Annotated in this window: 53 protein-coding genes (1 of these 53 running past the window's edge); 21 read left to right on the forward strand and 32 right to left on the reverse strand. The window is 62.5% G+C overall.

Going from position 1 to position 56,781, the window contains the following annotated elements:
• Positions 1-161: 161 nt before the first annotated feature.
• A complete protein-coding gene (gene lpxH, locus BFQ01_RS22995) occupies positions 162-911 on the reverse strand; it encodes a UDP-2,3-diacylglucosamine diphosphatase (RefSeq protein WP_027606286.1) in 750 nt (249 codons plus the stop codon).
• The gene (locus tag BFQ01_RS23000; RefSeq protein WP_065927032.1) at positions 908-1,411 is read right to left on the reverse strand and encodes a peptidylprolyl isomerase; all 504 of its coding nucleotides are present in this window, start codon (positions 1,409-1,411) and stop codon (positions 908-910) included. Before BFQ01_RS23000 ends, lpxH begins: the two co-directional genes overlap by 4 nt.
• 249 nt (positions 1,412-1,660) lie before the next feature.
• Here BFQ01_RS23000 and BFQ01_RS23005 point away from each other — a divergent pair, with 249 nt between their 5' ends.
• A complete protein-coding gene (locus BFQ01_RS23005; RefSeq protein ID WP_065927033.1) occupies positions 1,661-3,361 on the forward strand; it encodes a glutamine--tRNA ligase/YqeY domain fusion protein in 1,701 nt (566 codons plus the stop codon).
• A 15-nt stretch (positions 3,362-3,376) separates the two neighbouring features.
• The gene (gene cysS, locus BFQ01_RS23010) at positions 3,377-4,765 is read left to right on the forward strand and encodes a cysteine--tRNA ligase (RefSeq protein ID WP_065927034.1); all 1,389 of its coding nucleotides are present in this window, start codon (positions 3,377-3,379) and stop codon (positions 4,763-4,765) included.
• A gap of 386 nt (positions 4,766-5,151) precedes the next feature.
• Here cysS and BFQ01_RS23015 read toward each other — a convergent pair whose 3' ends face one another.
• The 7 genes from BFQ01_RS23015 to BFQ01_RS23045 all read right to left on the reverse strand — a co-directional run bounded on the left by BFQ01_RS23015 (position 5,152) and on the right by BFQ01_RS23045 (position 12,245).
• Complete coding sequence (locus BFQ01_RS23015; RefSeq protein WP_065927035.1) at positions 5,152-5,490, reverse strand: Na+/H+ antiporter subunit G; 339 nt, start codon at positions 5,488-5,490, stop codon at positions 5,152-5,154.
• On the reverse strand, positions 5,487-5,765 hold the full coding sequence (locus BFQ01_RS23020) for a K+/H+ antiporter subunit F (protein ID WP_065927036.1): 279 nt from the start codon (positions 5,763-5,765) through the stop codon (positions 5,487-5,489). The genes BFQ01_RS23015 and BFQ01_RS23020 overlap by 4 nt, the downstream gene beginning before the upstream one ends.
• The gene (locus BFQ01_RS23025) at positions 5,762-6,250 is read right to left on the reverse strand and encodes a Na+/H+ antiporter subunit E (protein WP_065927037.1); all 489 of its coding nucleotides are present in this window, start codon (positions 6,248-6,250) and stop codon (positions 5,762-5,764) included. The genes BFQ01_RS23020 and BFQ01_RS23025 overlap by 4 nt, the downstream gene beginning before the upstream one ends.
• The gene (locus BFQ01_RS23030; RefSeq protein WP_065927038.1) at positions 6,247-7,929 is read right to left on the reverse strand and encodes a monovalent cation/H+ antiporter subunit D; all 1,683 of its coding nucleotides are present in this window, start codon (positions 7,927-7,929) and stop codon (positions 6,247-6,249) included. The genes BFQ01_RS23025 and BFQ01_RS23030 overlap by 4 nt, the downstream gene beginning before the upstream one ends.
• Complete coding sequence (locus BFQ01_RS23035) at positions 7,926-8,270, reverse strand: Na+/H+ antiporter subunit C (RefSeq protein ID WP_003192163.1); 345 nt, start codon at positions 8,268-8,270, stop codon at positions 7,926-7,928. The genes BFQ01_RS23030 and BFQ01_RS23035 overlap by 4 nt, the downstream gene beginning before the upstream one ends.
• Positions 8,270-11,191: a monovalent cation/H+ antiporter subunit A gene (locus BFQ01_RS23040; RefSeq protein ID WP_065927039.1), complete on the reverse strand. Its 2,922-nt coding sequence runs from the start codon at positions 11,189-11,191 to the stop codon at positions 8,270-8,272. The genes BFQ01_RS23035 and BFQ01_RS23040 overlap by 1 nt, the downstream gene beginning before the upstream one ends.
• A 124-nt stretch (positions 11,192-11,315) precedes the next feature.
• Positions 11,316-12,245, reverse strand: a complete 930-nt coding sequence (locus BFQ01_RS23045) for a DMT family transporter (RefSeq protein WP_027606294.1) — start codon at positions 12,243-12,245, stop codon at positions 11,316-11,318.
• Positions 12,246-12,337: 92 nt separating this feature from the next.
• Here BFQ01_RS23045 and BFQ01_RS23050 point away from each other — a divergent pair, with 92 nt between their 5' ends.
• The 11 genes from BFQ01_RS23050 to BFQ01_RS23100 all read left to right on the forward strand — a co-directional run bounded on the left by BFQ01_RS23050 (position 12,338) and on the right by BFQ01_RS23100 (position 23,327).
• Positions 12,338-12,901: a helix-turn-helix domain-containing protein gene (locus tag BFQ01_RS23050; RefSeq protein ID WP_027606295.1), complete on the forward strand. Its 564-nt coding sequence runs from the start codon at positions 12,338-12,340 to the stop codon at positions 12,899-12,901.
• Between the two features lie 154 nt (positions 12,902-13,055).
• Positions 13,056-14,252: an SfnB family sulfur acquisition oxidoreductase gene (locus BFQ01_RS23055; protein WP_027606296.1), complete on the forward strand. Its 1,197-nt coding sequence runs from the start codon at positions 13,056-13,058 to the stop codon at positions 14,250-14,252.
• 11 nt (positions 14,253-14,263) lie between these two features.
• Positions 14,264-14,590, forward strand: a complete 327-nt coding sequence (locus BFQ01_RS23060) for an acyl-CoA dehydrogenase (RefSeq protein ID WP_065927040.1) — start codon at positions 14,264-14,266, stop codon at positions 14,588-14,590.
• A complete protein-coding gene (locus BFQ01_RS23065; RefSeq protein WP_065927041.1) occupies positions 14,590-15,981 on the forward strand; it encodes an LLM class flavin-dependent oxidoreductase in 1,392 nt (463 codons plus the stop codon). Before BFQ01_RS23060 ends, BFQ01_RS23065 begins: the two co-directional genes overlap by 1 nt.
• A gap of 258 nt (positions 15,982-16,239) precedes the next feature.
• A complete protein-coding gene (locus tag BFQ01_RS23070; protein ID WP_065927042.1) occupies positions 16,240-17,088 on the forward strand; it encodes an AMP-binding protein in 849 nt (282 codons plus the stop codon).
• On the forward strand, positions 17,085-17,855 hold the full coding sequence (locus BFQ01_RS23075; protein ID WP_065927043.1) for an ABC transporter ATP-binding protein: 771 nt from the start codon (positions 17,085-17,087) through the stop codon (positions 17,853-17,855). The genes BFQ01_RS23070 and BFQ01_RS23075 overlap by 4 nt, the downstream gene beginning before the upstream one ends.
• On the forward strand, positions 17,855-18,736 hold the full coding sequence (locus BFQ01_RS23080) for a branched-chain amino acid ABC transporter permease (protein ID WP_027606301.1): 882 nt from the start codon (positions 17,855-17,857) through the stop codon (positions 18,734-18,736). The genes BFQ01_RS23075 and BFQ01_RS23080 overlap by 1 nt, the downstream gene beginning before the upstream one ends.
• A gap of 4 nt (positions 18,737-18,740) precedes the next feature.
• On the forward strand, positions 18,741-19,790 hold the full coding sequence (locus BFQ01_RS23085; RefSeq protein ID WP_065927044.1) for a branched-chain amino acid ABC transporter permease: 1,050 nt from the start codon (positions 18,741-18,743) through the stop codon (positions 19,788-19,790).
• A gap of 18 nt (positions 19,791-19,808) precedes the next feature.
• Entirely contained in the window at positions 19,809-21,149 is a 1,341-nt protein-coding gene (locus tag BFQ01_RS23090; protein WP_065927045.1) for an ABC transporter substrate-binding protein, read from the forward strand.
• A gap of 3 nt (positions 21,150-21,152) precedes the next feature.
• Positions 21,153-21,920 (forward strand): ABC transporter ATP-binding protein, encoded by a 768-nt coding sequence (locus tag BFQ01_RS23095; protein WP_065927046.1) that lies wholly within the window; start codon positions 21,153-21,155, stop codon positions 21,918-21,920.
• Between the two features lie 12 nt (positions 21,921-21,932).
• Entirely contained in the window at positions 21,933-23,327 is a 1,395-nt protein-coding gene (locus BFQ01_RS23100; protein ID WP_065927047.1) for an FAD/NAD(P)-binding protein, read from the forward strand.
• A 257-nt stretch (positions 23,328-23,584) separates the two neighbouring features.
• Here BFQ01_RS23100 and BFQ01_RS23105 read toward each other — a convergent pair whose 3' ends face one another.
• Genes BFQ01_RS23105 through BFQ01_RS23120 form a run of 4 tightly spaced genes read right to left on the reverse strand, consistent with a single transcriptional unit; the run spans position 23,585 to position 28,190 of the window.
• Positions 23,585-24,829, reverse strand: a complete 1,245-nt coding sequence (locus tag BFQ01_RS23105; RefSeq protein ID WP_065927048.1) for an efflux RND transporter periplasmic adaptor subunit — start codon at positions 24,827-24,829, stop codon at positions 23,585-23,587.
• Positions 24,819-26,297, reverse strand: a complete 1,479-nt coding sequence (locus BFQ01_RS23110; RefSeq protein ID WP_065927049.1) for a TolC family protein — start codon at positions 26,295-26,297, stop codon at positions 24,819-24,821. Before BFQ01_RS23110 ends, BFQ01_RS23105 begins: the two co-directional genes overlap by 11 nt.
• Positions 26,290-27,489, reverse strand: a complete 1,200-nt coding sequence (locus BFQ01_RS23115) for an ABC transporter permease (RefSeq protein ID WP_065927050.1) — start codon at positions 27,487-27,489, stop codon at positions 26,290-26,292. The genes BFQ01_RS23110 and BFQ01_RS23115 overlap by 8 nt, the downstream gene beginning before the upstream one ends.
• The gene (locus BFQ01_RS23120) at positions 27,486-28,190 is read right to left on the reverse strand and encodes an ABC transporter ATP-binding protein (protein WP_065927051.1); all 705 of its coding nucleotides are present in this window, start codon (positions 28,188-28,190) and stop codon (positions 27,486-27,488) included. Before BFQ01_RS23120 ends, BFQ01_RS23115 begins: the two co-directional genes overlap by 4 nt.
• A gap of 362 nt (positions 28,191-28,552) precedes the next feature.
• Here BFQ01_RS23120 and BFQ01_RS23125 point away from each other — a divergent pair, with 362 nt between their 5' ends.
• Positions 28,553-29,305: a TetR/AcrR family transcriptional regulator gene (locus BFQ01_RS23125; RefSeq protein ID WP_065927052.1), complete on the forward strand. Its 753-nt coding sequence runs from the start codon at positions 28,553-28,555 to the stop codon at positions 29,303-29,305.
• A gap of 166 nt (positions 29,306-29,471) precedes the next feature.
• Here the strand turns inward: BFQ01_RS23125 and BFQ01_RS23130 are convergent, their stop codons facing one another.
• Positions 29,472-30,533 (reverse strand): FUSC family protein, encoded by a 1,062-nt coding sequence (locus tag BFQ01_RS23130; RefSeq protein ID WP_065927053.1) that lies wholly within the window; start codon positions 30,531-30,533, stop codon positions 29,472-29,474.
• Between the two features lie 90 nt (positions 30,534-30,623).
• A complete protein-coding gene (locus BFQ01_RS23135; protein ID WP_065927054.1) occupies positions 30,624-32,240 on the reverse strand; it encodes an NADP-dependent glyceraldehyde-3-phosphate dehydrogenase in 1,617 nt (538 codons plus the stop codon).
• Positions 32,241-32,391: 151 nt separating this feature from the next.
• Between BFQ01_RS23135 and BFQ01_RS23140 the strand changes: the two genes are divergently transcribed.
• The 3 genes from BFQ01_RS23140 to BFQ01_RS23150 all read left to right on the forward strand — a co-directional run bounded on the left by BFQ01_RS23140 (position 32,392) and on the right by BFQ01_RS23150 (position 35,932).
• Positions 32,392-33,255, forward strand: coding sequence for a Dyp-type peroxidase (locus tag BFQ01_RS23140; protein ID WP_065927055.1), 864 nt, complete (start codon positions 32,392-32,394; stop codon positions 33,253-33,255).
• 118 nt (positions 33,256-33,373) lie between these two features.
• Entirely contained in the window at positions 33,374-34,741 is a 1,368-nt protein-coding gene (locus BFQ01_RS23145) for an MFS transporter (protein ID WP_065927056.1), read from the forward strand.
• 57 nt (positions 34,742-34,798) lie between these two features.
• The gene (locus BFQ01_RS23150; RefSeq protein ID WP_065927057.1) at positions 34,799-35,932 is read left to right on the forward strand and encodes an MFS transporter; all 1,134 of its coding nucleotides are present in this window, start codon (positions 34,799-34,801) and stop codon (positions 35,930-35,932) included.
• Position 35,933: 1 nt separating this feature from the next.
• On the opposite strand, the gene BFQ01_RS23155 is transcribed toward BFQ01_RS23150, so the two are convergent.
• A complete protein-coding gene (locus BFQ01_RS23155) occupies positions 35,934-36,455 on the reverse strand; it encodes a DUF3087 domain-containing protein (RefSeq protein ID WP_065927058.1) in 522 nt (173 codons plus the stop codon).
• 134 nt (positions 36,456-36,589) lie between these two features.
• Between BFQ01_RS23155 and BFQ01_RS23160 the strand changes: the two genes are divergently transcribed.
• Both BFQ01_RS23160 and BFQ01_RS23165 read left to right on the forward strand, forming a co-directional pair.
• A complete protein-coding gene (locus BFQ01_RS23160; protein ID WP_065927059.1) occupies positions 36,590-36,769 on the forward strand; it encodes a hypothetical protein in 180 nt (59 codons plus the stop codon).
• A 12-nt stretch (positions 36,770-36,781) separates the two neighbouring features.
• Positions 36,782-36,982, forward strand: a complete 201-nt coding sequence (locus BFQ01_RS23165) for a DUF6021 family protein (RefSeq protein WP_027606319.1) — start codon at positions 36,782-36,784, stop codon at positions 36,980-36,982.
• Positions 36,983-37,014: 32 nt separating this feature from the next.
• On the opposite strand, the gene BFQ01_RS23170 is transcribed toward BFQ01_RS23165, so the two are convergent.
• Positions 37,015-37,251, reverse strand: a complete 237-nt coding sequence (locus BFQ01_RS23170) for a DUF6555 family protein (RefSeq protein ID WP_027606320.1) — start codon at positions 37,249-37,251, stop codon at positions 37,015-37,017.
• 120 nt (positions 37,252-37,371) lie between these two features.
• On the opposite strand from BFQ01_RS23170, the gene BFQ01_RS23175 reads away from it, so the two are divergent.
• A complete protein-coding gene (locus BFQ01_RS23175) occupies positions 37,372-38,211 on the forward strand; it encodes an arylamine N-acetyltransferase family protein (protein WP_065927060.1) in 840 nt (279 codons plus the stop codon).
• A 123-nt stretch (positions 38,212-38,334) separates the two neighbouring features.
• A complete protein-coding gene (locus BFQ01_RS23180; RefSeq protein WP_065927061.1) occupies positions 38,335-39,087 on the forward strand; it encodes an outer membrane beta-barrel protein in 753 nt (250 codons plus the stop codon).
• A 124-nt stretch (positions 39,088-39,211) separates the two neighbouring features.
• Here BFQ01_RS23180 and nuoN read toward each other — a convergent pair whose 3' ends face one another.
• The 15 genes from nuoN to BFQ01_RS23255 form a co-directional block, all read right to left on the reverse strand.
• The gene (nuoN, locus tag BFQ01_RS23185) at positions 39,212-40,675 is read right to left on the reverse strand and encodes an NADH-quinone oxidoreductase subunit NuoN (RefSeq protein ID WP_003174731.1); all 1,464 of its coding nucleotides are present in this window, start codon (positions 40,673-40,675) and stop codon (positions 39,212-39,214) included.
• A gap of 7 nt (positions 40,676-40,682) precedes the next feature.
• Positions 40,683-42,215: an NADH-quinone oxidoreductase subunit M gene (nuoM, locus tag BFQ01_RS23190; protein WP_048728604.1), complete on the reverse strand. Its 1,533-nt coding sequence runs from the start codon at positions 42,213-42,215 to the stop codon at positions 40,683-40,685.
• Positions 42,216-42,254: 39 nt separating this feature from the next.
• The gene (gene nuoL, locus BFQ01_RS23195) at positions 42,255-44,108 is read right to left on the reverse strand and encodes an NADH-quinone oxidoreductase subunit L (protein WP_065927062.1); all 1,854 of its coding nucleotides are present in this window, start codon (positions 44,106-44,108) and stop codon (positions 42,255-42,257) included.
• On the reverse strand, positions 44,105-44,413 hold the full coding sequence (gene nuoK / locus BFQ01_RS23200) for an NADH-quinone oxidoreductase subunit NuoK (protein ID WP_003174727.1): 309 nt from the start codon (positions 44,411-44,413) through the stop codon (positions 44,105-44,107). The genes nuoL and nuoK overlap by 4 nt, the downstream gene beginning before the upstream one ends.
• Before the next feature lie 2 nt (positions 44,414-44,415).
• A complete protein-coding gene (nuoJ, locus tag BFQ01_RS23205; RefSeq protein ID WP_003174726.1) occupies positions 44,416-44,919 on the reverse strand; it encodes an NADH-quinone oxidoreductase subunit J in 504 nt (167 codons plus the stop codon).
• A 9-nt stretch (positions 44,920-44,928) separates the two neighbouring features.
• On the reverse strand, positions 44,929-45,477 hold the full coding sequence (gene nuoI / locus BFQ01_RS23210) for an NADH-quinone oxidoreductase subunit NuoI (protein ID WP_003174725.1): 549 nt from the start codon (positions 45,475-45,477) through the stop codon (positions 44,929-44,931).
• 11 nt (positions 45,478-45,488) lie between these two features.
• Complete coding sequence (gene nuoH, locus BFQ01_RS23215) at positions 45,489-46,496, reverse strand: NADH-quinone oxidoreductase subunit NuoH (RefSeq protein ID WP_017137518.1); 1,008 nt, start codon at positions 46,494-46,496, stop codon at positions 45,489-45,491.
• Positions 46,493-49,207 (reverse strand): NADH-quinone oxidoreductase subunit NuoG, encoded by a 2,715-nt coding sequence (nuoG, locus tag BFQ01_RS23220; protein WP_065927063.1) that lies wholly within the window; start codon positions 49,205-49,207, stop codon positions 46,493-46,495. The genes nuoH and nuoG overlap by 4 nt, the downstream gene beginning before the upstream one ends.
• Positions 49,208-49,342: 135 nt before the next feature.
• Entirely contained in the window at positions 49,343-50,698 is a 1,356-nt protein-coding gene (gene nuoF, locus BFQ01_RS23225; protein WP_027606325.1) for an NADH-quinone oxidoreductase subunit NuoF, read from the reverse strand.
• Positions 50,695-51,192 (reverse strand): NADH-quinone oxidoreductase subunit NuoE, encoded by a 498-nt coding sequence (gene nuoE / locus BFQ01_RS23230; protein WP_010566874.1) that lies wholly within the window; start codon positions 51,190-51,192, stop codon positions 50,695-50,697. The genes nuoF and nuoE overlap by 4 nt, the downstream gene beginning before the upstream one ends.
• 2 nt (positions 51,193-51,194) lie before the next feature.
• A complete protein-coding gene (nuoC, locus tag BFQ01_RS23235; protein ID WP_065927064.1) occupies positions 51,195-52,979 on the reverse strand; it encodes an NADH-quinone oxidoreductase subunit C/D in 1,785 nt (594 codons plus the stop codon).
• 72 nt (positions 52,980-53,051) lie between these two features.
• Positions 53,052-53,726, reverse strand: coding sequence for a NuoB/complex I 20 kDa subunit family protein (locus BFQ01_RS23240; RefSeq protein WP_003174719.1), 675 nt, complete (start codon positions 53,724-53,726; stop codon positions 53,052-53,054).
• Between the two features lie 10 nt (positions 53,727-53,736).
• Positions 53,737-54,150 (reverse strand): NADH-quinone oxidoreductase subunit A, encoded by a 414-nt coding sequence (locus BFQ01_RS23245; RefSeq protein ID WP_003219575.1) that lies wholly within the window; start codon positions 54,148-54,150, stop codon positions 53,737-53,739.
• A 593-nt stretch (positions 54,151-54,743) separates the two neighbouring features.
• The gene (aceA, locus tag BFQ01_RS23250; RefSeq protein WP_003219577.1) at positions 54,744-56,069 is read right to left on the reverse strand and encodes an isocitrate lyase; all 1,326 of its coding nucleotides are present in this window, start codon (positions 56,067-56,069) and stop codon (positions 54,744-54,746) included.
• Between the two features lie 494 nt (positions 56,070-56,563).
• Positions 56,564-56,781, reverse strand: the final stretch of a protein-coding gene (locus BFQ01_RS23255; protein WP_065927065.1) for a secretin N-terminal domain-containing protein. It continues 520 nt past the right edge of the window; 218 of the gene's 738 nt are visible here — the last part of the coding sequence; its start codon lies beyond the right edge, outside the window; the stop codon is at positions 56,564-56,566.

Here is a 56,781-nt window from a genome sequence, read left to right on the forward strand (position 1 = left end):
GAAGAACTCAGGGCCACCGCGCTTATCGAGAATGAACGCGTTGCCTGGGCGTTTTTCGCGAGCAAGCTCGCTCCTACAAAAAGCCTTAACTGACTGGCATTAGGGCAAGCCCCCTGCCACATTTTGATCTCTGTTCACATTGGATCAGTGGTGTTTGAGGATCAAGCGCCAGGCAACGCCAGCTGCGGATTGACGAAGTCAAACGCCGCCAACTGAAAGCCTTGCTCATCCGCCTGCAACGCCCAGCCCTGCTTGTCCCAATCCCCCAGCACAATGCGCTTGGCCGCCTGGTCGCCAATCTGCAGCTTATGGATCGCCGGGCGGTGCGTGTGGCCGTGGACCAGGGTGCGCACGCCGAACTGCTGCATCACCCGCGGCACTTCCTCGGGCGTCACATCGACAATGTCGTTGGCCTTCATGCGCGTTTGCGCGCGGCTTTCACTGCGCAGCTTGCGCGCCAGCCGATGGCGGGTGCGCAACGGCAGGTGACGCAGGATAAACAGCACGATGGGATTACGCAGGATGCGCCGCAGCTTCATATAGCCAAGGTCGCGGGTGCAGAGGCTGTCGCCGTGCATCAACAGCACGGGTTCGCCTGCGAGCTGCACGACACTCGGGTCCTTGAGCAAGGTGGCGCCTGCCGCTTTGCAGAACGCCTTGCCGAGCAGGAAGTCGCGGTTGCCATGCATGATAAAAATCGGGGTGCCGCTGTCGCTCAGCTCGCGCAGAGCCTCGCAGATCGAACGCTGGAAGGGCGTCATCCCATCGTCGCCAATCCAGGCTTCAAAGAAGTCCCCCAGAATGTACAACGCCTGGGCGCCACGGGCGCGGTTGTGAAGCAGATCCAGAAACGCCCGGGTAATGTCCGGGCGCTCCTCTTCCAGATGCAAATCTGAAATCAGTAATATCACTCAACGATCTCGGCTTTCTCGACGATCACGTCTTCGACCGGAACGTCCTGGTGACCGGCCTTGGAGGTGGTCGACACGCCTTTGATCTTGTCGACAACGTCCTGGCCTTCGGTGACTTTACCGAACACGGCGTAGCCCCAGCCCTGTACGTTCTTGCCGCTGTGGTTCAGGAAGGCGTTGTCGGCCACGTTGATGAAGAACTGCGCGGAGGCCGAATGCGGCTCCATGGTACGGGCCATGGCGACGGTGTACTTGTCGTTGGAAAGGCCGTTGTCCGCTTCGTTCTGGATGCTTGGGCGCTTGTCTTTCTTTTCTTTCATGCCAGGCTCGAAACCGCCGCCCTGGACCATGAAGTTACCGATGACACGGTGGAAAACCGTGTTTTCGTAGTGGCCGGCCTTAACGTACTCGATGAAGTTGGCGACGGTGATCGGCGCTTTCTCGGCGTTCAGCTCGATGACGATGTCACCGTGGTTGGTGGTCAGTTTGACTTGAGTCATGTTCACTACTCTTTTCAGGGAATTCGTGGGTTTGGACGCCTGGGGCGCCTTACCTGTCTGGCTAAACGGCGGCCAAGGCGCGCAGTTTAGCGTGCCCGGCAGGAATTTCGAGGTGGTTTTTTACCGCCCGGTTAATTAAAGCAGCAGTTTTTGGTCGTGACCTGTCAGTGTCTTGACAGCATCAGCTATGATATCGCCTTTGTTTTATCTGGCCCCAACCGGCCACGAACCTGTCTGTTCAAGGATCCTATGAGCAAGCCCACTGTCGACCCTACCTCGAATTCCAAGGCCGGACCTGCCGTCCCGGTCAATTTCCTGCGCCCGATCATCCAGGCGGACCTGGATTCGGGCAAGCACACGCAGATCGTCACCCGCTTCCCGCCAGAGCCCAACGGCTACCTGCACATCGGTCACGCCAAGTCGATCTGTGTGAACTTCGGCCTGGCCCAGGAGTTCGGTGGCGTCACGCACCTGCGTTTCGACGACACCAACCCGGCCAAGGAAGACCAGGAATACATCGACGCCATCGAAAGCGACATCAAGTGGCTGGGCTTCGAATGGTCCGGTGAAGTGCGCTATGCCTCCAAATACTTCGACCAGTTGTTCGACTGGGCCGTCGAGCTGATCAAGGCCGGCAAGGCCTACGTCGACGACCTCACCCCGGAGCAGGCCAAGGAATACCGTGGAACGCTGACCGAACCGGGCAAGAACAGCCCGTTCCGCGACCGCTCCGTAGAAGAGAACCTCGACTGGTTCGCCCGCATGCGCGCCGGTGAGTTCCCGGACGGCGCCCGCGTGCTGCGCGCCAAGATCGACATGGCCTCGCCGAACATGAACCTGCGCGACCCGATCATGTACCGCATCCGCCACGCCCATCACCACCAGACCGGCGACAAGTGGTGCATCTACCCGAACTACGACTTCACCCACGGCCAGTCGGACGCCATCGAAGGCATCACCCACTCCATCTGCACCCTGGAGTTCGAGAGCCATCGTCCGCTGTACGAATGGTTCCTCGACAGCCTGCCGGTCCCGGCGCACCCGCGTCAGTACGAGTTCAGCCGCCTGAACCTGAACTACACCATCACCAGCAAGCGCAAGCTCAAGCAACTGGTGGATGAAAAGCACGTACATGGCTGGGATGACCCGCGCATGTCCACACTGTCGGGCTTCCGTCGCCGTGGCTACACCCCGGCCTCGATCCGCAACTTCTGCGACATGGTCGGCACCAACCGTTCCGACGGCGTGGTCGATTTCGGCATGCTGGAATTCAGCATCCGTCAGGACCTCGACGCCAATGCCCCGCGCGCCATGTGCGTGCTGCGCCCGTTGAAAGTCGTGATCACCAACTACCCCGAAGGCCAGGTCGAGAACCTCGAACTGCCGCGTCACCCGCAGAAAGAAGAGCTGGGCGTGCGCAAGTTGCCATTCGCCCGCGAGATCTACATCGACCGTGACGACTTCATGGAAGAGCCGCCAAAAGGCTACAAGCGCCTGGAGCCGAACGGCGAAGTGCGCCTGCGCGGCAGCTACGTGATCCGTGCGGACGAAGCGATCAAGGACGCCGACGGCAACATCGTCGAGCTGCGCTGCTCGTACGATCCGGACACCCTGGGCAAGAACCCTGAAGGCCGCAAGGTCAAAGGCGTGGTCCACTGGGTGCCTGCCGCTGCCAGCATCGAGTGCGAAGTGCGCCTGTACGATCGTCTGTTCCGCTCGCCAAACCCTGAGAAGGCTGAAGACAGCGCGAGTTTCCTCGACAACATCAACCCTGATTCCCTGCAAGTACTCACTGGTTGTCGTGCCGAGCCATCGCTTGGCGACGCACAGCCGGAAGACCGTTTCCAGTTCGAGCGCGAAGGCTACTTTTGCGCGGATATCAAGGACTCGAAACCAGGCGCTCCGGTATTCAACCGTACCGTGACCTTGCGAGATTCGTGGGGCCAGTGATTTAAGGGAAACATCGTGCTAACGATCTACAACACGCTCAGCAAGACCAAAGAAGTCTTCAAGCCGCTGGATGGCAACAAGGTGCGCATGTACGTGTGCGGCATGACCGTGTACGACTACTGCCACATCGGCCACGGCCGCAGCATGGTTGCCTTCGACCTGGTGACCCGCTGGTTGCGTTTCAGCGGCTATGACTTGACGTACGTGCGCAACATCACCGACATCGACGACAAGATCATCAACCGTGCCAACGAAAACGGCGAGTCGTTCGACGCGCTGACCGAGCGCATGATCGCCGCCATGCACGAGGACGAGGCGCGCCTCAACATCCTCAAGCCGGACATGGAACCGCGTGCCACGGACCACATCCCCGGCATGCACGCCATGATCCAGACCTTGATCGACAAGGGTTACGCCTACGCTCCTGGCAACGGTGACGTGTACTACCGCGTCGCCAAGTTCATGGGCTATGGCAAGCTGTCGCGCAAGAAAATCGAAGACCTGCGCATCGGCGCGCGCATCGAAGTCGACGAAGCCAAGCAGGATCCGCTCGACTTCGTGCTGTGGAAAGGCACCAAGCCCGGCGAGCCGAGCTGGGAATCGCCATGGGGCGCCGGGCGTCCGGGCTGGCACATCGAATGCTCGGTGATGTCCACCTGCTGCCTGGGCGAGACCTTCGACATTCATGGCGGCGGCAGCGACCTCGAGTTCCCGCACCACGAAAACGAAATCGCCCAGAGCGAAGCCGCCACCGGCAAGACCTACGCCAACGCCTGGATGCACTGCGGCATGATCCGCATCAATGGCGAGAAGATGTCCAAGTCCTTGAACAACTTCTTCACCATCCGCGACGTGCTGGAAAAGTACCACCCGGAAGTGGTGCGTTACCTGCTGGTGTCCAGCCACTACCGCAGCGCCATCAACTACTCCGAAGACAACCTCAAGGACGCCAAGGGCGCCCTGGAGCGGTTCTACCACGCGTTGAAAGGCCTGCCATCCGTGGCGCCGGCCGGCGGCGAAGCCTTCGTGGCACGCTTCACCGAAGTCATGAACGACGACTTCGGCACACCGGAAGCCTGTGCGGTGCTGTTCGAGATGGTGCGCGAGATCAACCGTTTGCGCGAGAGCGATCTCGACGCAGCGGCGGGCCTGGCGGCTCGCCTGAAAGAACTGGCCAGTGTGCTGGGCGTGCTGCAGATGGAAGCCGACGAGTTCCTGCAGGCCGGCGCCGAAGGGCGTGTGGATGCGGCGCAGGTGGATGCGCTGATCCAGGCGCGTCTGGCGGCTCGGGCTGGTAAAGACTGGGCGGAGTCTGACCGTATCCGTGACCAACTGACCGCGATGGGTGTGGTGTTGGAAGATGGGAAAGGTGGGACTACTTGGCGGTTGGCTGATCAGGCCTGATTGACTGCTGAATGAAAAACGCCCCGACTGGTTCGGGGCGTTTTTTTGCATACCGTTTTAGTGAGCGGCTCACCCGATCCCGTGTGGGAGGGGCGGCGCGACGATTCGACTTGCCCCCGATAGCGGTGGCTCAGCCAACATACCTGCCAACAGTGCCGCCGCCTTCGAAGCCTCGCTAAAGCTCGACATCTCCCACAGGGGATCAGCGTTGCCCACGAAATCTGCAGCCGGTCTGCTTCCTGCCTGCCAACCGCAATCAAATGTGGGAGGGGGCTTGCTCCCGATAGCGGTGTTTCAGCCAACACCTCTACCAACAGTGCCGCCGCCATCGAAGCCTCGCTAAAGCTCGACATCTCCCACATTTTTAACCGTGTTCGCCTCAGCGCTCAGCGCCGGCTGCTGACTTCGGCGGGGACGTCATCACCGGCCATGCGTTTGCGGAACAGCGCCGTTCGCGCCAGCAGCAGTGTGGTGACCGGCACGGTGATCGCGAGCAAAATCGGAATCAACCAGCCATGCAATACCGGCCCGGACTTGAGCACCGAAAAGTAGATGATCGACGCCAACGCCACGCTCCACGCGCCCAGCGTCGAGGCCAGTGCCGGCGGGTGCATGCGCTGGAAGAAGTCTTTCATGCGCAGCAAGCCAAGCGCGCCGATCAACGCAAATACGCTGCTCAACACCAGCAGCACCGCGACGACGATTTCCATCCATAACGGCATCATTCAATCACCTCCCCACGCAGCAGGAATTTGGCCAGGGCAAACGAGCCCACGAAGCCGAACAGCGCAATCAGCAGCGCCGCTTCAAAGTAGGTGTCACTGGCATAACGAATACCCAGCACCAGCATCATCAGCATCGCCAGGATGTACAGGTAGTCCAGCGCCAGTACCCGGTCCTGGGCTGAGGGGCCTTTGAACAGGCGTACCAGGGTCAGCACCATGGCCAGGGAGAACAGGAACAGGCTGATCAAGATTGCGTTGGAGAGCAGGGCGCTCATTCGAAGATCTCCATCAGGGGCCGCTCGTAGGTGGTCTTGAAGTGCTCGATAAACGACGCTTCATCCTCCAGGTCGAATACGTGCAGCAGCAGGATGCTGCGGTCCAGCGCCAGTTCCGACCAGATGGTGCCGGGGACCACGGTGGTGATCATCGACAGGGCGGCGAGGCCGTTGGCGTCGCGCAGGTCCAGGGGGATTTTGACGAAGCGCGAACGCGGTGGGCGTGAGCCGCACATCAGCACGCCCCAGGCCACTTGCAGGTTGGAGACGATCACATCGCGGCCGACCAGGAAAAACAGGCGGATGATCACGCCAGGGCGGCGGATGCGGATCGGCAGCGGGCGCAGCGGTGCCATCAGCAGCGGTGCAAGCAGGCCCAGCAGCGCGCCAAGCAGCAGGTTGCCGGGGCTGACGGACAGGTTCAGCACCAGCCACAGCAACCACAAGGCCAGGGACAACCACGGGGCAGGCAACAGGCGCTTCATGGCTGCACCTCCAGCGCGGCGGTCTTGGCTTCGGGGCTGGGGACCGGACGCGTGGCCATCACCGCCATCACGTAGTGTTCCGGGTTGTTCAGGCTTTGGGCAGTGGCCTGGGTGTAGCGCATCAGCGGCTCGGCCTTGAAGGTCAGCAGGATGCTCAGGCCCAGCAGGAAGAAGATCGGCACGCATTCATAGCGGCGCAGCAAGGGCGATGGGCGCTCTTCCGGGGTCCAGAAGCGCTGGATACCCAGGCGCGCGAAGGCGATCAGCGAGGCCAGGCCCGAGAGGATCAACAGCGCCACCAAACCCCAGGCCGCGGGGCGAATGGGTTCATCCACACTGACGCCCAGGCCCAAGGGGTTAACCAGCGCACTCAACAAACTCAGCTTGCCGATAAACCCGGACAGCGGCGGCATGCCGATGATCAGCAGGGCGCAGGCGACAAAGCTCAAGCCCAGGAAGGCCATGGTCCAGGGGATCACCTGGCCGACCACGGCTTTCTGCTCGTCATCCAGGTTCACGCCAGGGCGCGGATGCAGGGATTCCATGGCCTTGGGCAGTGCGTCGATTTCTTCATCCAGCGGCAGGTCGTTGGCCGAGCGCGAACGCTCGACCAATTCGGCCAGCAGGAACAGCGCACTCAACGCCAGGGTGGAGCTGACCAGATAGAACAGCGCTCCGGCGGTCAGGCTTGGCTGGGCGAAGCCAACGGCCGACAGCAGGATGCCGGCCGAGACCAGGATGCTCAAGCTGGCCATGCGCTCGAGCCGCTGCGCCGCCACCATCGCCAGCGCCGCGCAGATGATCGTGGCCATGCCGCCGTACACCAGCCAGTCGCCGCCAAACAACGCCGACGCGCCGGCCTGGCCGGAGAACAACAGGGTCCACAGGCGCAGCACGGTGTACACGCCGACCTTGGTCATGATCGCGAACATCGCTGCCACCGGCGCACTGGCCGAGGAGTAGGCGGGGGCCAGCCAGAAGTTCAGCGGCCACATGCCGGCCTTGGCCAGGAATGCGGTGGCGAGGATCGCCGCACCGGCATGCAGCAGGCCACGATCCGCCTCGGGGACCAGAGGGATTTTCAGTGCCAGGTCAGCGAAATTCAGCGTGCCGGTCACGCCGTAGATCATCGCCGCGCCAATCAGGAACAGCGACGACGCCAACAGGTTGATCGCGATGTAATGCAGCCCCGACGACACCCGCGCCCGGCCCGAGCCGTGCAGCATCAAGCCGTAGGACGCCGCCAGCAGCACCTCGAAGAACACGAACAGGTTGAACAGGTCCGCCGTGAGGAACGCGCCGTACAGGCCCATCATCTGGATCTGGAACAGCGCATGGAAGCTGGTGCCGGCGCGGTCCCAACGGGCCATGGCGAACAGCAGCGCGCTCACGCCGATGATCCCGGTGAGCACCAGCATCAGCGCCGAGAGCTGGTCGACCACCAGCACGATGCCGAACGGCACCTGCCAGTTGCCCGGCAGGTACACGCCAATCGAGCCGGGGCCGCCTTTTTGCGTCCAGTACAACAGCAGGATCGCGATGCCCAGGCCAATGACGCTGGAGAACAGGTTGATCCTGGCCTTCAGCGGGCGGCGTTTTTCGCCGAGCATCAGCATCAGCGCGGCGGTGAGCAACGGCAGCAGGATCGGGGCGACGATCAGTTGGTTGACCCAATTCATTCCTTGGGCTCCCGGCCGTCCACATGGTCAGTGCCGGTCAGGCCCCGTGACGCCAGCAGCACCACCAGGAACAACGCGGTCATGGCGAAGCTGATCACGATGGCCGTGAGCACCAGGGCCTGGGGCAGGGGGTCGGTGTAGTTGAGCAGGTCCTGGGGCACGCCGTCCTTGATGATCGGCTCCTTGCCGATAAACAGGCTGCCCATGCTGAAAATGAACAGGTTGACCCCGTACGACAACAGGCACAGGCCCATCACCACCTGGAACGTCCGTGGCCGCAGGATCAACCAGACGCCGGAGGCCGCCAGGACCCCAATGGCAATTGCGATGACTTCTTCCATCAGGCGGCTCCTTCGGTGGCGGCGACTACTTTGGCCTGGTTGCTCGGTTTATGCGCGCGCACCGACTGGTGGCCGAGGGCGGTGAGCATCAGCAGCGTCGAGCCGACGACCATGGCGTATACGCCCACATCGAAGAACAACGCGCTGGCAACATGAATATCGCCCAGCAGCGGCAGGCTGAAATGCCAGGTATGGGTGGTGAGGAACGGGTAGCCGACAAACAACGCGCCGATCCCGGTCAGCGTCGCCGAGAACAGGCCGAAGCCCATCCAGCGCATCGGCCGCAGGCTCATCTGCGCCTCGACCCACTGGGTGCCGGCAACCATGTATTGCAGGATAAACGCCACCGACATCACCAGGCCGGCGACAAACCCGCCGCCCGGTTGGTTGTGGCCGCGCATGAACAGGTAGAACGACACCACCAGCGCAATCGGCAGCAGCAGGCGCACCAGCACCGCCGGCACCATCATGAAGCCCAGGGCGGTGTCGCTGGCCTGGCGCGGGTTGACCAGGTCGGTGGCCACGTCCGGCGCCAGTTGACGCTGCTGTGGCGGCAGCTCCATGCTTTCCTTGGACGGGCGGAAACGACGCAGCAGGGCGTACACCGTCAGCGCCACGGCGCCGAGCACGGTGATTTCGCCGAGGGTATCGAAGCCCCGGAAGTCCACCAGCATCACGTTCACCACATTGCTGCCACCGCCCTCGGGCAGGGCGCGGCTCAAGTAGAACGAGGAAATATCGTTGGGCGTCTGGCGCGTCAGCATCGCATAGGACAGCAGCGCCATGCCGCCGCCTACCACGGTGGAGAGCAGGAAGTCGCGCAGACGACGGATGCGCGCCTTGCGCAGCGAACTGGGCAGCGGCGAGACCTCTTCGATCCGCCGTGGCAGCCAGCGCAGGCCGAGCAGGATCAGTACGGTGGTGACCACTTCCACCACCAGCTGGGTCAGCGCCAGGTCCGGCGCCGAGAACCACACGAAGGTGACGCAGGTCATCAGGCCGCACACGCTGACCATGGTCAGGGCCGCGAGCCGGTGGTACTTGGCTTGCCAGGCGGCGCCCAGGGCACAGGCAATCGCCAGCAGCCACAGGGTGACGAACACGATGGAGCCCGGGATCTTCGGGCGGTCGCCCCAGCTGAGGCCGCTGTTGAGCATCGGGATCATGGCGCCGATCACCGCGACGATCACCAACAGGAACAATTGGGTCTGCAGGCGCTTGGTGCTGATGCGTTTCTCGATCCTGCGCACGCCGCGCATCATCACCACCAGGCTGCGCTCGAAGCCGCGCTTGCCGTTGAAGTAGCTGATGACCGGCGGGTACTTGAAACGGCCGCGCTTCAGTTGTTTGCGTAGCAGTAGGTAGAGCACCACGCCACCGGACATGGCCACCAGGCTCATGATCATCGGTGCATTCCAGCCATGCCAGATCGCCAGGCTGTATTCCGGCAGCACGCCGCCGACCACCGGCAGCGCCGCGGCGGCGAGGATCGAACCGACCACCTGGGCCGGGAAGATGCCCACCAGCAGGCAGGTGAATACCAGCAGCTCAACCGGGGCGCGCATCCAGCGCGGGGGTTCGTGAGGTGTGTGGGGCAGGTCGGTGGCGGGCGGGCCGAAGAACACATCCACGGTAAAGCGCAGGGCGTAGGCCACGCTGAACGTGCCGGCGATGGTCGCGATCATGGGCAGGGCGATTTCCACCCATTGGGTCGACGAGATAAACACGGTTTCAGCGAAGAACATCTCTTTGGACAGGAAACCATTGAGCAATGGCACGCCGGCCATGGATGCACTGGCCACCATCGCCAGGGTCGCGGTAAACGGGATCAGGCGCACCAGGCCACTGAGCTTGCGGATGTCCCGCGTGCCGCTTTCGTGATCGATGATGCCTGCCGCCATGAACAGCGAGGCCTTGAAGGTGGCGTGGTTGAGGATATGGAACACCGCGGCGACGGCGGCCAGCGGGCTGTTGAGGCCCAGCAGCAGGGTGATCAGCCCGAGGTGGCTGATGGTGGAATAGGCTAAAAGGCCTTTGAGATCATTCTGGAACATGGCGCAGTAAGCGCCGAGGAGGAGGGTCAGGGCGCCGGCACCGCCGACGATCCAGAACCATTCTTCGCTGCCGGACAGCGACGGCCACAGGCGGGCCAGCAGGAACACGCCGGCCTTCACCATCGTCGCCGAGTGCAGATAGGCAGACACCGGGGTCGGTGCGGCCATCGCGTGGGGCAGCCAGAAGTGGAACGGGAACTGCGCGCTTTTGCTCAGGGCGCCGATCAGCACCAGCGCGAGCATCACCGGGTACAGCGAATGCGCGCGGATCTGCTCGCCGGCCGCCAGCACCTGGTCCAGCTCATAGCTGCCGACGATATGCCCCAGCAGCATCACGCCCGCCAGCAGGCACAGGCCGCCCGCGCCGGTGACCATCAAGGCCATGTACGCACCACGACGCGCATCGGCGCGGTGGTGCCAGTAGCCGATCAACAGGAACGAGAACAGGCTGGTCAGTTCCCAGAAGAACACGATCTGGATCAGGTTGCCGGAAATCACCAGCCCGAGCATGGCGCCCATGAAGGCCAGGAAAAACGCGAAGAAACGCGGCACCGGATCGTCCGGCGACATGTAGTAGCGCGCATACAGCGACACCAGCGCGCCGATGCCGAGCACCAGCATCGAGAACAGCCAGGCGAATCCATCCATGCGCAGCACGAAGTTCAGCCCAAGGCTGGGCAACCACATGAATTCTTCGCGGATCACGCCACCGTGGGCGATCTGGGGGTAGAGCAGGGCGACTTGAACGGTTCCGACCAGGGCCACAAGGCCAGCCAGCAGGGATTCGGTGTTACGTGCATTGTGCGGCAGCAAGGCCGCCAGACAGCTGCCGATAAAAGGCAGAAGCAGTAGAACTATCAGGGACATAGGCTTCTAATCTGCGGGAGTTTGGGATGCATCATACGTGCCGCTTTGTCGATCACCAAACGGCAACATGTGGCAGGATCCTACAAAGTAGGTCGAAAACTCCCGTTTGGCATTGTTTCGGACCCTAGCCCTGTTGCTCCTGTTCCCGCTCATCCTGCAACTCGATGGCCTTTTGCCCTTTTGTCTTGATCTCACTCACAATCACCGCCACCACAATCAACGCCGCCCCCAGCATGGCAATCGGCGGGAACCGCTCGCCGGCGATCCGCCCGACTACCCCGGCCCACACCGGCTCACCGGCATAGATCAACGTGGCCCGTGTCGGCGAAACGCTTTGCTGCGCCCAATTCATGGCGACCTGGATCACCGCACTGGTCAGGCCCAGGCCCACGGCGCTGAACAATAGCAGCCAGGAGAACCCCGGCAGTGCCTCGCCCATCGGCACCACCATCAAAAACGACAGCAGCGACGCCGTCGCCAGTTGCACCACCGTCACCCGGCGTACGTCCACTTGCCCGGCGAACGCACTGATCAAAATGATTTCCGCCGCTATCGCCACGGCACCGATCAGGGTGGCGATTTCCCCGGGGCTGAAATTCAGCGAAGCCCCGGCGGGGCCGGTCAGTAACATCAACCCGGCAAACGCCAGCATGATGCCGATGCTTGGCATCAACCCCGGGCGCCGGCCCAGCACCAGCCATTGCAGCAGCGGCACGAACGGCACATACAGCGCGGTGATGAACGCCGATTGGCTGCTCAGGATCGTCTGCAGGCCAATGGTCTGCAAGCCGTAGCCGAACATGATCGCTACGCCGATGAACACGCCCGCCTTCAGCTCGAACAACGTCAGGTCGCGCAGTGTACGCAAGGAAAAGAACCCGACCACAATCGCCGCCGCTGCAAAGCGCAGGCCCACGAAAAACATCGGCCCGCTGACAGTCATGGCATGCTGCACCAGCAAAAACGTGCCGCCCCAGATCATGGTGATAAACACCAGGATGCACTCGGCTTTGCTGAAACGGTGGAAACGCGAGGGGGAGTTCGGCGTGGTCATGGCGGCTCGGTCTTGCAAGGGAAAGGCACGGACCGCACAATGCGCCGCACGCTGGGCAGTATACTGCGCACACCCACCCATTGAGCAATATAGTGCACAAAGAAAATCCACAACGGGCCTCGGTCCTGCAGCACGTCAGCCAGAACGTTCGTCGCCTGCGCCACGCCGCCGACCTGAGCCAGACTGCGCTCTCGGAAAAGTCCGGGGTCAGCCGGCGCATGCTGGTGGCCATTGAGGCCGGGGAAAAGAACGTCAGCCTGTCCACCCTCGACCGTGTGGCTGAAGCGTTGGATGTGGCGTTCAGCGACCTGATCCAGGCACCGGATGTGCGCGATCACAGCCGCATCAACGAACTGGCCTGGGCGGGGGAAATCGACGGCAGCAAGGCGGTGTTGCTGGCCAAGGCCACGGCGCGGCGCGAGGTCGAGTTATGGGAGTGGCGCCTTGAACCGGGCGATCGTTATTGCCCGGACCCCGACCTGGAGGGGTGGAGCGAGCAACTGTTCGTCTTCGAGGGCAGCCTGACGTTGGTGGTCGGCGAGCAGGAAAATACCATCGGCGCCGGCGAATTCTTCATGTTCGCCAGCCACCAGCCCCATGCCTATCGCAATGACGGCCAGGTCGCCGTGCGCTTTGTGCGCAATGTGGTGATCTAACTGTTTGCCAGCCAACAGTGGATGCACACTTTGCTGGTTTGAAACTGCGGTTGTACGCCTGTTTACGCAGCAACCGCCTGATTTTACTGACGATTAAATTCAGGCACGACTCCTGCAAACACTCCAGTATCCCCTCGGAGCCTGGAGTCGGCCCATGTCTGCCCACCCTCAACAACCTGCCCATATCATCCGCTCGGACGCGGAGGCCATCGAGGTCGCCAAGCGCCTGGCCGAACGCTTTGCCGTCGACGCCAGCGCGCGTGACCGTGAGCGTCGCCTGCCCGTCGCCGAACTGGACGAGTTTTCCGCCAGCGGCCTGTGGGGCATCACCGTTCCCAAGGCCTATGGCGGCGCCGGGGTGTCCTATGTGACGGTGGCCGAGGTGATCAAGTTGATCTCCGCCGCCGACCCGTCATTGGGCCAAATCCCGCAGAACCACCTGGGCGTGGTGGACATCCTGCTGCAAACCGCCACCGAGGAACAAAAGCGCCACTACTTTGGCAAAGTCCTGGCGGGTTATCGCTTTGGTAACGCCTTCTCCGAGGCCAAGAGCAAAAACGCCGGCACCTTCGACACGCAGATTCGCTTCCACGGCGACACCGCGCAAATCAACGGCGAGAAGTTCTACTGCACCGGCGCGCTGTTCGCCCACATCGTGCCCACCGTGGGTAATAACGAAAAGGGTCAGGCCTTCATCGGCCTCGTCGAGCGCGATGCGCCAGGCCTGACCGTCATCGACAACTGGGACGGCTTCGGCCAGCGCACCACCGCCAGCGGCGGCGTGACCCTCGACGGTGTGAGCGTGCCCTTGAGCGCGGTGATTCCCGCCCACCTGGCGTTTGACCAACCCACGGCCGATGGGCCGATTTCGCAAATTATCCAGGCGGCGGTCGACACCGGCATTGCCCTCGGCGCCCTTGAACAGGCAAAAATCTTTGCGCGGCAGGCCCGTCCGTGGATCGACAGCCAGCAGGATCACGGTTGGCAGGACCCGTTCACCATCGCCGCCATCGGCGACCTGGAGTGGCGTGTGCACGGCACCGAAGCGATCCTCGCCAAGGCCGGCCTGGCCGTCGACCGCGCCCTCGCCGAACCGAATGAAGACACCGTCGCCCAGGCTTCACTGGTGGTCGCCCAGGCCAAGGTCCTGTCGGCCGAAACTGCCTTGCTCGCCAGCAGCAAACTCTTCGAACTGGCCGGCACCCGCTCGGTCACCGCCAAGCACAACCTCGACCGCTTCTGGCGCAACGCGCGGACCCACACCCTGCACGACCCGGCCCGCTGGAAATACCACCTGATCGGCAATTTCGTGCTCAACGGCGTCAAGCCTGCGCGCCACGCCTGGAACTGAGGACCTGACCCATGACCGCCCTGACCCTCGCACGCCAACTGCTGGACAGCACCCGTCGCCACGTCGAAAAAAGCGACGACCCCTACGTGATCAGCCGCTTCGGCGATTGGCAGATTCGCGTGGATGTAGCGGCCGCCTTGCTTGAACGCGCCGAAACCGATCCAAGCCCGGTCGCCGTCACCGAAGCGCAGATCGCCGCCGCTGAAGCCTTGCTCTTTGCCAGCAACACCGAATTCGAACTGACCGGCCAACGCACCGCGCTGCCACCGACCCTGGATGATCCGTTGCGCTGGAAATACCAGGTCGTCGGCAACTACCACCTCAACGGAGTGCTGTGATGTCCCGTGAAATCCGCTTGAACGCCTTCGACATGAACTGCGTCGGCCACCAATCGCCGGGCCTGTGGGCGCATCCGCGCGATCGCTCGTGGCAGTACAAGGACCTTGAATACTGGACCGACCTGGCGAAGATCCTTGAGCGCGGCAAGTTCGACGGCCTGTTTATCGCCGACGTGCTGGGCATCTACGACGTGTACAACGGCAATGGCGACGCGGCGATTCGCCAGGCGACCCAGGTGCCGGTCAACGATCCGTTGTCGCTGATCGCACCGATGGCGCTGGTCACCGAGCACCTGGGTTTTGGCCTGACCGCGTCGCTGTCGTTCGAACACCCGTATCCGTTTGCACGCAGGCTGTCGACCCTCGACCACCTGACCAAGGGCCGCATCGGCTGGAACATCGTCACCTCCTACCTGGAAAGCGGCGCCAAGAACCTTGGCCAGAAAGCCCAGACCGAACACGACGCCCGCTACGACTATGCCGAGGAATACCTGGAGGTCTGCTACAAACTCTGGGAAGGCAGTTGGGAAGAGGGCGCGGTACTGCGCGACCGCGAACGTCGGATCTTCAGCGACCCGAGCAAGATCCACGAGATCCGCCACGTCGGCAAACACTTCCAGGTGCCCGGCATCCACCTGTGCGAACCCTCGCCGCAGCGCACGCCGGTGCTGTACCAGGCCGGTGCTTCCAGCCGTGGCAAGCAGTTCGCCGCCGAGCAGGCCGAATGCGTGTTCGTTGCCGCGCCGTCCAAGGTGCTGCTGAAAAAGACCGTCGCCGACATCCGCCGCCGTGCGGCCGAAGCCGGGCGCGACCCGAAGAAAATCCTGATTTTCAACTTGCAGACCGTGATCGTCGACGAGACCGACGCCAAGGCCAAGGCCAAATTCGACGAATACAAATCCTACGCCAGTTATGAAGGCGCGATGGCGCTGATCTCTGGTTGGACGGGCATCGATTTCAGCCAGTTCAAGCCGGATGAGCCGCTCAAGCACGTGCACACCAATGCGATTCAATCGGCGGTGGAAGCTTTCTCCACGGCGGACCCGAACAAGGTCTGGACCCCCAGCGAACTGGCCGATTGGGTCGGTATCGGCGGCTTTGGCCCGCTGTTCGTCGGCGGCCCGGAGACCGTGTCGGACCTGTTGCAGGAGTGGGTCGAAGAGACCGACGTGGACGGATTCAACCTCGCCTATGCGCTGACCCATGAAACCTTTGTCGACGCCGTCGAATGGCTGGTGCCGGAGTTGCAGAAGCGCGGCGTGTACAAGACCGAATACGCCCAGGGCACATTGCGCGAGAAGTTGTTTGGCGACGGTGCAAGGTTGGGTGCGAACCACCCGGGCGCTGGCTATCGAAACCTTGCTGAGTCCCGCAAAGCAAATGTTGCGTAGCAACTGCGCAGCCTTGGCGAGGCTGCGAATGCCAATCCCCATCGCGGCCTCATCCCGTAGCAGCTGCCGAGCGCAAGCGAGGCTGCGTCGGCCGCGACTCGGGCTCGAATCGGCAGCGCGCCTGACGCAGCCTCGCTTGCGCTCGGCAGCTGCTACGGACTTGCGTGGTGCTCGGTATCTACTTACGGGAAATTGAGTTTGATTTATTTCAGCCAGCGGACCACCGCACGCATACCCCCCAATAGGAGCAACCCCCTAATGAGCGTGCACGAACCAACGGCCCTCCTGGAACACCTGCGCCACTGGGCGCAACTCACGCCGTTGCACATCGCCCTGCGCCACAAGCGCCAGGGCCAGTGGTACGCCTGGCGCTGGATCGACACCTTGCGCGATGTCGAACGCCTGGCCGATGGTTTGCGCCAGCAAGGTTTCAATCAACAGTCACGCTTGGTGCTCAGCGGCGCCTTTGAGCCGAACCTGCTGTTGCTGGCGTTGGCGGCCCAGTCCGTCGGCGCACAGGTACTGACGCTGGCCGATAACCTCGAGCCGCAGGCCTTGGAGCAACAGCTGTGGCGTATTCATCCCAGCCATGCCTACGTTCAAGGTCGCCAGCGCGATTGGACCTTCACCCAGCGGTTGGATTTCGCCCAACTGCTCGGCCCCGTCGACCCGGCGCAACACCTGCAGCGCTGGTGGCAGCCAGCCGGTGAAACCGCGTTGTGGAGCGAGGAGGGCACCCACTGGCAAGGCGGCCTGGCCGTGGTGCTGGAGCAGTGGCTGAGCAGCGGCCACGGCCTGGCCTTCCCGGAAAGCCTGGCCTCGGCGCGACGTGATCGCAGCGAAGTCGCGCCCACCGGCCTGCTGCTGTCGCCCGCCCGTTTGCTGCACCTGGCCGACGAGATCGAAAGCCGTCTGCCACCCCACGGCACCTGGCGTCGACGCCTGTGCGACTGGGCCATTGCCCATCCGCACAGCGGCCTGCGCCGCTTGCTGAAAAACCGCGTGCGCACACTGTTGGGCTTCCAGCGCCTGGCCTATATCTGGCAGCCCCTCAAATCCAATGCCGAGCCGACGTGGCTTGCCGAATTCAAACGGGAGCGTGCATGAGCCAAGCCATTCTCCAGGTGCGGGACATCTCGCTATCGTTCAAGGGTGTCAAGGCGATCAATGGGTTGTCGTTCGAGGTGGCGCGCGGGGAAATCTGCGCGTTGATCGGGCCCAACGGTGCCGGCAAAAGTTCATTGCTCAACGTCCTCAACGGCGTGTATCGCTTCGATGCCGGCGAGATCGTGTTCGAGGCGCAGCATTTCCAGCGTATCGACCCGCTGGGCGCCGCGCGTCGAGGCATTGGCCGTACCTTCCAGAACAACGCCCTGTTCAAGAAAATGAGTGTGCTCGACAACATCCTCACCGGCCTGTCGCGGCATATGCACACCAGCCTTATCGAACAGGCCCTCGGCTTGCCCCGCGCACGCCGTGAAGCCGACGCCTTCCGCCTGCGCGCCCAGGGCATCCTCGAGTTCCTGGAGCTGCAAGCCTACCGCGATGTGCTGGTGGGCAACCTGTCCTATGGCCTGCAAAAGCGTGTGGAACTGGGCCGTGCATTGATCGCCGGGCCGAGCCTGTTGCTGCTGGACGAACCCATGGCCGGCATGAACGCCGAGGAAAAACAGGAAATGGCGCGCTTTGTCGCCGACGTGAACCGCGACCTCGGTACCACCGTGGTGTTGATCGAGCATGACATGGGCGTGGTCATGGGGCTGTCCGACCATGTTGTGGTGCTCGACTACGGGCGCAAGGTCGGCGACGGCACCCCTGCCGAGGTGCAGGCCAATCCCGAGGTGATCGCGGCCTACCTGGGAGTGACGCACTGATGACGTTCTTCTTCGAAACCCTGCTCGGCGGCCTGCTCGCCGGCACCATGTATTCCCTGGTCGCCATCGGCTTCGTGCTGATCTACAAGGCCAGCGGCGTGTTCAATTTTGCCCAGGGCTCGATGCTGCTGTTTGCCGCGCTGACCTTCGTCAGCCTGCACGACCAGGGCGTGCCGTTTGCCCTGGCGTTGCTGTTGACGGTGATCGTGATGATTGTCGGCGCCTTGCTCATCGAGCGCCTGGTGCTGCGGCCGTTGGTGAACCGCTCGCAGATCACGCTGTTCATGGCGACGCTGGGCCTGTCGTTCATTATCGAAGGCCTGGCCCAGGGCGTGATGGGCTCGCAGGTGCGCGCTCTGGACCTGGGCATCGACGATGTACCGCTGTTCGTCGGGCCGCTGATGCTCAGCCAGTTCGACCTGATCGCCGCGGCCGTGGCCGTGGTGCTGGTGACGGTGCTGGCGCTGCTGTTCAACAAGACCCGTATCGGCGTGTCGCTGCGCGCGGTGGCGGATGACACCACGGCGGCGCTGTCCATCGGCATCAACCTCAACCGCATCTGGCAGATCGTCTGGGCGGTGGCCGGCATCGTCGGGCTGGTGGCGGGGTTGTTGTGGGGGGCGCGCCAGGGCGTGCAGTTTTCGCTGTCGCTGGTGGTGCTCAAGGCCTTGCCGGTGTTGATCATCGGCGGCTTCACCTCGATTGGCGGGGCAATTGTCGGCGGGCTGATTGTCGGTGCGGCGGAAAACCTCGCCGAGGTGTATATCGGCCCGCTGATCGGTGGCGGCATCACGCCGTGGTTCGCCTATGTGCTGGCGTTGTCCTTCCTGTATATCCGTCCCGCCGGCCTGTTCGGCGAGCGCGCCATCGAGCGAGTCTGAAAGCATGTCGATCCCTGTTGCTGAACACACCGCCCCCTTGCTGCTGGTCCAGCGGCGCGTGCCCTGGAGCCTGCTCGGCCTGCTGGCACTGGCGTTTATCGTGGTGCCGCTGTGGGGCAATGACTATTGGCTCAACGCGATCCTGATCCCGTTCCTGGTGCTGTCCCTGGCCGGGCTGGGCCTGAATTTACTCACCGGCTATACCGGGCAAACCTCGGTGGGCGCAGCCGGCTTCATGGCGGTTGGGGCGTTCGCCACCTATGGGTTTTTACTGCGCCTGCCTGAGCTGGGCTTGCCGGTGGCGCTGCTCGGCGGCGGCATCATCAGCGCCGTGGTCGGGCTGCTATTTGGCTTGCCCAGCTCGCGGATCAAAGGCTTCTACCTGATGGTCACCACCTTGGCCGCGCAGTTTTTCCTGGAGTGGCTGTTCGTCAAATTCCCCTGGTTCTACAACTACGGTTCGTCCGGAACCATTTCGGCGCCGAAGCTGGCGTTGTTCGGCCATGACCTCAACACACCGCTGGGCCGCTACTGGCTGACCCTGGTCACGGTGCTGTTGTTGACCTGGGCCGCGGTCAACCTGGTGCGCAGCCAGGTGGGCCGCAACTGGATGGCGATCCGCGACATGGACACCGCCGCCGCCGTGGTCGGCATCCCGGTGGTGCGCTACAAGCGCCTGGCGTTTGCGGTCAGTTCGTTCTACCTCGGCATCGCCGGCGCGTTGTGGGCGTTTGCCTACCTGGGCACGGCCAGCGCCAGCAGCTTCGACATCAACCGCTCATTCCAGATCCTGTTCATCATCATTATCGGCGGCATGGGCAGCATTGCCGGCAACTTCGTCGGCGCGGCATTCATCAGTTTGCTGCCGATCTTCCTCAGCCATGCCGGGCAGGCGTTGTTCGGTGGTGCGGTGGATGCCGGGCAGTTGCAGAACCTGCAGAAAATCATTTTTGGCGTGTTGATCATCGTGTTCCTGATCAAGGAACCCGAGGGCTTGATTCGCCTGTTGCATAACCTTCGCGATCGGCTGCGTCAGTGGCCCCTACGTTTCTGACTGAATAAGAGAATCCCTATGCGTGCATCCTTGAAACGTTCCCTGGCCGGCGCCGCCTTCGCGCTGGCAGCCCTGGCCGGTGCCGTGCCCCAAGCGGTAGCCTCGGCCGACCAGCAGTTCTTTCCCCTGGCCACCTACCGGGTGGGTGCCTACGCCTCCAGCGGCGTGCAGGTGTGGGCCGGGATGATCGACTACCTGCGCTATATCAACGAGGTCGAAGGCGGCATCAATGGCGTGAAGCTGGTGTGGCAGGAATGCGAGACCGAGTGGACGGCGGAGAAGGGCATCGAGTGCTACGAGCGCTTCAAGAACGGCCTGGATGGCGCGCCGGTCGCGGTGTACCAGCCCAACGGTGCACCGGCGGCCTATGCGCTCAGTGAAAGGGCTGAGGTGGACAAGATCCCGCTGATCACCCTCGGCTACGGTCGCACCGAAGCCACCGACGGCACGGTGTTCCCGTACAACTTCCCGGTGATGCTGACGTTCTACAGCGAGGCGTCGACCCTGGTGAACTACATCGCCCAGCGCGAAGGCGGCTTCGACAAACTCAAGGGCAAGAAGATCGCCACGGTCTACCACGACTCGGCCTACGGTCGCGAAACCCTTGGCCCGCTGAAATTGCTGGCGGAAAAATACGGTTTTGAAAACATCCAGATTCCGGTGGCCGACCCGGGCAATGAGCAGTCTGCGCAATGGCGCCAGGTACGCCAGGCCAACCCGGATTGGGTGTTCCTGCGCACCTGGGGCGTGTCCACCCCGGTGGCGGTGAAAACCGCCGCGCGCTTCGGCTTTCCGGTGGACCATATCATCGGCGATATATGGGCCAGTTCCAGCGAAGACGTATTGCCCGCAGGCGCCGCCGCCAAGGGCTACCTGGCGCTCACGCCTTACCCGGCAGGCGCGGATTTCGAGATCCACCAGCGCCTCAAGCAGTACATCCTCGACAAGGGCCACAGCGACCTCAAGGACCTGAAAAACTTCGGCAGCGTCTACTACAACTCCGGCCTGGTGAACGCCGCCGTCGCCGTGGAAGCGATCCGCACCGGCCAGGCCAAGTTCGGCAAGCGCCCGCTCAATGGCGAAGAAGGCCGCTGGGGCCTGGAACACCTGAATATCGATGACGCGCGCCTGAAGGACATGGGCTACCTGGGCCTGATGCAGAACCTCAAGTTGTCATGCCGCGACCACGAAGGCGGCGGCTCGGCGCGCGTGCAGCAATGGGACGGCGCCCACTGGACGCTGATCAGCGACTGGATCGCCGCCGACCGCGCCCTGTTGCGCCCGCTGATCGATGAAAAATCTGCGGCCTTCGCCAAGGAAAAAGGCCTGACGCCACGCACCTGCACCGGGGATGAATAAATCATGAGCCAGCTCGCCAGCGAAGCCATGCGCCCGTCGTTGTTGACGGTCAACGATATTGAAGTGATCTACGACGGCGCGATCCTCGCCGTGGCCGGGGTGTCGCTGAGCGTGCCCAAGGGCGCCATCGTCGCCCTGCTGGGGGCCAATGGCGCCGGCAAGAGCACCACCCTCAAGGCGATCTCCGGGCTGGTGCGTGCCGAGCGCGCTGAAGTCAGCCGGGGCGTGATCGAATATGCGGGCGTCGACCTGGCCGGCGTCGACCCCAGCCAGCGCGTGCGCCAAGGCATGGTGCATGTGCTGGAAGGCCGCCATGTCTTCGGCCAGCTCAGCGTCGAAGACAACCTGCGCAGCGGCGGCTTTGTGCGGCGCCTGAGCCGCAAGGCCATGGAGCAGGATCTGGAGCGCATCTACGCCTGGTTCCCGCGGCTCAAGACCAAGCGCCACACCCGTGCGGGCCTGACGTCCGGCGGCGAGCAACAGATGGTCGCCATCGGCCGCGCGTTGATGACCCGTCCTACTTTGGTACTGCTCGACGAGCCGTCCATGGGTTTGGCGCCTATGATCGTGCAGGAGATCTTCGAGATCATCGCGCAGCTCAACCGCGAGCAGCAGGTGAGCTTCCTGATCGCCGAGCAGAACATCAACGTCGCGCTTAACTATGCGTCCCAGGGCTACGTGCTGGATACTGGGCGCGTGGCCTTGAGTGGCAGCGCCGCCGAGCTGTTGGCGCGGGGCGATTTGCACGACATTTATCTGGGTAAACAGTAAAGGCGAATGTGCATGACTGAATCCCTCCGCAACGCTGATGTAGTGATCATCGGCGGCGGCCTGAGCGGCACCATGCTGGCGGTGCAACTGCTGCGTCGGCCTGGGCAGCGCCGGATCCTGGTGATCGAACCGCGCGCCGAACTCGGCCGTGGCGAGGCCTACAGCGCCGTCGAACTGGGCCACACCTTGAACGGCAACGCGGCGCGCATGAGCGTCGACCCGGACAACGCCGACGACCTGACCCAATGGCTCACCGACTACATCGGCGCCGGCGGTTGGCCCGAGTCGGACCAGCAGCACGTGCCCATCAGCGAACTGTTCCCGCCACGCGGGATTTTTGGCCTGTATGCACAGCAACGGCTGGCTGAAGCCAAGGCGTTGTCGGCGTCCACCGTCGAGCATATCCGCGCCGAAGTCGTCGACCTGCAGGTCGGCGACGATTCAGTGGTGCTGACCCTCGACAACGGCCAGCAACTGCACGGCGCCCAGGCGGTGTTGGCCACCGGCATGTTCCCGGCGGCACGCACGCCGCAGACCCAGTCCAGCGGCTTGAACGCCGCCGCCGTGGACCCCTGGGACGTGCAGGCCATGACCCGGATCGACCCGCAGGCGCCGGTGCTGATCATCGGCTCCGGGTTGACCATGGTGGACGCCGTGGTGTCCCTGGAACAGGCCGGGCACCGTGGGCCCATCGAGGTGTTTTCACGCCACGGGTTGTTGCCCCATGTGCGCCGGCAGCCGCCGGGCTGGGACGATTTCCTCGCCGCCGACCACGCCTTGTGCAGCCCGCGACAACTGCTGCGCGAGGTGCGGCGTCAATGCCGCCTGGCACTGGCGCAGGGCATCGATTGGCAGGCGCCACTGGACACCGTGCGCGCCCATATCGGCCGGCTGTGGAGCCAGGCCAGCGAAGGCCAGAAACGTCAGTTCGTGCGGCATGTGCGGCCCTGGTGGGAAAGCCATCACCACCGCTCGCCGCCGTTGAGTGCCCAGTTGGTGGCCCGGCTGCATGAGCAAGGGCGGTTGCGCATTCGCGCGGCGTCGTTCAAGGGGCTGGAGCCTTCGGGCGAGGGCGTGACCATTCGCTTGCGTTACCGTGGCGAGCAGGTGATCAGCCAAGTGTCGGGGGCGGCGCTGATCAACTCCAGCGGTATCGAATACGACTGGCGCCGCGTGGCCCGGCCGTTGCCGCAGCAGTTGCTCAAGCGCGGGCTGATCACGCCTGGGCCGTTGGCGTTGGGGATTGCGGCGGACACGTGCGGCGCCGTGCTGGATGCCCAGGGCCGGGTCAGTGCGCGATTATTCGCCATGGGCCCGCCGTTGAGGGGGATGTGGTGGGAGAGCACGGCGGTGACGGATGTGGCGCTTCAGGCCAAGGCATTGGCATTGAAGTTGGCGCATTTCTAAATGTGGGAGGGGGCAAGCCCCAATGCCAGTCAGTAAGGCTTTTTGTAGGAGCGAGCTTGCTCGCGAAAAACTCACAGGCGCCGCGTTCATTCAGGAAGCACGCGTTATCGTTGACGTTTTTCGCGAGCAAGCTCGCTCCTACAGGAGGCGATGTACGCTTAACTGACTGGCATGCCACAACAGCCCTCTCTGCCGGGCGTTCAGCGTTGAGCCAACGTTTTGTAGAAACCTATGCCCCTCCCACAGGGGATCTTCATTTATCTTGAGGTCTTTACGAAGCCGGGTTTTAGGCCGAATACTTCCACCCCCTGCGGCGTCGATTGCCCGGTAGTCACCTTCACCCGCTCCACCGGCTTATCCATCGCTTCTCGATACTCCACCGTCCTGTCCGCCTGGATCGCCTCGCTCGGAATCACCATCGCCTGCGCATTGTTGTAAGTGACGATGGTCAACCGCGCACTCATTCCCAGGCGCACCCGCTGCAACTGTTGCGGGGTCAGCTTGGGAATCGACAACGTCACCGGAAACTGCGCGCTGCCCTGGCTGTCGCTGGCAATCGCCAGGCCGCTGACCACGCTCACCGAGCCGCTCAGCCGTTCGCCGTCAAAACCATCGCCCAGCACTTCCACCGCCTGGCCCTTGTGCAGTTGGTTGATGTCCAGCTCAGAGACCTTGGCGACGATTTTCAGCCGCTCGATATTGGCCAGGCCGAACAGCACCTGGCCCTGGCTGACCTTGCTGCCGGCCTGAATCGGCGCGTTGGTGTTGCCGCCGCCTTGGGGCGCATTGTTACCGGGGGCGGGCACCACGATGCCGGAGAACGGCGCCTGCACCTCCTTGCCTGCGAGCAGGGTGCGCAGGGCCTCGTATTTCACCGTGGCGTTGGTCAGTTCCATGTCGGCGATCTGGCGGTACTCGCCCTTGCCCTGGTCGAGGGCCTGTTGCAGTTCGCTGCGGGCGGAGGCGAGGTCCAGTTGCTGTTGCTGGGCCTGTTGCTTGAGGTCGTCCAGCTCATTGCGCGGGATGATGCCGCGCTTGAACAGGTTTTCGCTTTCGGTGAGTTTGCGTTGGGTATTGCCGGCGGTCATTTCGGCAGTGCGCAGGCTGCGGCGCGCACGGCTGACGGTGGGGCCGCTGTCCCAGTCCTGCAGCTCCTGCACGGCGCGGCGGGCCTTGAGCTGGGCGGAGAGGGCGTCGCGCAACTGCACTTCAAGGGTGGCCGGGTCCATGCGCAGCAGGACCTGGCCAGCCTCGACCCGCTGGCCTTGCTCCACCAGATTGGCCTGCACGTTGCCGTCGAACGGCGCCGTGAGGGTGAGGGTGGTGTCGGGTTCGATCTTGCCCACCAGGCCGATCTGGTGCACCAGCGGGTCGGGCTTGACGGCCAGCCATTGTTCGGTGGCGCCGGCCGGGCCTTCTGCGGGGCTGCGCAGGGCCAGCCCCGCGCCGGCCAGCAGCAGAATCAATGCGACGCCCAGCAGGCGTTTTCGATTAGTAGTCATTGAGGGCGATTTCCCAACTTTCCAGCGTCATGCCCAGGGTCAGGTCGAGCTGGGTCTGGGCGTTCAAATAAGCGATCAGGGCGTTTAGCTGCGCGTTTTCGGCATTGCGCAGGTCGGTCTCGAAACTCAGCACCTGGAAGTTGGTGGAGCGCCCGGCGCTGAGTTTCTCGCGTTCGATCTCGATCTTGCGCCGCGACAACTCCACCGCGCGCTGGGAGATTTCATACTGGCGCCAGCGGGTGCCGAGGTCGCGTACCACGTCGTTGACGTTGCGTTCCAGTTCCTGGCGTGCGTCGGTGATGCGGATCTCCTGGTCCTCCACGTTGACCCGCGCGCGCACTTCGGCCTGGCGCGTGCTGATGTCGCCGATGGGGATCTGCACCTGCACCCCGGCGTAGCTGTCCCAGGTGCGGTTGTTGGTGCTGCCGGCATCGTTATTGTAGGCGTCGCGTATCTGGTTCGCGCCGGCCACCAGGTCCACCTGCCAGCGCCCGGAGTCCTTGGCGATCACCAGGTTGAGGTCGGCCTGCTGGCTGCCGAGCAGGGCGGCGAGGTATTCCGGTTGCTGGGTCTGCGCCAGGTTGAAGGCCTGGCGTTTGTCGATCTGCATGGGCTTGGCCTCCAGGGCTTCGGTGGCGCGAATCGGCGTGGACAGGTCCAGGGCCAGCAGGCGCAGCAAGGCCAGGCGGTTGGTGTCGAGCTGGTTCTGCGCTTCTTCCACGCCCAGTTGCTGGGTGGCGATGTCGGCTTCGGTCTGCACGATTTCGAATTCGGCCATGCGCCCGGCGCTGATCAAGGCCTTGTTCACCTCCAGCAAGGTGCCGGAGCGCTTGAGGGCGTCCTGCACGATGCTCAGTTGCTCCTGGGCCCGCAGCAGTTCGCGGTAGGTGGCGATGATCTGGCTGATGGTCTGCGCCACGGTCGCCTTGAGGTTCAGGCGGTTGGCCTGCTCCGACAGGCGCGACAGGCGCAACGGTGCGGTGGTGGCGTCCCAGCCGGCGCCGCGCATCAACGGCTGGATGATCGCCAGGTCGAGGCCGTCGCTGCGGTAGCGCCCGGCGCGGTCGGCGTTGTTCAGCTGCTGGGTCCAGGCCATGCTCAGGCGAGTGCCGTATTCACTGAGCAAGCTGGTGGCCGGCGCCACGTTGGCATTGCGCGCACTGTCCTGGGAGCCGCGGGTACTGCGGTAATAACTGTTGAGGGTGAGCTTGGGGTTGAACACGTCTTCGGCGACGCGCAGGTCGAACTTCTGCGCCACCCGTTGCAGGTAGGCGCTACGGATCGCCGGGTTGTTGCGCAGGCCCAGGTACACGGCGTCACCCAGGGTCATGGTGGTGACCTGGGCATTCAAGGACACGCCCCGGTCGTAACCGCTGCGCGTGCTGCTGGGGGCCGACGGCTTGATGACCACCTCGGCGGCCATGCCGTGCAGGCTGATCAACACGAGCAACCCCAGCCATTTACTCATCGCGCAAGGCCTCCACCGGCTGCAACCGTGAGGCCGATACCGCCGGGTAGATGCCAAAGAACAAGCCCACCAGCAACGTACTGCCCACCCCCAGGGGCAGGGCGGCGACGGCCAGGTCGAATAGCCAGCCCGACAGCCAGGCATAGAGCCAGGCGGCGGTCATGCCAAGTACCGCACCGCACAGCGCGCCGACGGCGGTGAGGGTGACGGCTTCGAGCAGGAACAGGTTGCGGATGTCGCGCTGGCGAGCGCCCAGGGCCATGCGAATGCCGATCTCACGACGGCGCTCCGACACGTTCATCAGCATCACATTCATCACGCCTACACCGCCGCCGACCAGGGAAATGGCGCCGAGGGCCAGCAGCAGGTAGGCGAAGGTGCGGCTTTGCCGGGTCATGCCGTCGATCATTTGCTGGGGCACCTGGATGTCGACAGTGTGGTCGGTGAGCTGGGCCTGCAAGGCGCTGGCGGCTTCCCTGGCAATGTGTTCCATGTCCTGGCCGGGCGCGGCGCGGATAATTACATTGCCGATCTGCGGCATGGCATGGATGCGGCGCATGCCTTCGGCGGGAATGAACAACGACTCGTTGGCCTGTACCGGCATCAGCATTGCCCTCGGCTGGTTCTGCAGAATGCCCACCACCAGGAACAGGTAGTCGTTGATGCGCACGCGGTCGCCCAGTTGCAGCGGATCGCCCGGCGCGCCGAGGGCCTGGGCCAGCTGGTCACCGATCACGCCATAGGTTTCGTTGGCGTCGAAGCTCGACAGGAAGCGCCCCTGCCGTACCACCAGGCGCATCGCTGCCTGGATGTCCGGTGTGCTGCCGACGAGGTTGGCGTTGGTGGTGCGGCCATGGAACACGATGGGCCCGCTGAACAAGGTCAGCGCGCCGATATGGGCAATGCCCGGCACGGCCTGGCGCACGGCATCCAGGTCGAGCCTCGCGGGTGTGGGGATCGTGCTGTTGCCCTTGGGCGGGAACTGGGCGACCAGGGTGTCGGTGCCCATGTCCTTGAAAATCATCGCGGCATCCACCGCGGCGTTATGGCCGATATTGATCAGCGCCACCACCGACGAACTGCCGATGACGATGCCCAGCAGGGCCAGCACCGAGCGCTTGCCCAGGGTGCGCAGGCTGACGAAGGCTTCATGCAGCAGTTGGCTGAAGCTCTGTTCGACCCGCAGGCTCATAGGCGCCCGGCCTCGTGCACTAGGCCGTTGCGCACCAGGATCTTGCGCTCCAGGCGTTCGGCGATATGCGGGTCGTGGGTGACGATGATCAGCGTGACCTGTTGCTCGCGGTTCAATGCCAGCAGCAGGTCCATGATGTCCTGGGCGGTGCTGCTGTCGAGGTTGCCGGTGGGCTCGTCGGCCAGGATCACCGAAGGCTTGCCCACCAATGCACGGGCAATCGCCACACGTTGGCGCTGGCCGCCGGAGAGGTCGGCGGGGCGATGGTGGGCGCGCTCCGCCAGCCCGACCTGTTCGAGCATGCGCAGGGCCTGCGCCACCGATTCATGCCGCGATACACCGCGGTAGCTCAGGGGCAGGGCGACGTTGTCCAGGGCGCTGAGGCGCGGCAGCAGGTTGAAGCTCTGGAACACAAAGCCGATCTGCTGGTTGCGGATCGCCGCCAGTTGATCTGTAGTGGCGCTGAAAATATCGTGGCCGGCAAAGTGGTACTGGCCGCAATTGGGCAGGTCCAGCAGGCCGAGGATATTGAGCAGGGTGCTTTTGCCTGAGCCCGAGGCGCCGAGGATGCCGCAGCTGTCACCGCGCTCGATGGACAGGCACACCTCATTGAGAATGGTCAGTTCCTGCCCGGCGAGCTGATAGCGCTTGCCGATGCCTTGCAGGGAAATCAAGCCTGGGTGCGCGGGGGTATCTGTCATCGTGACTACGCCTGCAGTCTCGACGCTGCCGTCATGCGCCCTTTGTAAATCTTTGTAACAAGTTCGGGGGCTATCTGGTTCGCGTCACGGACTGGTTTTATTTCTTGTTTTTAAAATATTGTTTGAATACTAACCGTGTTCCCGGTGCTTCGCCAGCCGTGGATGTAGAGCGGTTTTACGCTTTGAAAAGATTTCCCTCGCCGGTACGGGGGTCTACCGAAAGGTCCCTGGCTTGCCTGAGAATCCCCATGGGCAAAGGCTTTGGATAGTATGGCGGTGTGTCACTACTTGCTTTCGACCGGCCACACCGGTATAAAAAATCAAATTATTTTTTAAAACAATATTTCCGCCGTGGAACCCTTATGGTCGCGAAGAAACTCAGCGCTCCAAACGTTACCAAGACTCGATTGCTGGATGCGACAGAGGCTCTCTTCATCAAATACGGCTATGACGCCGTGCTGCTGCGGCAGATTACCGAGCGCGCCCAGGTGAACCTGGCTGCGGTGAACTACCACTTCGGGGACAAGGACTCCCTGATGAAGACCCTGCTGATGCAACGCCTGGAGCCGCTCAACGAGCAGCGCCTGGAATTGCTGGCGCGCTGTGAGGCCGAATCCGACGGCCCCCTCGACTGCGACACCTTGCTCGGCGTGCTCTTCGCCCCGGCCATGGGCCTGGAACGCAGCGACCCGGCGAGTGGGGAAGGGCGTTCGTTCATTCGTTTCCTTGGGCGGGTGTACAGCGACACCTCGCCGTTTATCCAGGAATACCTCAAGGTGCATTACCAGCCGGTGTTCCAACGCTTCTTCGAAGCCTTCGCCCTGGCCTTGCCGGACTTGCCGCGCAACGAGCTGGGGGTGCGCCTGCAATTTGCCCTCAAGGCGATTTCTGGGGTCATGGCCGGTACCGAGCTGCGCCTGCTGATGAACTCCATGAGCCTGGGCCGCCCGGCGACGGATGCCGAGGTGATGGCCAAGCTGATCACCCTGGTCTCGGCGGCGATTCGTGTGCCGCAGCAAAGCCCCGAAGCCGAACACGCGCTGGCCAAGGTGCTTGATACCCAGCGTGCCATTCGTGAACAGGCGACAGCGCCGGCCGCCAAGGCCTCGCGCTGAGAAATCCCAGGCAAAAAAAAGCCCGCTGGGGCGGCGGGCTTGATGTGCAACGTTTGTAACGGATGAGGCTTCACCCTACGTCCCGGGATGTGAATAAAACGTGAAAAATATGTAAGAGAAAGTGTGAAAGTGTTGATGTGAGTAAACCGGTCAACGGGCCACCTTTCTAGATCTTCCAGCGCCCGGCGCTTTTAGCCAGGCGTTGGCGCATCGCGTCCACATTCGCCGCCAGTTGCACGGTCAACAATCGATACCCATCCAGCGCGCTGTAAACCGGCGCATCCAGGCTGGGCTCGCCGCCGCTGACAGGGCTGGGGCGCTCCAGCCGCTCCGTAACCCCCGACTTCAATGCCCGCGCCATCCCCACCAACTGCACGCGAATCTGCCGATGCTCGGCTTTCAACATCACTTGCATGCGCGCCATCGCCTGTTCGTCTCGAGGGTCCGGGCGGGTGTTGCCGAGAATCTCCAGGGTGCTGATGCACATGCGCAGGTGGCGTTGGATCGCGTCCAGCTCGGTCATGGAGATGCGCACCTCCTTGGACACCGACGGCATCAGCGAGCGCAATTGCAGCATTGCCGCATTCAGGCGGTTGAGCAGCTTCAGGTGTTCATCGTCGGTGACCGACTGGCCATTGATGATCCGGCTGTAGATCTGGGCGCAATCACGCAAGGCGCTGGCCAGGTTGTAGCGCCAGGAATACACGGCATACAGCGGCAGGGCGAAGGAAAACGCCAACGCCAAGGCAATGCCGATCAGGATATCCACGGTGCGCCACAGCCCGTCCGACAACGGGTTGTCACCGTGCCCCGCGACGATAAACACCGTGATCGCGGACAACAGCGCCGTGTACCCGCCCTTGCCGATGGCGTGATAGGAAAAGAACCCGCACACCACCGACATCAGCAGGTAGGTGAGCAACGGCTGGCCGACATACGCCTCCTGCACCACCAGCAGCAAACCGACGCTGGCGCCGATCAGCGTGCCATAGGCGCGCTCAACGGCCTTCTTGCCGATATTGCCGTGGTGTTGCAAACCGCCGATCACCACCAGCATGGTCACCGATGCCCATTCACCATGGGGCAGGTTGATGCCGGTGGTCAGCAGGATCGTCGCCAGCAAACCGATGGACACGCGCACGGCGTGGATCAGTTTGGCGTGACGATAGCGGCGGTAGGGGTCGAGCAAGGGGCGCAGCAGGCGCCGGGCGAAGAGTGGCAGGTTCATCGGTAATTAAAGTGGCCTCGGTTTTGGATATGTACACAATCCAAATGTGGGAGGGGGCGGTCCCCTCCCACATTGCGATCGGCATTGTGCTTAGAAGATATAGTCGGTGGTCAGGAAGCTTGAGTCACGGTTACGCAGGATATCGCTGACCAGCGCCTTGTTGCTGTCCTGGAACTTGGTCGCCACCAGGGTGCGGATCGAAAACACGCGCAGCGCATCATGTACCGACAGCGTGCCTTCGGCCGAGTTCTTGCGCCCGTTGAACGGGAAAGTGTCCGGGCCGCGCTGGCATTGGGCGTTGATATTGATGCGGCCGACCTGGTTGGCGAAGGTGTCCACCAGGCGTCCGACTTCCACGGCGTTGGTGCCGAAAATACTCAATTGCTGGCCGAAGTCCGAGTCGAGTACGTACTCGATCACCGTCTCCAGATCGCGGTAGGGCACGATGGGCACCACCGGGCCGAATTGTTCCTCGTGGTACACGCGCATCTGCGGGGTCACCGGGTACAGCACCGCCGGATAGAAGAACGAACCACGATGGGTACCGCCATTGGCATTCACCACGTGGGCGCCGTGTTGTTGGGCATCGGCCACCAGGTCGTTGAGGTAATCCACCTTGCCGACTTCCGGCAGCGGTGTCAGTGAAACCCCGTCTTCCCAGGGCATGCCGGGCTTGAGGGTCTCCAGCTTGCGGTTGAATTTCTCGATGAAGCTGTCGACCACGTCTTCATGCACAAACAGGATTTTCAACGCGGTGCAACGCTGGCCGTTGAAGGACAGCGAACCGGTGACAGCCTCGCTGACGGCGTTGTCCAGGTCCACCTCGGGCAGCACGATGCCGGGGTTTTTCGCATCCAGGCCCAGGGCCGCACGCAGGCGGTGCGGCTTGGGGTGCAGCTTTTTCAAGTCGCTGGCGGCCTTGTTGGTGCCGATAAAGGCAAAGATGTCGATCTTGCCGCTGGCCATCAACGCACTGACGGTTTCGCGGCCGCTGCCGTAGATCACGTTGATCACCCCGGCCGGGAAGCTGTCGCGGAAGGCTTCCAGCAACGGACGGATCAGCAGCACACCGAGTTTGGCCGGCTTGAACACCACGGTATTGCCCATGATCAGCGCCGGGATCAGCGTGGTAAACGTCTCGTTGAGCGGGTAGTTGTAGGGGCCCATGCACAGCGCCACGCCCAGGGGCACGCGGCGGATTTGCCCGAGGGTGTCCTGTTCCAGCTCGAAGCGGCTGCTGCGGCGGTCGAGTTCCTTGAGGGCATTGATGGTGTCGGTGATGTAGTCGCAGGTGCGGTCGAATTCTTTCTGCGAGTCCTTGAGGTTCTTACCGATCTCCCACATCAGCAGGGTGACCACTGCGTCGCGCTGTTCGCGCATACGTCGCAAAAACGCCTCGACGTGCTGGATACGCTCCACCACGCGCATCGTCGGCCATTCACCCTGGCCACGATCATAAGCGCGCACGGCGGCATCGAGGGCGGTGAGGGCGGTGTCGGCGTCCAGCAACGGCGTGCTGCCGATCACCACGCGGCGGTCGCCCAATTGCACCGGGCTCTGCACCTGGGCCAAGGGGCCGTTCCACACCTGCAACTGGCCATCCACCAGGTAGTCACGCTGTTCGATGGGCGCCGCCAGGCGGTATTGCTCGGGAATATCGGCGACGCTGGTGGGAAACAGCTGGGCGAGCAGGTTGCTGGTGGTCATGGCACTACCCCTGAAATAGTTGCAAAACATGACGAGAGAGTCACCCAACACAGGGCTCTATGGCAAGGCTTGTGCGCGTTGCACTACACACCGGGGCGTGTCGCCTGCTCTTCGAGATAGTAGACTGCGCGCCTTTCTTGAAGGAGTTCACATGAGTCAGTACCAGCCGGGCATTCTTGCCGCACCGGTGCCTTTGCAGGCACGCCATCTGTTTTTTGCCGTGGACACCCTGGCAGCCGTGCCCGCTGCGCTGGACGCGCTGGTGCAGTTGGCCGATTCGGCGGCAGTGGTCGGATTTGGCGAGCCGCTGGTCAACGCGCTGGGTGCAACGATTGATGGTTTGCGCAGCTTTCCTGCCGTGAGCGCACCGGGTGCGCACAACCCGTCCACCCAGCAGGCACTGTGGGTGTGGCTGCATGGCGTCGATCGCGGTGAGTTGCTGCTGCGCAGTCGCGCTTTCGAGAAGGCCCTGGCCCCGGCGTTTCGCCTGGTGCAGTCGATCGAAGGCTTCCGCTACAAGACCGGCTTCGACCTCACCGACTACGAAGACGGCACCGAAAACCCCCACGACGACGCTGCCGTTGAAGCCGCCCTGACCGACAGCGGTGCCAGCTTCGCCGCGATCCAGCAATGGCAGCACGACCTCGATGGCTTCGCCGCGTTGCCCGCCCAGGAGCGCGACCACATCATCGGCCGCCGCCATGGCGACAACGAAGAGCTGGAAGACGCTCCCGAATCCGCCCACACCAAACGTACCGCCCAGGAAAGCTTCACCCCGGAAGCCTTCGTGGTGCGCCGCTCCATGCCCTGGGCTGAAAATGGCCAGGCCGGGTTGATGTTCCTCGCATTCGGCCATTCCTTCGATGCGTTCGAAGCCCAACTGCGCCGCATGAGCGGGTTGGAGGACGGGATTGTCGATGGCCTGTATCGCATCAGCACGCCGTTGACCGGTGGTTACTACTGGTGTCCGCCGACCCTCGGTGGGCGCCTGGACCTGAGTGCACTGGCAGGCTGATCGCCTTTACCTGTGGCGCGTGGCTGAACATGAAAATTCGGACAGCCACGCAATCCCCCACTGAAAAAATCCCCGGCTGCCCTTAATCTAGACACCTTTGCCACTGTGCGGATTGTTCATGTCTTCTATTGCCGATGGGCTGCCCCTCAATAAACGCCTGCCGGCCGTGATCGCGATCTCCCTGGGGATCGGCATGGCGACCCTGGACACGGCCATCGTCAACACGGCGTTGCCGACCCTGGCCGAAGGGATTGGCACCGATTCCGCCTCGGTGATCTGGGTGGTCAATGCCTACCAGTTGGCGATTATCGCCACGGTTCTGCCGTTTGCGTCCCTCAGCGATGTGCTCGGGCACCGCCGCGTGTATCTCGGCGGGTTGCTGCTGTTTATCGTCTCGTCGCTGTTTTGCGGGCTGGCCGGCTCGCTGGTCAGCCTGACCGCCGCCCGTGTGGTGCAGGGGCTGGGGGCGGCGGCGATCATGAGCGTCAATACGGCGTTGCTGCGGCATATCTACCCGTCAAAAATGCTCGGGCGTGGCCTGGGCTATAACTCGCTGGTGGTGGGGCTGGCGTTTACCCTGGGGCCCACGGCGGCGTCGGCGATTCTGTCGGTGGCGACCTGGCACTGGCTGTACCTGATCAATGTGCCGTTGGGGCTGTTGGCCCTGGGATTGGGCCTGCGTTCATTGCCGACCCTGCCGATGGCCGGGCATGCCTTCGACCGCCTCGCGGCTGCACTGTGTGCCGGGTTGTTCGCCTTGCTGGTGCTGGGGCTGGGCACGGCGGTACATGGTGCGCAGGGGGCGTTGACCCTGGGCTTGATTGCGGTGGCGCTGCTGTGTGGCGCGTTGCTGCTGCGCCGACAGGCCGGTCACCCGGCGCCGATGCTGGCGTTGGATCTGTTCAAGCGGCCGGTGTTTGCCTTGTCTTCCTTGACGGCGATCTGCGCCTTCAGCGCCCAGGGCCTGGCCTTTGTGTCGCTGCCCTTTCTGTTGCAGGCGGTGCTGGGGCATAGCCAGGTGGAAACCGGGTTCCTGATGACACCGTGGCCGGCGGTCGTGGCGGTGATGGCGTTGGTCGCCGGGCGCCTGGCTGACCGTGTGTCCCTGGGCCTGCTGTGCGGTATCGGGCTGTTGATGTTGAGCGTGGGGATGGCCGCGTTGGCGACCTTGGGCCACGGCGCATCGGCCTTCGATATCGGCTGGCGCATGGCGCTGTGCGGTGCCGGGTTCGGGTTCTTCCAGTCGCCCAACCTCAAGGCGCTGATGACCAGTGCGCCGTTGGCGCGCAGCGGTGGGGCCAGCGGCATCGTGGCGATTTCGCGGTTGCTGGGGCAGACGCTGGGGGCGTCGTTGGTGGCGCTGTGTTTCCACCTGTCCCTGGGCAATGGCCCACTGTATGCGCTGTGGCTGGGTTGCGTGTTTGCGCTGGTGGGCGCCGTGGCCAGTGGCCTGCGTTTGCTGCCCTACGGGAAAAAGCCGTTGTAAAACCTGCGGTGGGAGGGCTACCGTGGCGACCTGAATATTTCGGGATGTTTCAGATTTATGTCCAGCCTGGCCCTCCGCACTGCCGATACCCATTCCCGCCGCGCTGCGTTGACCCTGGCCTTATGCCTGCCCAGTGACGTGTTGCTCTATCTGCTGTTGCCCATGGAGTCCCAGGCCTTTGGCATCACGCTCGCCCAGGCCGGTGTATTGCTGGCGGCCAACCGGCTGGTGCGGATTTTCGGTTACCGCCATGTACTGAATTTCTACGCGCGCAACGGTGATCGTCTGACCTGCATGATCGCCGCCGGCGCCGCCACCCTATGTGCCTTGGGCAATTCGGTGCTGTCGGGCTTTGCCGCATTGTTGGGACTGCGGCTGGTGTGGGGCTTGTGTTTCGCCGCGTTGAACCTGTCGACTCAGGTATTGGCCACCTCCGAACCGGAGGGCGCCGCGCGCCGGGCCGGGCGTTCGCGGGCCCTGATCGCCTGGGGGCCGATGCTGGCGTTGCCGTTCGGTGGCTGGCTGACGCTGTGGGCCGGGCCGCGTCCGATCTTTGTGATCCTCGCCGGCTGTTGCCTGGTGGGGCTGTGGATGGCGCGCGGCCTGCCCAGCGCCGGGCATGATTTGCACAGCACCCCGGGGCGCCGTTTCAAGTGGCCCGACAGCGTGGCGCTGTGGTCGTTTATCGAAGGCGTGGCGCTGGACGGACTGTTTATTTTCGGCCTGTCGATCCAGGCGCAGAAGCTGCTCGGCGGTAATGCGGTGCTGATCGCCGGCGGCTTGATGGCCCTGCGTTATGTCTCGGAAATGCTCCTGAGCCCCCTGGGAGGTCACGCCGCCCAGCGCTTTGGCGCGACCTCGATGTTGTTGCTGTTTTCGTTCCTGAGTGCCTTGGCCTTGACGGCGTTCGGCAGCTATTGGGTGATTGTCGGCGCGGCGGCGGTGTTGGTGCTGCGCGCGTTGCAACTGCCCCTGGTGACCACCCTGGTCGCCGAGCGCAACCCCGGTTCGCTGCGGGTGTCGGCCCTGGCGTCGAATGCGGTATGGCGTGACATCGGTGCGGGCCTCGGGCCACTGCTGGCAGGCCTGCTGTTGCCGGTGGCCTCGGCACCCCTGGTGTTTGGCGTGGCGGGTGCGGCGATTGCGGTGAGTGCGTTGTTCTGCTGGCGCACCCGTGTGGCAGCAGACTGACTTACGTGCGTTTCAATCCTTCCAGCCAGGCGGGATCAAAGCGGGTTTGTTCGGTGTCGATCCCCAGTGCCAGCATCGTGTTCTTATGCGCGTCCATTTCACCGACCAACTGCGCCTGGGCACTGGAGTTGGCGTCCAGGGCGTGCATCTGCGTCAGCCCCAGGTGATAGAAACGCAGTATCTTCATGGCCGTCGGATCATTCGCCTGCACACGCTCGGTGACGGTGTGCATCACGTTGGTCACGCGCATCAGGGTGCGCTTGAGCTGCCAGCCATACACGGCCGGTGCCAGCCACGGTTGGGTGCGGAACGGGCCGCGCAGCAGGGCGACCGTTATCAACACCCCGGCGAATACGCCACCGACATTAAAGCGGAAGTTGTCACCGCCGGGTTCGCCGAACAGCATCACCGCCAGGCTCGACAGCAGCATGGCCAGGGCCACGAACAGCACGGCCACGATCAGCGTGCTGCGGCGCGTCTGTTGGCGGTAGGTGACGGGGTCGCAGGGTTTGAGCTCGAACATCCGGTCCAGGTCTCCAGGGCGGGTAGGGGGAAGGCATCTTCTCATGGTCAGCGGTCAGTGGTGGGGCAATCAAGTTGAACCATGATCTGGGGCAGTTTCTCTAAACCGGTGTAGTCCCTTTGAGGTCAACCACCATGCCCGAATACAAGCAGCCACCGCCCGGAACCCCCGACCCTGACCGCACGCCCGGTGAAGAGGAGCGCGACAACGATGCCTTGCGCCCCAATGACCCGAAAGAGCGTGACGCCCAGGATGATGTGGAGCACGTCGAAGACGACCTGGAAAACCTCCACGACAAAGCTCGCCCGCTATAACAGGAGACCATGATGAACAAGCGCTCGGATGGACCGCCCTCCAATGAACACGCCAGCGGCAAGGATGAGCTGGGATTTGATCCGGACTCGCCCGATGTGGCTGATCCGCAGGTTGATCCCATCGGTCCGGCCATCGCCCCTCTGGATAAAAAGGCCAAGGACGACGGGAAAAAAAAGCCGCCCTACGATCCGTTGGGCGACTTGAAGAAATGAGCTGGGCCCCGCCAATGAGCGGGGCTTTTTGTTTATCTGGGCGGCATCCAGGTGACGTCGGTAATGCCGTACTTCTCGGCCCACGGGCGCGTGGTTTTTTTCACTTGCTCATGGCCGACCCGGCCGATACGGCTCACATGCGCAATGTCAGCGTCAACGGCTGCCCAGTGCCAGGCCTCGGCGTTGTTCATCACTTCGGCACGCACCACAAAGGACTTCGGTTGACCGTGCAGTTGGTAGTGGATGGTGTAGATTTTTGCGGTACTCATGTTGCCTCCCTGTCTTGTTATAGATGGATAGGGAACGGTTTAAAAAGGTTCACTCAAAATGACAATCTGCATGCTTGCGCGGCATAGTGACGCATTCCTCCCGCGCCCAAGGATCGCGCCATGACCCTCCTGAACCACAGCCGCCTGTACCTGCAACGCTTGGGTTACGACTCGCCACCACCGCCCACCCTGCAGACCCTGCGGGATTTGCAACTGCGTCATGTGTGCACCTTCGCCTTCGAAAGCCTGTCGACCCTGCTGCGCCTGCCGGTGCCGATCGACTTGCCCAGCGTCGAGCAGAAAGTCCTGTTCGATGGGCGGGGTGGGTATTGCTATGAGTTGAACCAGATGTTCCTGGCGCTGTTGCAGGAACTGGGGTTCGAGGCGCGCGGCATTACCGGGCGGGTTGTGATGGGTGGTCCGCCGGACGCACGTACGGCGCGCACCCATCGCCTGAGCCTGGTGACCCTGGACGGCGTGCGCTACATCACCGACGTCGGCTTTGGTGGCATGGTGCCCAGCAGTCCGTTGCAGTTGGACACGCAGGCCGTGCAGGCCACGGCCCATGAGCCGTATCGCCTGACACTCAATGAGCAGGAGGGCAGCTACACGTTGTGGGCCGAGGTCGCGGGGGAGTGGCGTGGCTTGTATGTGTTCGACCTGCAAGTGCAGGCAGACATCGACTACGAAATTGGTAACTGGTACGTCTCGACCCATCCAGGTTCGCCGTTCCTGGGCCAATTGAAAGTCGCACGCCTGGCAGCGGGCGAACGCCACACCTTGAACAACGCCCACTATGGGATTCACTACCTGGATCGGCCGAGTGACAAGCGTGTGATCCAGAGCGCCGACGAGCTGCTGGACGTACTGGGCACTACCTTTGGGATTCGCGTGCCGGTTCACCCTCAGCTTGATTCAACCCTTGAGGGCTTGGTAATGGCTGCACGCCAGGAATATTGATCTAGAGCCATCGCTGAACCGTTTTACCTCCAAGTGGGGGCAAATTTTTTCGAACCTTTGGTGCCAGCCTGGGTTCGAAGCGTTTCCTGAATAATTTGCCCACCAGACAAGGAGATGTAAACGATGTCCAAACTATTCGCAAACCTCCTCAAGCATTCCTCACTGCTGGCGCTGGTCGCCGCGCCAGCAGTGGCGTTCGCCGCACCGTCCACTGACCCGATTTCTACCTTTGGGATTCTGGGCAGCTACAACGACTTCAAGCTCGAAGGCGGTAGTGAAAGTGATAAGGACCACATGCCCGAAGCCGGTCTTTTCTACAACTTCGGCAACAAGCTCACCGCCGAGTCGGGCTTTATCTACCAGGCAGGTGTGGAAGCCAAGTACGGTAAAAAGAGTGATAACAAACTCAAGGAAGGCCAGGCCGACCTGGATCTCGGCTGGCGTGCCGCGCTGGATGCGCGCAACTTCGTCGACGTGATCGTTGGCGGCGGTTACAGCTGGACCCGCTATGAGCTGGACTCGAACGACTACGACATGGAACTCACCAACAAGTCGCCGTTCGCCAAGGCAGCCCTGGGCTACAACCATCAGTTCGATGACATGACGCTGCGTTTCGAAGCCGGTGCGCGTCGCACCATTGATGGTCGTACCAAGCTCAAGGTGGACGGCGTGGGCAGCGACACCGTAGACCTCAAGGACCGCACTAACCCGTATGCGGAAGTCAGCCTGCTGATGAACCAGAAGGGCGACCTGCCGGTGATGGCGGGCCTTTACTACACCCGCACCGAATACAAGCTCGACGGTGATTCCGAAGTGGCCGATAACACTCGGCTCAAGCGGGATGAGTACGGGGTCAAGCTAGGTATCGCGTTCTGACGCGGTTGCAATGTAAAACGCCCCGAACATTCGGGGCGTTTTTTTGGGCTGTTGCAGGTCAGCCCAGAACGCAAAAACGGCGCCCTGGGGCGCCGTTTCTGTTGATTCGCATACCGCTAAGGGATCAAACCCCCAGCACCGCGTGCTGCACCAGGGTCAGCAACGGTTGTGGGTACACGCCGAGGAAGAAGGCGAGCAGGGCGATAGCCAGCAGCATCACGCCACCGGCTTTCTGTTCCCAGTGCAGCTCAGCATCCACACGGCGCAGGTTTGGCTCGATCAGGTACAGGGTGACCATCACGCGCAGGTAGTAGAACACGCCGATGGCACTGCCCAGCACCAGGGACGCAACCAGCCACCACTCGTGGGCTTCGACACCGGTCGCGACGATGTAGAACTTGCCGATAAAGCCCGCGGTCAGCGGGATACCGGCCAGGGACAGCATCATCACGGTGAGTACGGCGGTCAGGTACGGACGGCGCCAGAACAGGCCGCGGTATTCGTACAGGGCGTCGGCGTCACGGCCCTTGTAAGGCGAGGACATCAGGGTGATCACGCCGAACGCGCCGAGGCTGGTGATCACGTAGGTGACCAGGTACACGCCGATGGCTTCCACGGCCAGGCCTTTGCTCGCCACCAGGGCGATCAACAGGTAGCCGAAGTGGGCGATGGACGAGTAACCCAGCAGACGCTTGAGGTTGTTCTGGGTCAGCGCCAGCAGGTTGCCGAACAGGATCGACGCGATGGCGATCACGGTCAACACGTTGCTCAGCACGCCGGTGTTGGCGGCAGGCGAGATCTGGAACAGACGCACCATCACCGCAAACACAGCGACCTTGGACGCGGTCGCCAGGAACGCCGCCACCGGCGCCGGGGCGCCTTCGTACACGTCCGGGGTCCACAGGTGGAACGGCACCAGCGACAGCTTGAACGCCAGGCCGATCAGCATCATCGCCAGGCCCAGTTGGGCAATCGGCGCGGGGCTGTTGGTGGCGGCCAGGGCGTGACCGATACCGGTGAAGCTCAGGCTGCCGGCTTCGGCGTAGAGCAGGGCCATACCGAACAACAGGAACGCGGAACCGGCGGCCGACAGCACCATGTACTTGATGCCGGCTTCCAGGGAACGCTTGTTGAAGAAGGCGTAGGCCACCAGGCCGTAGGTCGGGATCGACAGCAGTTCCAGGCCGATGAACAAGCCGGCCAGGTGCTGCGCGCTGACCAGCACGATACCGCCGGCCGCAGCCAGCAGGATCAGCAGGTACAGCTCTTCGCGGTTGCCCGGGTAGCCGGTGCCGCCTTCGCCGAGGTAGGCGTGGGCGAGGGTGACGCAGGCGAGGGTGGCGACGAGGATCAGCGCGATATACAGCAGCGCGAAATCATCGACCATCATCAGCGGGGTCACCGCCAGTGGCGCGACCTTGAGTGCCGGGATAATCGACAGCAAGGCCAGGTTCAAACCGGCGCAGGACAGCAGGAACGTTTGTGAGTGATTGCGGCGCCAGGCGATCGCCAGCATCACCACCACGATGGTGAGGCTGGTGATCAGCAGCGGCGCAAGCGCGATAAAGTGTTGGATCGTGAATTCCATAGCGCTCTTACCGGGCCGAAGCGAGTTGAGAGAAGGCGGTGCCGAACCACTGCTGCACGCCATGCATCGTCGCGGCAGAAGTGTCCAGGAACGGTTGCGGGTACACGCCGATGTAGATCAGCAATACCGCAAGGCCGAGCACCATGATCAGTTCGCGAGCATCCATCCCTTTCAGGACGGCGTCGGACTTGGCCGGGCCGAAGTAGGCGCGGTGGATCATGATCAGCGAGTAGACCGAACCGAATACCAGGCCGGAGGTAGCAATGGCGCTGATCCACGGTGTTTGCACGAAGGCACCCATCAGGATCAGGAACTCGCCGATGAAGTTACCGGTACCCGGCAAGCCCAGGGAAGCGGCGGCGAAGAACAGGCTGATCGCCGGCAGGTACGCAATGCGCGACCACACGCCGCCCATCTCGCGCATGTCACGGGTGTGCAGGCGCTCGTACAACTGGCCACTCAGGATAAACAGTGCCGCGGCCGAGACACCGTGGGCCAACATCTGGATCACCGCACCTTGCAACGCCAGCTGGCTGCCGGAGTAGATGCCGATCAGTACGAAGCCCATGTGGGAAACGGACGAGAAGGCAATCAGACGCTTGATGTCGGTTTGCGCGAATGCCAGGAACGCACCGTAGAAGATCCCGATCAGGCCGAGGGTCATGGCAATCGGCGCGAACTCGGCCGAGGCGTTCGGGAACAGCGGCAGGGCGAAACGCAGCAGGCCGTAGGCCGCCGTCTTCAGCAGGATACCGGCCAGGTCCACGGAGCCTGCGGTCGGCGCCTGGGCGTGAGCGTCAGGCAGCCAGGAGTGGAACGGCACCACCGGCAGCTTCACCGCGAAGGCGATGAAGAAGCCCAGCATCAGGATGTACTCGGTGGTCAGGGACATCTTGGTTTTCAACAGGTCGGCGTAGTTGAAGGTAATCACGCCAGTCGAGTTGAAGTTGACCAGTACCAGGCCCAGGATCGCCACCAACATGATCAGGCCGGAAGCCTGGGTGAAGATGAAGAACTTGGTCGCCGCGTAGATCCGGGTTTTCTTGCCGTCCGAAGAACTGTGACCCCAGAGCGCGATGAGGAAGTACATCGGCACCAGCATCATCTCCCAGAAGAAGAAGAACATGAACAGGTCGAGGGCGAGGAACACGCCGACAACGCCGCCCAGGATCCACATCAGGTTCAGGTGGAAGAAGCCCACGTGACGCTGGATCTCTTTCCAGGAGCAGAGTACCGAGAGGATACCCAGCAGGCCGGTCAGCAGGATCATCAACAGCGACAGGCCGTCGAGGGCCAGGTGCACGTTGATGCCGAAGCGCTGGATCCACACGTGCTTGAATTCAAGCGCGAACGTTGGATCGACACCCGGTGCCGGAGCGAATGAATAGTCGCCATGGGCCCACAGCCAGAGGCCGAGTGCGAGTTCCAGGGACATGGTCAGCAACGCAATCCAGCGGGGGAGGGTGGCGCCGAAGCGTTCACCCATCCAGCAGAGCAGGCCGCCGATAAAGGGGATCAGGATTAGCCAGGGCAGAATCATGACGGGCTCGTTTCCTTTCGCAAGTTCGCAAAGTTCATATCAGACCGCTACCACAACGATGGCGCCGATCACCAGCACGGCACCAGCAGCCATGGAAGCCGCATACCAACGCAACTGGCCGGTCTCGGTACGGCTCAGGGCGGTGTGACCGCCTTTGGCCGCGCGCGGGATCAAACCGATGGTCTGGTCGAGCGGGTCTTTACGCAGTACATGACTGATGGCCAGGTAGGGCTTGACGAACAGTTTGTCGTAGAGCCAGTCGAAGCCCCAGGCGGCGAACCACCAGGCCGAGAGGAAACGGCCGATGCCACTGTTGGCCACGGCGGTCACGAAGCGACGCTTGCCGAGGAACAGCAGGGCCGCCAGCAGGATGCCGGCGATGGCAATGGCGCCCGAGGCGATTTCCAGACTGTGCTTGGCGGCGCCGCCGGCATGGCCGGCGCTTTCCGGCAGTACACCGGCCAGTGGCGGGGTGATCAGCGCGCCGATGAAGGTCGACAGGATGATCAGCACCGACAGTGGCAGCCAGTGGGAGATGCCATGGCCTGCGTGGGCTTCGGTCTTGGCTTCACCGTGGAAGGTGATGAAGATCAGGCGGAAGGTGTACAGCGAGGTCATGAACGCACCCACCAGGCCTGCGTACAGCAGGTTCTGGTTACCGCTGGCAAAGGCTTCCCAGAGGATTTCGTCCTTGGAGTAGAAACCGGCGGTCACCAGCGGCAGGGCGGCCAGGGCGGCACCACCGACGATGAAGCTGGCGTAGGCCAGTGGCAGTTTCTTCCACAGGCCGCCCATCTTGAAGATGTTCTGCTCGTGGTGGCAGGCCACGATCACCGCACCGGAGGCCAGGAACAGCAGGGCCTTGAAGAAGGCGTGGGTCATCAGGTGGAAGATCGCCGCGTCCCAGGCGCCGACGCCCAGGGCCAGGAACATGTAGCCAATCTGGCTCATGGTCGAGTAGGCGAGGATCCGCTTGATGTCGGTCTGCACCAGCGCGGCGAAGCCGGCCAGTACCAGGGTCACGCCGCCGACGATGCCCACCAGGTGCAGGATGTCCGGCGCCAGGGTGAACAGGCCGTGGGTACGGGCGATCAGGTAGACACCGGCGGTAACCATGGTTGCGGCGTGGATCAGTGCCGACACCGGGGTAGGACCGGCCATGGCATCCGCCAGCCAGGTCTGCAGCGGCAGTTGCGCGGATTTACCCACGGCGCCGCCCAGCAGCATCAGGGTCGCCAGGGTGATCCAGAAGTCGCCGACCTGGAATTTCTGCGGTGCCAGCACCAGCAGTTCCTGGATGTTCAGCGTGCCCACCTGTTGGAACAGGATGAACAGGCCGATGGCCATGAACACGTCGCCGATACGGGTGACGATAAACGCCTTGAGTGCCGCGTTACCGTTGTTGCGGTTGCTGTAGTAGAAACCGATCAACAGGTACGAGCACAGGCCCACGCCCTCCCAGCCGAAGTACAGGAACAACAGGTTATCGCCGAGCACCAGGAACAGCATGCTGGCGATAAACAGGTTGGTGTACGAGAAGAAGCGCGAGTAGCCCGCTTCACCGCGCATGTACCAGGACGCGAACAGGTGGATCAGGAAGCCCACGCCCACCACCACGCCAAGCATGGTGATCGACAGGCCATCGACGTAGAGGGCGAAGTTGGGCTTGAAGCCTTCCACCGACATCCACTGCCACAGCACCAGGGTGTAGTGGCCGCCTTCCGGCGGTGCCACGTTGAATTGCCAGATGACGTAGGCGGCAACGATGGCCGACAGGCCAATGGAGCCCACACCGATCAGGGCCGAAAGGTTTTCCGACCAGCGTCCGCGAGAGAACGACAGCAGCAGGAAACCGATCAGGGGAAATACGAAAGTCAGAAAGATCATGTTCATCCGCGCATCTCACTGGCAGCGTCGATATCAAGCGTGTGGAAGCGACGATACAGTTGCAGCAGGATCGCCAGGCCGATACTGGCCTCGGCGGCTGCCAGGCTGATCACCAGGATGAACATGACTTGTCCATCCGGCTGGCCCCAACGTGCACCTGCAACGATGAACGCCAGTGCCGCAGCGTTCATCATGATTTCCAGGCTCATCAACACGAACAGAATGTTACGGCGAACCATCAGGCCGACCAGGCCAAGGCAGAACAGGATGCCGGCGACCGCCAGACCATGCTCCAAAGGGATAGCAGGCATCGTCATTGCTCCTTGGCTTCGTTGCGGCCCAAGTGGAAGGCAGTGATGGCTGCGGCGAGCAGCAGCATCGACGCCAGTTCGACCACCAGCAGGTACGGGCCGAACAGGCTGATGCCCACGGCTTTCGCGTCCACGGTGGTATGGCCGATGGCCTGGCCGCTCTGGTGAGCGAACAGCACATACAGCAGTTCACCCAGCAGCAGCGCTGCGAGGACAACCGGGCCGAGCCAGATGCCGGGCTTGAGCCAGACGCGTTCCTGGGCGACCGAGGCCGGCCCGAGGTTGAGCATCATCACCACAAACACGAACAGCACCATGATGGCGCCGGCGTAGGCGATCACTTCCAGCACACCGGCGAACGGTGCGCCGAGGCTGAAGAAGGTCATGGCCACGGCGATCAGCGAAATGATCAGGTAGAGCAGGGCGTGCACGGGGTTGGTGTTGGTGATCACGCGAAGCGTGGACACAACCGCGATACCCGATGCGAAATAGAAAGCGAATTCCATCTTTCTTCCTTAAGGCAGCAAGCTCTTCACGTTGATCGGCTCGGCTTCGTTTTGTGCGGCGCCTTTCGGCTTACCGGCAACGGCCATACCTGCAACACGATAGAAGTTGTAATCAGGGTTTTTACCGGGACCAGAGATCAGCAGATCTTCTTTCTCGTACACCAGGTCCTGACGTTTGAACTCGGCCATCTCGAAATCCGGTGTGAGCTGGATCGCGGTGGTCGGGCAAGCTTCCTCGCAGAGGCCGCAGAAAATGCAGCGCGAGAAGTTGATGCGGAAGAAGTCCGGGTACCAGCGACCGTCTTCGGTTTCAGCTTTCTGCAGGGAGATGCAACCCACCGGGCACGCCACGGCGCACAGGTTGCAGGCTACGCAACGCTCTTCGCCATCGGGGTCGCGGGTCAGCACGATGCGGCCGCGATAGCGCGGCGGCAGGTACACCGCTTCTTCCGGGTATTGCAGGGTGTCGCGTTTACGGAAGCCGTGACCGAACACCATCACCAGGCTTCGCAACTGGGTACCGGTACCCTTAACGATGTCGCCAATATATTTGAACATGGGTCAAATCCTCACTGAACCGCGCCCGCTGGCGTGTTCAACAACACAACGGCAGCAGTCACCAGCAAATTGATCAGGGTCAGCGGCAGGCAGAAACGCCAGCTGAAATCCATCACCTGGTCATATCGTGGACGCGGAATGGAAGCGCGCAGCAGGATAAACAGCATGATGAAGAACGCGGTCTTCAGGAAGAACCAGAAGAACGCCAGCTGCGGCAGGATGCCGAACGGACCGTGCCAGCCGCCGAAGAACAGCGTGACCAGCAGGGCCGAGATCAAGATGATGCCGATGTATTCACCGACGAAGAACATGCCCCATTTCATGCCGGCGTATTCAATGTGGTAACCGTCAGCCAGTTCCTGTTCCGCTTCCGGCTGGTCGAACGGGTGACGGTGAGTCACGGCGACGCCGGCGATGAAGAAGGTACAGAAGCCGAAGAACTGCGGAATGATGAACCACAGGTTCTGCGCCTGGTACTCGACGATGTCGCGCATGTTGAACGAGCCGACCTGCACCACGATGCCCATCAGCGCGAGGCCCATGAACACTTCGTAGGACACGGTCTGGGCCGAGGCCCGCAGGCTGCCCAGCAGGGCGAACTTGTTGTTGCTCGACCAGCCGGCGAACAGCACCGCGTAGACCGACAGGCCGGCCATGGCGAAGAAGAACAGCAAGCCGATGTTCAGGTCCGCCACGCCCCAGGTCGGGGTGATCGGGATGATCGCGAAGGCGATCAGCAAGGCGCTCATGGCCACGACCGGTGCCAGGGTGAAAATCACCTTGTCGGCAAACGGCGGGGTCCAGTCTTCCTTGAAGAACATCTTCAGCATGTCGGCGGCGATCTGGAACATACCGAACGGGCCAACGCGGTTCGGACCGTAACGGTCCTGCCACCAGCCCAGCAGGCGACGTTCGACGAAGCTGAGCAGGGCGCCCGCGACGACCACGGCCAACAGGATCACGATGGCCTTGACGACCGAGATGATCACGTCGATCACTTCAGGGGTGAACCAGGTCATTGCGCTGCCTCCTGCAGACCGTCAACGGTTTTGCCGAAGATCGCCGTCGGGATGCCGGCAAGGCCTTTAGGCAGGGCAACCAGGCCGGCACCCAGCTCTTCGTTGATACGCAGCGGCAGACGCAGGGTCTGGCCGGCCACGGTCACGCTGAGCAAGGCTCCGTCGTTGACGCCCAGGCGGTCGGCTTCGGACTTGGCCACGGACACGTAGGCCTCGGGAATGCGCTCTTGTACCGGCGCGGCCTTGGAAGAGGTCTCTTCGCTGCCGAACAGGTGGAAGAACGGCACGACCTGCCAGGTGCCCTGGGCCGGGTTGAACGGACGCGGGACCGCAGCGAACCAGTTCAGCGCGTCGCCCTGGGTTTCGATCAGGCGGGTGCCCGGGTCGCCGGCGCGGATGTGACCACCGACTTCGTCCTGGAACTTGTTCCAGGCCTGTGGCGAGTTCCAGCCCGGCGACCAGGCAAACGGCACTTGCTGACGTGGCTCGACCGAACCCGAATAACCTTCCATGGAGAAGGCAAACGCGGTGTCGTTGTCTTGCGGGGTACGTGGCTCGTGCACGCTGATGTCGGCGCGCATGGCGGTACGACCGGAGTAACGCAGCGGCTCACGGGCGAGCTTCATGCCCTTGATGCGGAACGCGGCGGACGGTGCGGCGTCGACGATACGCGCCAGCTGCGGCGCGCTCGCGGCGGCTGCGGCGGTGACGTGGTCGAGCTGGGTCCAGTCGATCGGCTGGTTCAGCAGGGTCGCGCGCAGGGCATGCAGCCAGCGCCAGCCTTCGTGAACCAGGATGCTGGCGTCCATGTACTTCGGATCGAACACCTGGAAGAAGCGCTGGGCACGGCCTTCCTGGCTGACCAGGGTGCCGTCGCCTTCGGCGAAGGTAGCGGCTGGCAGTACCAGGTCGGCACGCTCGCTGGTGGCGGTCTTCTGGTGGTCGGCGACGATCAGGACCTTGGCGGCGTTCAGCGCAGCGTCAACCTTGGCGGCGTCGGTGCGGGTGTACAGGTCGTTTTCCAGCACCACGATCGCATCGGCAGTGCCGTCGATCACGGTTTGCAGGGCGGCGTCCAGGGACTCGCCACCGAGCATGGCCAGGCCGAGGCTGTTGGCTTCCGGCACCACCAGGCTGATGGAACCGTTCTTGTCGCGCAGCTTCAAGGCCTTGGCGATGTTGGCGGCGGCTTCGATCAAGGCCTTGGAACCCAGCGAGGTACCGGCAATGATCAATGGACGCTTGGCTGCCAGCAGGGCGTCGGCAATGCGCTGGGCCAGTTCGACGGCTTCAGTGTCCAGGCCTTCGACTGCCGGCGCGCTGGCATCGAGGGCGTGGGCCACGGCGAAACCGATGCGGGCCAGGTCGTCCGGTGCGGCGTGGACGCATTCTTCGGCGATGTCGTCGAGCTTGGTTTCCGCCAGGCTGGCGATAAACAGCGGGTTCAGCGCGTGCTGGCCGATGTTTTTCACCGCAGCGTCGAGCCAAGGCTGGACGCGCATGGCGTCGGCCATGTCTTCGGCCTTGCCTTTGACCGACTGGCGCAGGGACAGCGCGATACGCGCGGCGGTCTGGGTCAGGTCTTCACCGAGCACGAAGATGGCATCGTGGTCTTCGATGTCACGCATGTTCGGCACCGGCAGCGGGCTGTCGTTCAGCACCTGCATGACCAGGCGGATGCGCTCCAGCTCACCGGCTTCGATACCGGAGTAGAAGTGCTCGGCACCCACCAGCTCACGCAACGCGTAGTTGCTTTCGAGGCTGGCGCGGGGCGAGCCGATACCGACGATGTTGCGGCCGCGCAGCAGGTCGGCGGCTTTGTCCAGCGCCGCGTCCAGGCTCAGCTTGGCGCCATCGGCCAGCAGTGGCTGGCGTGGACGGTCTTCACGGTTGACGTAGCCATAGCCGAAACGACCACGGTCGCACAGGAAGTACTGGTTGACCGAACCGTTGAAGCGGTTTTCGATGCGACGCAGTTCGCCGTAGCGTTCGCCCGGGGAGATGTTGCAACCGCTCGAGCAGCCGTGGCAGATGCTCGGCGAGAACTGCATGTCCCACTTGCGGTTGTAGCGCTCGGAGTGGGTCTTGTCGGTGAACACACCGGTCGGGCAGACCTCGGTGAGGTTGCCGGAGAACTCGCTTTCGAGCACGCCGTCTTCAACGCGACCGAAGTACACGTTGTCGTGGGCGCCGAATACGCCGAGGTCGGTGCCGCCGGCGTAGTCTTTATAGAAGCGTACGCAGCGGTAGCAGGCGATGCAGCGGTTCATTTCGTGGGAAATGAACGGGCCCAGCTGCTGGTTCTGGTGGGTACGCTTGGTGAAGCGATAGCGGCGCTCGTTGTGGCCGGTCATCACCGTCATGTCTTGCAGGTGGCAGTGACCGCCTTCCTCACAGACCGGGCAGTCGTGGGGGTGGTTGGTCATCAGCCATTCGACAACGCTGGCGCGGAACGCCTTGGATTCTTCATCGTCGATGGAGATCCAGGTGTTGTCGGTGGCTGGGGTCATGCAGGACATGACGATACGACCACGGGTGTCGTTTTCGTCGGTGTACTGCTTGACCGCACACTGGCGACAGGCACCGACGCTACCAAGCGCGGGGTGCCAGCAGAAATACGGGATATCGAGGCCGAGTGACAGACACGCCTGTAACAGGTTGTCCGCCCCATCGACTTCGAGCGCTTTGCCGTCTACGTGGATAGTGGCCATGGTTCAAAGTTCTTCGTTGGCCCGTTGTCAGCGGGCGTGGCTAATGGAATCTTGTTATTCATGTGCATCTACACAGCCTTCACGGCGTCAGCACATGAGCAGGCGAAGGGCACGGACCCTTTGCCTGTTTAAGCGTTACGCGCCGACTACGATCGGCCTTGCCAGAGGCGGGACGGCGGCGCTGGTGGGCGCGATGCCGGCTTCGAACTCCGAGCGGAAGTATTTGATTGCGCTGCCCAATGGCTCCACGGCGCCCGGTGCGTGAGCACAGAAGGTCTTGCCTGGGCCGAGGAAACCGACCAGGCCCAGCAGGGTCTCGATGTCACCCTCGCGGCCTTCGCCATTTTCCAGGGCCATCAGCAGCTTGACGCTCCACGGCAGGCCGTCGCGGCATGGGGTACAGAAGCCGCAGGATTCACGGGCAAAGAACTGCTCCATGTTGCGCAGCAGCGAGACCATGTTCACGGTGTTGTCCACCGCCATCGCCAGGCCGGTACCCATCCGGGTGCCCACCTTGCCGATGCCGCCGGCATACATTTGTGCGTCGAGGTGCTCGGGGAGCAGGAAGCCGGTGCCGGCGCCGCCTGGCTGCCAGGCCTTGAGGGTGTAGCCGTCGCGCATGCCGCCGGCGTAGTCCTCGAACAGCTCGCGTGCGGTCACGCCGAACGGCAGTTCCCACAGGCCAGGGTTCTTGACCTTGCCGGAGAAGCCCATGAGCTTGGTGCCCATGTCTTCACTGCCTTCACGGGCCAACGATTTGTACCAGTCCACGCCGTCGGCGATGATCGCCGGCACGTTGCACAGGGTCTCGACGTTGTTCACGCAGGTCGGCTTGCCCCACACGCCCACGGCGGCAGGGAAGGGCGGCTTGGAGCGCGGGTTGGCGCGGCGGCCTTCGAGGGAGTTGATCAGTGCGGTTTCTTCACCGCAGATGTAACGCCCGGCGCCGGTGTGCACGAACAGTTCGAAGTCAAAACCCGAACCTAGGATGTTCTTGCCCAGCAGGCCTGCGGCCTTGGCTTCTGCCACTGCACGGTTGAGGTGCTTGGCGGCGGTGGTGTATTCGCCGCGCAGGAAGATGTAGCCACGGTAGGTTTTCAGCGCGCGGGCGCTGATCAGCATGCCTTCGATCAGCAGATGGGGCAGTTGCTCCATCAGCATGCGGTCTTTCCAGGTGTTGGGTTCCATTTCATCCGCGTTGCACAGCAGGTAGCGGATGTTGATGGATTCGTCTTTGGGCATCAGGCCCCACTTCACGCCCGTGGGGAAGCCTGCACCGCCGCGACCCTTGAGGCCGGCGTCCTTCACGGTCTGGACGATGTCGTCCTGGGCCATGTCGGCGAAGGCCTTGCGCGCAGCGGCGTAGCCGTTCTTGGCCTGGTACTCGTCAAGCCATACCGGCTCGCCGTCGTCACGCAGGCGCCAGGTCAGCGGGTGGGTCTCGGCCGAACGCTTGATCAGGTTGGCCGGGCCGAAGGAAGTCAGGGTCATGGGTAGCCCTCGAGCAATTGGGTCACGCCAGCAGGCTGCACGTCACCGAATGTGTCGTCGTCGATCATCAACGCCGGCGCCTTGTCGCAGTTGCCCAGGCAGCACACCGGCAGCAGCGTGAAGCGGCCGTCCGGGGTGGTCTGGCCGAGGCCGATGCCCAGCTTGGCCTGGATCTCGCTGACCACCGACTCGTGGCCACCGATGTAGCAGACCATGCTGTCGCACACGCGAATGATGTGGCGGCCGACCGGCTGGCGGAAGATCTGGCTGTAGAACGTCGCCACGCCTTCAACGTCGCTGGCGGGGATGCCGAGGATCTCGCCGATGGCGTAGAGGGCGCCGTCCGGCACCCAGCCACGTTCCTTCTGGACGATCTTCAAGGCCTCGATCGACGCCGCGCGCGGGTCTTCGTAGTGATGCAGCTCGTGCTCGATGGCCGAGCGCTCGGTTTCACTCAAGGTGAAACGGTCTGTCTGGATAAGCGTGCTGTTCATGCTTAGCGGTCCACGTCGGCCATAACGAAATCGATACTACCCAGGTACGCAATCAAGTCCGCGACCATCTCGCCTTTGATCACCGAAGGGATCTGCTGCAAGTGGGCGAAGCTTGGGGTACGAATCCGGGTGCGGTAGCTCATGGTGCCGCCATCGCTCGTCAGGTAATAACTGTTGATACCCTTGGTCGCTTCGATCATCTGGAAGGATTCGTTGGCCGGCATTACCGGGCCCCACGAAACCTGCAGGAAGTGCGTGATCAGGGTTTCGATGTGCTGCAGCGTGCGCTCTTTCGGCGGCGGCGTGGTCAGCGGGTGATCCGCCTTGTACGGGCCGGCCGGCATGTTGCGCATGCACTGCTCGATGATCTTCAGGCTCTGGCGCATTTCTTCGACGCGCACGATGCAACGGTCGTAGGCATCGCCATTGGCGGCCAGCGGTACTTCGAACTCGAAGTTTTCGTAGCCCGAGTACGGACGCGCCTTGCGCAGGTCGAAATCGCAACCGGTGGAACGCAGGCCGGCACCGGTGACGCCCCATTCCAGGGCCTCTTTGGTGTTGTACTGAGCGACGCCGATGGTACGGCCCTTGAGGATGCTGTTATCCAACGCAGCCTTCTGGTACTCGTCCAGGCGCTTGGGCATCCAGTCGATGAATTCCTTGACCAGGCGTTCCCAGCCATTCGGCAGGTCGTGGGCGACGCCGCCGATACGGTACCAGGCCGGGTGCAGGCGGAAACCGGTGATGGCTTCGATGACCTTGTAGGCGCGCTGACGGTCGGTGAAGGTGAAGAACACCGGGGTCATGGCGCCGACGTCCTGGATATAGGTACCCAGGAACAGCAGGTGGCTGGTGATCCGGAAGAACTCGGCCATCATGATGCGGATGGTGTCGACGCGGTCCGGAACCTTGATGCCGGCCAGCTTCTCGACCGAGAGCACGTACGGCAGGTTGTTCATCACGCCGCCGAGGTAGTCGATACGGTCGGTGTACGGGATGAAGCTGTGCCACGACTGACGCTCGGCCATCTTCTCGGCACCACGGTGGTGGTAGCCGATGTCCGGCACGCAGTCGACGATTTCTTCGCCGTCCAGTTGCAGGATGATGCGGAAGGCACCGTGGGCCGAAGGGTGGTTCGGGCCCAGGTTGAGGAACATGTAGTCCTCGTTGGTGCCGGAGCGCTTCATGCCCCAGTCTTCCGGACGGAAGCGCGCGGCCTCTTCTTCAAGCTGCTGCTTGGCGAGGTTGAGGCTGAACGGGTCGAATTCGGTGGCGCGGGCAGGGAAGTCCTTGCGCAGCGGGTGACCTTCCCACGTTGGCGGCATCATGATGCGCGTCAGGTGCGGGTGGCCCGGGAAGTCGATACCGAACATGTCCCAGACTTCGCGCTCGTACCAGCTGGCGTTCGGCCAGATACCGGTCACGGTCGGCACGCTCAGGTCGCTCTCGGACAGTGCGACCTTGATCATCACGTCGCTGTTACGTTCCAGCGACAGCAGGTGATAGAACACGGTGAAATCGGCGCCGCTCGGCAGGCCCTGGCGCTTGGTGCGCAGGCGTTCGTCCACGCCATGCAGGTCATAGAGCATGACGTACGGCTTGGGCAGGTTGCGCAGGAAGGTCAGGACTTCGACGAGCCTGGCGCGCGCCACCCACAGCACCGGCATGCCGGTGCGTGTGGCCTGGGCGGTGAAGGCGTCAGGGCCAAAACGGTTATTGAGTTCGACGACCACATCCTGGTCGTCTGCCTTATAAGGCGGGATGCGTCGAGCACTGCCTGTAGTCATGGTTTTTTATCGCTTTCGGTCAACGTAAAGAATGAAGCCAGGTTTTCGTTCTATAAAAGAAGCGGTGCTGGATCAGACTTCGTCTGGGCTGCGCAGGTTGGTGACTGCGATTCGCTGTTCGCGGCGCTGTTCCTTTTGCGACGGCATCTCGGCGCGGTACACGCCTTGATCGCCGACGACCCAGGAAAGCGGGCGACGCTCCTTGCCAATCGATTCCTGCAACAGCATCAAGCCTTGCAGGAATGCTTCGGGGCGGGGCGGGCAGCCAGGCACGTAGACGTCCACGGGCAGGAACTTGTCCACCCCCTGAACCACGGAGTAGATGTCGTACATGCCACCGGAGTTGGCGCACGAACCCATGGAGATAACCCACTTTGGCTCGAGCATTTGCTCGTAGAGACGCTGAATGATCGGCGCCATCTTGATAAAGCAGGTACCGGCGATAACCATGAAATCCGCCTGGCGCGGTGATGCCCGGATAACTTCGGCGCCAAAGCGCGCGATGTCGTGGGGCGCCGTGAAGGCGGTGGTCATTTCCACGTAGCAGCACGAAAGGCCGAAGTTGTACGGCCACAGGGAGTTCTTACGTCCCCAGTTGACCGCGCCACTCAGCACGTCTTCGAGTTTGCCCATGTAGATGTTCTTGTGGACTTGGTCTTCTAACGGATCGGAAACGGTTTCCCGTTCGCCGATGGGGTACTGCTCGTTAGGAGCATCCGGGTCGATCCTGGTGAGATTGTATTGCATCGCCAAAGCCTCATTGTTTCAGCTTCGCTTGCCGCTTACGACGAGCTTCCGGAGCCCAGTCAAGGGCGCCCACTCGAAATAGGTAGACAAGGCCTGCCAACAGAATTGCTATGAAAACGAGGGCTTCGACGAATCCGGTCCAGCCGCTTTCGCGGACGGACACAGACCAGGCAAAGAGAAAGAGGGCTTCGATGTCGAAGATCACGAAGAGCATCGCGACCAGATAGAATTTGGCTGAGAGCCGCAAGCGGGCGCCACCTGTAGGCAGCATGCCGGATTCGAACGGTTCATTCTTGCTGCGGCCCCAGGCTTTTGACCCGAGGAGGCTGGACACACCGAGCATGAAGGCGCAAAGGCCGACAACACCGAGGAGGAAAATGGCAAAGCCCCAGTTGTGGGCCATGAGTCCTGTCGCTTCGGTCATGCTGGAAATCCTTAACAGAGAGCAAAGGTCTCTGAGCTCGAAAAAGTAACGATGCAGTGACGATATGTCGCACTGCAATCAATCGCGGTGATTTTATGGCTAAACACCGGGCAAGTAAAATTCCTAGGGCGAAATTATTCGATGGAATAAGCACATAGTGCACCTTCTTGGGGCTGTAGCCCTTGCGGGGCGGGCATTAGCGGGCATTTGATCAAATGTGTTTTGTTTAACCTGTAACGAAGTTTTTATGTTCTAAATGATAATGAATATTGTTTGCGTGGGGTTTAAGCGATTGTTTCTCATACAGCGGAGTAAGTTGCTGTTACTTGCCTGATTAGCGCGAGTTGTTGGAGCGGATCTTTTAACCGATTTATCTGCGGCAAATACCGCTCTGGATCAAGGTTTTGCACAAAATCTTCAGGCTGCAAGCGTTCCTCATGTGGGAGGGAGTTGCCTCCTCCCACATTTGGCTTTGGTGAACCAGCGTGATGTGTACCGGCAAAAAAACGCCCCGAACCAGTCGGGGCGTGATTGTCGTGCGGCACTGCGGTTAGCTCTTTAACGGGTCCGCCGTGGCCGTGTACTCACATCGATCAGTGGAACTGCTCTTCTTCGGTCGAACCGGTCAGCGCGGTCACGGACGAGGTGCCGCCCTGGATCACGGTGGTCATGTCGTCGAAGTAGCCGGTGCCGACTTCCTGCTGGTGGGCCACGAAGGTGTAGCCCTTGGCGGCGTCAGCGAATTCCTGCTCCTGCAGCTTCACGTAGGCAGTCATGTCGTTGCGGGCGTAGTCGTGCGCCAGGTTGAACATGCTGTGCCACATGTTGTGAATGCCGGCCAGGGTGATGAACTGGTGCTTGTAGCCCATGGCGGACAGTTCGCGCTGGAACTTGGCGATGGTCGCGTCGTCCAGGTTCTTTTTCCAGTTGAAGGAAGGCGAGCAGTTGTAGGACAGCAGTTGGTCCGGGTATTCCTTCTTGATCGCTTCGGCAAAGCGACGCGCTTCGTCCAGGTCCGGCTTGGCGGTTTCGCACCAGATCAGGTCGGCGTACGGTGCGTAGGCCAGGCCGCGGGCGATGGCCTGGTCGAGACCGGCGCGCACTTTGTAGAAACCTTCCTGGGTGCGTTCGCCGGTTACGAACGGCTGGTCGTACGGGTCGCAGTCCGAGGTCAGCAGGTCCGCGGCGTTGGCGTCGGTACGGGCCAGGATGATGGTTGGCGTGCCGGCAACGTCAGCCGCCAGACGGGCAGCCGTCAGCTTCTGTACAGCTTCCTGGGTCGGTACCAGTACCTTGCCGCCCATGTGGCCGCATTTCTTCACCGAAGCCAGTTGGTCTTCGAAGTGCACGCCGGCCGCGCCAGCCTCGATCATGCTCTTCATCAGCTCGTAGGCGTTCAGTACGCCGCCGAAACCGGCTTCGGCGTCGGCCACGATGGGCGCGAAGTAGTCGATGTAGCCTTCATCACCCGGGCCTTTACCGGCTTTCCACTGGATCTGGTCGGCACGACGGAACGAGTTGTTGATGCGCTTGACCACGGTCGGCACGGAGTCCACCGGGTACAGCGATTGGTCGGGGTACATGGATTCAGCGGAGTTGTTGTCCGCTGCCACTTGCCAGCCGGACAGGTAGATCGCCTGGATACCGGCTTTCACCTGTTGGACTGCCTGGCCGCCAGTGAGGGCGCCCATGCAGTTGACGAAATCTTTCTCGGGGCGGAAGGACGGCTTGGCACCTTGGGTGACCAGCTTCCACAGCTTCTCGGCGCCGAGTTTTGCAAAGGTGTGCTCAGGTTGAACCGAGCCACGCAGGCGGACGACGTCAGCAGCGGAATAAGCGCGGGTTACGCCTTTCCAGCGTGGGTTTTCAGCCCAGTCTTTCTCGAGGGCTGCAATTTGCTGTTCGCGTGTCAGTGCCATGGGGGAAAACCTCGTCGCATAGGTCTAGGTGGAAAATTCCATTTGCCAGCCACGTAGTGAATGCGTGGTTATGGCTGCTCGCTGACCAGAAGCTCAGGTGTTCAAGTCAAGTTCGGCGGGGCAGGCGACGGGATGAACGATGGCTCAAGGGGGGAGTTGAGCAGGTAAGGGCGAACTGCGAACGGTCTTCGGGCATCGTGGGCCTTTGTACGATCCATCAGTGTGTAGCCGGGTTACCTGGTTAGCTTCCGTCCCTCGGGACAACTTCGTTCCAGTCGCAACCTCGTCAAACACACCTTGTGGGCGGTACAGACACGAATCGGCTCGGGTGGGTAGCTTGGAGCGTCGATCCGAAGGCCCTTGCCAGGGCCCCTGATTAGCGGGAGCGAGGCCATCATGCCCATGCTTTTTTGGATCGTCAAATGTTTTGTAGTGCTTTTTTTCAGGCACTACATCTTTAGTCTAATACGACTCATCAGTCAGTTTTTGGTGCTTCAGTTCAGGGTGTCGACCTTAACCCGCAACGTCAGGTCATCGCGGCCCTGGGTAGAGTAGCTGCGGGTTGTGGAGGATTTGTCGGCCTGGGTCTCGCGGTTGATGCCGGCCAGGGGGATCCATTCGCCAAGGCGCCCGCTGACGGTTGTGTCGGTGCTTTGCACATTCACTACATCGGGACGTTCCTGGCTCATGCGGTCACGGTTGGTACTGATCG

It is taken from the genome of Pseudomonas sp. 8 R 14 (genome assembly GCF_900005955.1).
GTDB lineage: Bacteria > Pseudomonadota > Gammaproteobacteria > Pseudomonadales > Pseudomonadaceae > Aquipseudomonas > Aquipseudomonas marginalis.

Coding starts and splice junctions, on each gene's coding strand:
- BFQ01_RS23000 (WP_065927032.1), bottom strand. CDS start 1,411: ATGACTCAAGTCAAACTGACCACCAACCACGGTGACATCGTCATCGAG.
- BFQ01_RS23005 (WP_065927033.1), top strand. CDS start 1,661: ATGAGCAAGCCCACTGTCGACCCTACCTCGAATTCCAAGGCCGGACCT.
- BFQ01_RS23015 (WP_065927035.1), bottom strand. CDS start 5,490: ATGATGCCGTTATGGATGGAAATCGTCGTCGCGGTGCTGCTGGTGTTG.
- BFQ01_RS23020 (WP_065927036.1), bottom strand. CDS start 5,765: ATGAGCGCCCTGCTCTCCAACGCAATCTTGATCAGCCTGTTCCTGTTC.
- BFQ01_RS23025 (WP_065927037.1), bottom strand. CDS start 6,250: ATGAAGCGCCTGTTGCCTGCCCCGTGGTTGTCCCTGGCCTTGTGGTTG.
- BFQ01_RS23030 (WP_065927038.1), bottom strand. CDS start 7,929: ATGAATTGGGTCAACCAACTGATCGTCGCCCCGATCCTGCTGCCGTTG.
- BFQ01_RS23035 (WP_003192163.1), bottom strand. CDS start 8,270: ATGGAAGAAGTCATCGCAATTGCCATTGGGGTCCTGGCGGCCTCCGGC.
- BFQ01_RS23040 (WP_065927039.1), bottom strand. CDS start 11,191: ATGTCCCTGATAGTTCTACTGCTTCTGCCTTTTATCGGCAGCTGTCTG.
- BFQ01_RS23045 (WP_027606294.1), bottom strand. CDS start 12,245: ATGACCACGCCGAACTCCCCCTCGCGTTTCCACCGTTTCAGCAAAGCC.
- BFQ01_RS23055 (WP_027606296.1), top strand. CDS start 13,056: ATGTCTGCCCACCCTCAACAACCTGCCCATATCATCCGCTCGGACGCG.
- BFQ01_RS23060 (WP_065927040.1), top strand. CDS start 14,264: ATGACCGCCCTGACCCTCGCACGCCAACTGCTGGACAGCACCCGTCGC.
- BFQ01_RS23065 (WP_065927041.1), top strand. CDS start 14,590: ATGTCCCGTGAAATCCGCTTGAACGCCTTCGACATGAACTGCGTCGGC.
- BFQ01_RS23070 (WP_065927042.1), top strand. CDS start 16,240: ATGAGCGTGCACGAACCAACGGCCCTCCTGGAACACCTGCGCCACTGG.
- BFQ01_RS23075 (WP_065927043.1), top strand. CDS start 17,085: ATGAGCCAAGCCATTCTCCAGGTGCGGGACATCTCGCTATCGTTCAAG.
- BFQ01_RS23080 (WP_027606301.1), top strand. CDS start 17,855: ATGACGTTCTTCTTCGAAACCCTGCTCGGCGGCCTGCTCGCCGGCACC.
- BFQ01_RS23085 (WP_065927044.1), top strand. CDS start 18,741: ATGTCGATCCCTGTTGCTGAACACACCGCCCCCTTGCTGCTGGTCCAG.
- BFQ01_RS23090 (WP_065927045.1), top strand. CDS start 19,809: ATGCGTGCATCCTTGAAACGTTCCCTGGCCGGCGCCGCCTTCGCGCTG.
- BFQ01_RS23095 (WP_065927046.1), top strand. CDS start 21,153: ATGAGCCAGCTCGCCAGCGAAGCCATGCGCCCGTCGTTGTTGACGGTC.
- BFQ01_RS23100 (WP_065927047.1), top strand. CDS start 21,933: ATGACTGAATCCCTCCGCAACGCTGATGTAGTGATCATCGGCGGCGGC.
- BFQ01_RS23105 (WP_065927048.1), bottom strand. CDS start 24,829: ATGACTACTAATCGAAAACGCCTGCTGGGCGTCGCATTGATTCTGCTG.
- BFQ01_RS23110 (WP_065927049.1), bottom strand. CDS start 26,297: ATGAGTAAATGGCTGGGGTTGCTCGTGTTGATCAGCCTGCACGGCATG.
- BFQ01_RS23115 (WP_065927050.1), bottom strand. CDS start 27,489: ATGAGCCTGCGGGTCGAACAGAGCTTCAGCCAACTGCTGCATGAAGCC.
- BFQ01_RS23120 (WP_065927051.1), bottom strand. CDS start 28,190: ATGACAGATACCCCCGCGCACCCAGGCTTGATTTCCCTGCAAGGCATC.
- BFQ01_RS23125 (WP_065927052.1), top strand. CDS start 28,553: ATGGTCGCGAAGAAACTCAGCGCTCCAAACGTTACCAAGACTCGATTG.
- BFQ01_RS23130 (WP_065927053.1), bottom strand. CDS start 30,533: ATGAACCTGCCACTCTTCGCCCGGCGCCTGCTGCGCCCCTTGCTCGAC.
- BFQ01_RS23135 (WP_065927054.1), bottom strand. CDS start 32,240: ATGACCACCAGCAACCTGCTCGCCCAGCTGTTTCCCACCAGCGTCGCC.
- BFQ01_RS23140 (WP_065927055.1), top strand. CDS start 32,392: ATGAGTCAGTACCAGCCGGGCATTCTTGCCGCACCGGTGCCTTTGCAG.
- BFQ01_RS23145 (WP_065927056.1), top strand. CDS start 33,374: ATGTCTTCTATTGCCGATGGGCTGCCCCTCAATAAACGCCTGCCGGCC.
- BFQ01_RS23150 (WP_065927057.1), top strand. CDS start 34,799: ATGTCCAGCCTGGCCCTCCGCACTGCCGATACCCATTCCCGCCGCGCT.
- BFQ01_RS23155 (WP_065927058.1), bottom strand. CDS start 36,455: ATGTTCGAGCTCAAACCCTGCGACCCCGTCACCTACCGCCAACAGACG.
- BFQ01_RS23160 (WP_065927059.1), top strand. CDS start 36,590: ATGCCCGAATACAAGCAGCCACCGCCCGGAACCCCCGACCCTGACCGC.
- BFQ01_RS23165 (WP_027606319.1), top strand. CDS start 36,782: ATGAACAAGCGCTCGGATGGACCGCCCTCCAATGAACACGCCAGCGGC.
- BFQ01_RS23170 (WP_027606320.1), bottom strand. CDS start 37,251: ATGAGTACCGCAAAAATCTACACCATCCACTACCAACTGCACGGTCAA.
- BFQ01_RS23175 (WP_065927060.1), top strand. CDS start 37,372: ATGACCCTCCTGAACCACAGCCGCCTGTACCTGCAACGCTTGGGTTAC.
- BFQ01_RS23180 (WP_065927061.1), top strand. CDS start 38,335: ATGTCCAAACTATTCGCAAACCTCCTCAAGCATTCCTCACTGCTGGCG.
- nuoN (WP_003174731.1), bottom strand. CDS start 40,675: ATGGAATTCACGATCCAACACTTTATCGCGCTTGCGCCGCTGCTGATC.
- nuoM (WP_048728604.1), bottom strand. CDS start 42,215: ATGATTCTGCCCTGGCTAATCCTGATCCCCTTTATCGGCGGCCTGCTC.
- nuoL (WP_065927062.1), bottom strand. CDS start 44,108: ATGAACATGATCTTTCTGACTTTCGTATTTCCCCTGATCGGTTTCCTG.
- nuoK (WP_003174727.1), bottom strand. CDS start 44,413: ATGCCTGCTATCCCTTTGGAGCATGGTCTGGCGGTCGCCGGCATCCTG.
- nuoJ (WP_003174726.1), bottom strand. CDS start 44,919: ATGGAATTCGCTTTCTATTTCGCATCGGGTATCGCGGTTGTGTCCACG.
- nuoI (WP_003174725.1), bottom strand. CDS start 45,477: ATGTTCAAATATATTGGCGACATCGTTAAGGGTACCGGTACCCAGTTG.
- nuoH (WP_017137518.1), bottom strand. CDS start 46,496: ATGACCTGGTTCACCCCTGAAGTGATCGACGTGATCATCTCGGTCGTC.
- nuoG (WP_065927063.1), bottom strand. CDS start 49,207: ATGGCCACTATCCACGTAGACGGCAAAGCGCTCGAAGTCGATGGGGCG.
- nuoF (WP_027606325.1), bottom strand. CDS start 50,698: ATGACCCTGACTTCCTTCGGCCCGGCCAACCTGATCAAGCGTTCGGCC.
- nuoE (WP_010566874.1), bottom strand. CDS start 51,192: ATGAACAGCACGCTTATCCAGACAGACCGTTTCACCTTGAGTGAAACC.
- nuoC (WP_065927064.1), bottom strand. CDS start 52,979: ATGACTACAGGCAGTGCTCGACGCATCCCGCCTTATAAGGCAGACGAC.
- BFQ01_RS23240 (WP_003174719.1), bottom strand. CDS start 53,726: ATGCAATACAATCTCACCAGGATCGACCCGGATGCTCCTAACGAGCAG.
- BFQ01_RS23245 (WP_003219575.1), bottom strand. CDS start 54,150: ATGACCGAAGCGACAGGACTCATGGCCCACAACTGGGGCTTTGCCATT.
- aceA (WP_003219577.1), bottom strand. CDS start 56,069: ATGGCACTGACACGCGAACAGCAAATTGCAGCCCTCGAGAAAGACTGG.